At 54.9% G+C, this 57,671-nt stretch carries 45 protein-coding genes (2 of these 45 cut by a window edge); 30 read left to right on the plus strand and 15 right to left on the minus strand.

From position 1 onward, the window contains the following. Positions 1-1,650: the 5' portion of a sigma 54-interacting transcriptional regulator gene (locus ACIDEJ_RS00515; protein WP_411986135.1), read on the minus strand. It extends 447 nt beyond the left edge of the window; only the first 1,650 of its 2,097 coding nucleotides appear in the window; the start codon lies at positions 1,648-1,650; its stop codon lies beyond the left edge, outside the window. Between the two features lie 744 nt (positions 1,651-2,394). Here ACIDEJ_RS00515 and ACIDEJ_RS00520 point away from each other — a divergent pair. From ACIDEJ_RS00520 to ACIDEJ_RS00590, 15 genes are all read left to right on the plus strand, one after another. After that, positions 2,395-3,003: a 4Fe-4S dicluster domain-containing protein gene (locus tag ACIDEJ_RS00520; RefSeq protein ID WP_411986136.1), complete on the plus strand. Its 609-nt coding sequence runs from the start codon at positions 2,395-2,397 to the stop codon at positions 3,001-3,003. Then, entirely contained in the window at positions 3,000-5,027 is a 2,028-nt protein-coding gene (gene hyfB / locus ACIDEJ_RS00525; protein ID WP_411986137.1) for a hydrogenase 4 subunit B, read from the plus strand. The genes ACIDEJ_RS00520 and hyfB overlap by 4 nt, the downstream gene beginning before the upstream one ends. Before the next feature lie 10 nt (positions 5,028-5,037). After that, positions 5,038-5,988 carry a respiratory chain complex I subunit 1 family protein gene (locus ACIDEJ_RS00530; RefSeq protein WP_411986138.1) on the plus strand — a complete coding sequence of 317 codons (951 nt, stop codon included), beginning with the start codon at positions 5,038-5,040 and terminating at the stop codon, positions 5,986-5,988. 15 nt (positions 5,989-6,003) lie between these two features. After that, positions 6,004-7,443, plus strand: coding sequence for a hydrogenase 4 subunit D (locus ACIDEJ_RS00535; RefSeq protein WP_411986139.1), 1,440 nt, complete (start codon positions 6,004-6,006; stop codon positions 7,441-7,443). Between the two features lie 13 nt (positions 7,444-7,456). Continuing rightward, the gene (gene hyfE, locus ACIDEJ_RS00540; protein WP_411986140.1) at positions 7,457-8,107 is read left to right on the plus strand and encodes a hydrogenase 4 membrane subunit; all 651 of its coding nucleotides are present in this window, start codon (positions 7,457-7,459) and stop codon (positions 8,105-8,107) included. 5 nt (positions 8,108-8,112) lie between these two features. Next, on the plus strand, positions 8,113-9,723 hold the full coding sequence (locus ACIDEJ_RS00545) for a hydrogenase 4 subunit F (protein ID WP_411986141.1): 1,611 nt from the start codon (positions 8,113-8,115) through the stop codon (positions 9,721-9,723). A 43-nt stretch (positions 9,724-9,766) separates the two neighbouring features. Next, on the plus strand, positions 9,767-11,446 hold the full coding sequence (locus ACIDEJ_RS00550; protein ID WP_411986557.1) for a hydrogenase large subunit: 1,680 nt from the start codon (positions 9,767-9,769) through the stop codon (positions 11,444-11,446). Between the two features lie 18 nt (positions 11,447-11,464). After that, on the plus strand, positions 11,465-12,013 hold the full coding sequence (locus ACIDEJ_RS00555) for a formate hydrogenlyase complex iron-sulfur subunit (RefSeq protein WP_411986142.1): 549 nt from the start codon (positions 11,465-11,467) through the stop codon (positions 12,011-12,013). Beyond that, complete coding sequence (locus ACIDEJ_RS00560) at positions 12,010-12,783, plus strand: NADH-quinone oxidoreductase subunit B family protein (RefSeq protein ID WP_411986143.1); 774 nt, start codon at positions 12,010-12,012, stop codon at positions 12,781-12,783. The genes ACIDEJ_RS00555 and ACIDEJ_RS00560 overlap by 4 nt, the downstream gene beginning before the upstream one ends. Next, positions 12,780-13,184 (plus strand): formate hydrogenlyase maturation HycH family protein, encoded by a 405-nt coding sequence (locus ACIDEJ_RS00565; RefSeq protein WP_411986144.1) that lies wholly within the window; start codon positions 12,780-12,782, stop codon positions 13,182-13,184. The genes ACIDEJ_RS00560 and ACIDEJ_RS00565 overlap by 4 nt, the downstream gene beginning before the upstream one ends. Further along, a complete protein-coding gene (hycI, locus tag ACIDEJ_RS00570; protein WP_411986145.1) occupies positions 13,177-13,680 on the plus strand; it encodes a hydrogenase maturation peptidase HycI in 504 nt (167 codons plus the stop codon). Before ACIDEJ_RS00565 ends, hycI begins: the two co-directional genes overlap by 8 nt. Before the next feature lie 204 nt (positions 13,681-13,884). Continuing rightward, positions 13,885-14,430, plus strand: a complete 546-nt coding sequence (gene hydN, locus ACIDEJ_RS00575; protein WP_411986146.1) for an electron transport protein HydN — start codon at positions 13,885-13,887, stop codon at positions 14,428-14,430. Positions 14,431-14,449: 19 nt separating this feature from the next. Next, complete coding sequence (fdhF, locus tag ACIDEJ_RS00580; protein WP_411986147.1) at positions 14,450-16,627, plus strand: formate dehydrogenase subunit alpha; 2,178 nt, start codon at positions 14,450-14,452, stop codon at positions 16,625-16,627. Between the two features lie 229 nt (positions 16,628-16,856). Then, complete coding sequence (locus tag ACIDEJ_RS00585) at positions 16,857-17,510, plus strand: DsbA family protein (RefSeq protein ID WP_411986148.1); 654 nt, start codon at positions 16,857-16,859, stop codon at positions 17,508-17,510. Positions 17,511-18,053: 543 nt separating this feature from the next. After that, positions 18,054-20,240, plus strand: coding sequence for an OmcA/MtrC family decaheme c-type cytochrome (locus tag ACIDEJ_RS00590; RefSeq protein WP_411986149.1), 2,187 nt, complete (start codon positions 18,054-18,056; stop codon positions 20,238-20,240). Positions 20,241-20,571: 331 nt separating this feature from the next. Here the strand turns inward: ACIDEJ_RS00590 and ACIDEJ_RS00595 are convergent, their stop codons facing one another. Next, positions 20,572-21,486 carry a LysR family transcriptional regulator gene (locus tag ACIDEJ_RS00595; RefSeq protein WP_411986150.1) on the minus strand — a complete coding sequence of 305 codons (915 nt, stop codon included), beginning with the start codon at positions 21,484-21,486 and terminating at the stop codon, positions 20,572-20,574. A gap of 111 nt (positions 21,487-21,597) precedes the next feature. Here ACIDEJ_RS00595 and ACIDEJ_RS00600 point away from each other — a divergent pair, with 111 nt between their 5' ends. From ACIDEJ_RS00600 to fdhF (ACIDEJ_RS00610), 3 genes are all read left to right on the plus strand, one after another. Continuing rightward, the gene (locus ACIDEJ_RS00600; RefSeq protein WP_411986151.1) at positions 21,598-22,884 is read left to right on the plus strand and encodes an MFS transporter; all 1,287 of its coding nucleotides are present in this window, start codon (positions 21,598-21,600) and stop codon (positions 22,882-22,884) included. Between the two features lie 417 nt (positions 22,885-23,301). After that, entirely contained in the window at positions 23,302-23,664 is a 363-nt protein-coding gene (locus tag ACIDEJ_RS00605) for a hypothetical protein (RefSeq protein WP_411986152.1), read from the plus strand. Positions 23,665-23,687: 23 nt separating this feature from the next. Further along, positions 23,688-25,859 (plus strand): formate dehydrogenase subunit alpha, encoded by a 2,172-nt coding sequence (gene fdhF / locus ACIDEJ_RS00610; RefSeq protein WP_411986153.1) that lies wholly within the window; start codon positions 23,688-23,690, stop codon positions 25,857-25,859. A gap of 139 nt (positions 25,860-25,998) precedes the next feature. Here the strand turns inward: fdhF (ACIDEJ_RS00610) and ACIDEJ_RS00615 are convergent, their stop codons facing one another. The 4 genes from ACIDEJ_RS00615 to ACIDEJ_RS00630 form a co-directional block, all read right to left on the minus strand. Further along, the gene (locus ACIDEJ_RS00615; RefSeq protein ID WP_411986154.1) at positions 25,999-27,069 is read right to left on the minus strand and encodes a GGDEF domain-containing protein; all 1,071 of its coding nucleotides are present in this window, start codon (positions 27,067-27,069) and stop codon (positions 25,999-26,001) included. 322 nt (positions 27,070-27,391) lie between these two features. Further along, positions 27,392-28,783 (minus strand): efflux transporter outer membrane subunit, encoded by a 1,392-nt coding sequence (locus tag ACIDEJ_RS00620; protein WP_411986155.1) that lies wholly within the window; start codon positions 28,781-28,783, stop codon positions 27,392-27,394. A gap of 4 nt (positions 28,784-28,787) precedes the next feature. After that, a complete protein-coding gene (locus ACIDEJ_RS00625; protein WP_411986156.1) occupies positions 28,788-30,731 on the minus strand; it encodes a MacB family efflux pump subunit in 1,944 nt (647 codons plus the stop codon). A gap of 3 nt (positions 30,732-30,734) precedes the next feature. Next, a complete protein-coding gene (locus ACIDEJ_RS00630) occupies positions 30,735-31,955 on the minus strand; it encodes an efflux RND transporter periplasmic adaptor subunit (RefSeq protein WP_411986157.1) in 1,221 nt (406 codons plus the stop codon). A 293-nt stretch (positions 31,956-32,248) separates the two neighbouring features. Between ACIDEJ_RS00630 and ACIDEJ_RS00635 the strand changes: the two genes are divergently transcribed. From ACIDEJ_RS00635 to ACIDEJ_RS00685, 11 genes are all read left to right on the plus strand, one after another. Beyond that, positions 32,249-34,177: a methyl-accepting chemotaxis protein gene (locus tag ACIDEJ_RS00635; protein WP_411986158.1), complete on the plus strand. Its 1,929-nt coding sequence runs from the start codon at positions 32,249-32,251 to the stop codon at positions 34,175-34,177. A gap of 285 nt (positions 34,178-34,462) precedes the next feature. Continuing rightward, positions 34,463-36,955 (plus strand): PepSY domain-containing protein, encoded by a 2,493-nt coding sequence (locus ACIDEJ_RS00640; protein WP_411986159.1) that lies wholly within the window; start codon positions 34,463-34,465, stop codon positions 36,953-36,955. A 224-nt stretch (positions 36,956-37,179) separates the two neighbouring features. After that, on the plus strand, positions 37,180-38,433 hold the full coding sequence (glyA, locus tag ACIDEJ_RS00645) for a serine hydroxymethyltransferase (protein WP_411986160.1): 1,254 nt from the start codon (positions 37,180-37,182) through the stop codon (positions 38,431-38,433). A 105-nt stretch (positions 38,434-38,538) separates the two neighbouring features. Continuing rightward, positions 38,539-38,991, plus strand: a complete 453-nt coding sequence (gene nrdR, locus ACIDEJ_RS00650) for a transcriptional regulator NrdR (RefSeq protein ID WP_411986161.1) — start codon at positions 38,539-38,541, stop codon at positions 38,989-38,991. 1 nt (position 38,992) lies between these two features. Continuing rightward, on the plus strand, positions 38,993-40,117 hold the full coding sequence (ribD, locus tag ACIDEJ_RS00655; RefSeq protein ID WP_411986162.1) for a bifunctional diaminohydroxyphosphoribosylaminopyrimidine deaminase/5-amino-6-(5-phosphoribosylamino)uracil reductase RibD: 1,125 nt from the start codon (positions 38,993-38,995) through the stop codon (positions 40,115-40,117). A gap of 2 nt (positions 40,118-40,119) precedes the next feature. Beyond that, positions 40,120-40,776: a riboflavin synthase gene (locus ACIDEJ_RS00660; RefSeq protein WP_411986163.1), complete on the plus strand. Its 657-nt coding sequence runs from the start codon at positions 40,120-40,122 to the stop codon at positions 40,774-40,776. A gap of 135 nt (positions 40,777-40,911) precedes the next feature. Beyond that, positions 40,912-42,030, plus strand: a complete 1,119-nt coding sequence (gene ribBA / locus ACIDEJ_RS00665; RefSeq protein WP_411986164.1) for a bifunctional 3,4-dihydroxy-2-butanone-4-phosphate synthase/GTP cyclohydrolase II — start codon at positions 40,912-40,914, stop codon at positions 42,028-42,030. A gap of 105 nt (positions 42,031-42,135) precedes the next feature. After that, positions 42,136-42,612: a 6,7-dimethyl-8-ribityllumazine synthase gene (gene ribH, locus ACIDEJ_RS00670; protein ID WP_411986165.1), complete on the plus strand. Its 477-nt coding sequence runs from the start codon at positions 42,136-42,138 to the stop codon at positions 42,610-42,612. An 11-nt stretch (positions 42,613-42,623) separates the two neighbouring features. Further along, the gene (nusB, locus tag ACIDEJ_RS00675) at positions 42,624-43,031 is read left to right on the plus strand and encodes a transcription antitermination factor NusB (RefSeq protein ID WP_411986166.1); all 408 of its coding nucleotides are present in this window, start codon (positions 42,624-42,626) and stop codon (positions 43,029-43,031) included. Between the two features lie 79 nt (positions 43,032-43,110). After that, a complete protein-coding gene (thiL, locus tag ACIDEJ_RS00680; protein ID WP_411986167.1) occupies positions 43,111-44,070 on the plus strand; it encodes a thiamine-phosphate kinase in 960 nt (319 codons plus the stop codon). Beyond that, entirely contained in the window at positions 44,067-44,561 is a 495-nt protein-coding gene (locus tag ACIDEJ_RS00685) for a phosphatidylglycerophosphatase A family protein (RefSeq protein WP_411986168.1), read from the plus strand. Before thiL ends, ACIDEJ_RS00685 begins: the two co-directional genes overlap by 4 nt. 185 nt (positions 44,562-44,746) lie before the next feature. On the opposite strand, the gene ACIDEJ_RS00690 is transcribed toward ACIDEJ_RS00685, so the two are convergent. The 6 genes from ACIDEJ_RS00690 to nadK all read right to left on the minus strand — a co-directional run bounded on the left by ACIDEJ_RS00690 (position 44,747) and on the right by nadK (position 53,759). Then, the gene (locus tag ACIDEJ_RS00690) at positions 44,747-45,316 is read right to left on the minus strand and encodes a LutC/YkgG family protein (RefSeq protein ID WP_411986169.1); all 570 of its coding nucleotides are present in this window, start codon (positions 45,314-45,316) and stop codon (positions 44,747-44,749) included. Position 45,317: 1 nt separating this feature from the next. Beyond that, a complete protein-coding gene (locus ACIDEJ_RS00695; protein ID WP_411986170.1) occupies positions 45,318-46,697 on the minus strand; it encodes a lactate utilization protein B in 1,380 nt (459 codons plus the stop codon). A gap of 10 nt (positions 46,698-46,707) precedes the next feature. Continuing rightward, a complete protein-coding gene (locus ACIDEJ_RS00700; RefSeq protein ID WP_411986171.1) occupies positions 46,708-47,451 on the minus strand; it encodes a (Fe-S)-binding protein in 744 nt (247 codons plus the stop codon). 307 nt (positions 47,452-47,758) lie between these two features. Beyond that, positions 47,759-50,563: an FAD-binding and (Fe-S)-binding domain-containing protein gene (locus tag ACIDEJ_RS00705; RefSeq protein WP_411986172.1), complete on the minus strand. Its 2,805-nt coding sequence runs from the start codon at positions 50,561-50,563 to the stop codon at positions 47,759-47,761. An 83-nt stretch (positions 50,564-50,646) separates the two neighbouring features. Further along, a complete protein-coding gene (locus tag ACIDEJ_RS00710; RefSeq protein ID WP_411986173.1) occupies positions 50,647-52,287 on the minus strand; it encodes an L-lactate permease in 1,641 nt (546 codons plus the stop codon). Positions 52,288-52,877: 590 nt separating this feature from the next. After that, positions 52,878-53,759, minus strand: coding sequence for an NAD(+) kinase (gene nadK / locus ACIDEJ_RS00715; protein ID WP_411986174.1), 882 nt, complete (start codon positions 53,757-53,759; stop codon positions 52,878-52,880). Between the two features lie 101 nt (positions 53,760-53,860). On the opposite strand from nadK, the gene grpE reads away from it, so the two are divergent. Continuing rightward, positions 53,861-54,466, plus strand: coding sequence for a nucleotide exchange factor GrpE (gene grpE / locus ACIDEJ_RS00720; protein WP_411986175.1), 606 nt, complete (start codon positions 53,861-53,863; stop codon positions 54,464-54,466). Positions 54,467-54,635: 169 nt separating this feature from the next. Here the strand turns inward: grpE and ACIDEJ_RS00725 are convergent, their stop codons facing one another. The 3 genes from ACIDEJ_RS00725 to tsaA form a co-directional block, all read right to left on the minus strand. Beyond that, the gene (locus tag ACIDEJ_RS00725) at positions 54,636-56,348 is read right to left on the minus strand and encodes a proline--tRNA ligase (RefSeq protein WP_411986176.1); all 1,713 of its coding nucleotides are present in this window, start codon (positions 56,346-56,348) and stop codon (positions 54,636-54,638) included. Between the two features lie 88 nt (positions 56,349-56,436). Next, entirely contained in the window at positions 56,437-57,045 is a 609-nt protein-coding gene (locus ACIDEJ_RS00730) for an acyltransferase (RefSeq protein WP_411986558.1), read from the minus strand. 160 nt (positions 57,046-57,205) lie between these two features. Next, a protein-coding gene (gene tsaA, locus ACIDEJ_RS00735) for a tRNA (N6-threonylcarbamoyladenosine(37)-N6)-methyltransferase TrmO (protein WP_411986177.1) crosses the window boundary here: on the minus strand, positions 57,206-57,671 show its 3' portion. 260 nt of this gene lie beyond the right edge of the window; only the last 466 of its 726 coding nucleotides appear in the window; its start codon lies beyond the right edge, outside the window; the stop codon is at positions 57,206-57,208.

The raw sequence follows: 57,671 nt of genomic DNA on the forward strand, positions 1-57,671 counted from the left end.
CGGCAGGCGGATGGGGAACACATTGAGGCGATAGAACAGATCGGAACGAAACTCCTTGTCTGCCACCATCTGTTTCAAATCCCGGTTGGTTGCCGCAATCAGGCGCACATCCACATTGATTAAGCGGTTGCTGCCTACTCGCTCAAACTCCTGCTCCTGTAACACCCGCAGCAGTTTGGGTTGCAGCTCCAATGGCATGTCGCCCACTTCATCCAGAAACAGGGTGCTTTGGTGGGCCAGCTCAAAGCGTCCCATGCGCTCTTTACTGGCACCGGTAAACGCGCCTTTTTCATGGCCAAACAGGTCACTTTCCAGCAGGCCGGCAGGCATGGCGGCGCAGTTCATTTTGATCATGCGCTTGTTACTGCGGGGGCTAAGGCGGTGTAATGCCCTGGCAAATACCTCCTTGCCGGTGCCGGTGTCCCCCAGCAGCAATACGCTGCAATCGGTTGAGGCCACAAGTTCCACCTGCTTGAGTACATCGGTAATGGCCTTGCTGCGGCCGATGATGTCATCAAACTGCTGGTGGCTTAGGGTTTCCACCTGCTCGCTCAGGTAGTGGTTTTCCTCCACCAGATTGTCTTTCAGGCGGTTGATTTCCTGATAGGCCCTGGCATTGTCCACCGCAATGGCGGTGCGTTCGGCAATCTGTGCCAGCAGTTGCAGGCGGGAGCCCTTAAAGCAGGCGGCATCAGCCTGGGCCAACTTGAGCACTCCCAATACCTGCCCGGCAAACTTGATGGGAATAAGGCACAATTGATGGCTGGCAGCCGGCCAGTATTGGAACAATTGGGCTTCATGGCGGGCCAGAGGCTCGTCCTGAGTCAGCGCTTTATGCTGGATTTCGCCGGTTTGCAATACGGTTTGACAAATGCTGCGAGCGGCGCTGATGTGCTCCTGGGTTTCCTGAGGGATGCCAGGATGCACAAAAAAAGCGTTATAAAGAGTCAGTGAATGCGGGTCAGATTCCGGCAGGCACACGCTGATGGCATTAATGCCAAAGGCGCAATGGATTTCCCGGGCGATTTTATCCACCAGTGACTCCACGCTGCGCTCGGTAATCACCGCATTGGTTACATTCACCAGCACATGAAAATCATCCCGTTCTTCACATAATTGCCCTTGCTCAACATTCAGTGCCAGGCGGGCTTGCAGATGCTCCAGCGCCACCCCTACGGATTCGGCAATCAGTTCCAGATAGGCAATGTCGTCCTGACTGAAATGGCTTTGCTGGGGCTGGGTGATTTCCAGCAGTCCTATCATGCGTCGGTGGTTGAGAATGGGCAGGGCCAGATAGTCGCCAAAGGGATGGGGGCGCAGGCTGACGCTCAGTCGCGGATAGCGCTGGCGGTATTCCTCGCAGCCAAGGTGCAGCGGGGTTCTGGAGGCCTGCACCAAACGCAGCGGGCCATTTTGCAGCAGGGCCGCTTCGTGAAAACAGCCAATATTGCCTTGCTCTGTTGGCAGGTAAAGCTGTGGCCCGGACTGCGGGACATCTACCAGTACGGCGGCGTGATAGGGGAGCGCTGCATCAGCAAAATGCTGATTCAGGCTTTGCAGCATGGTTTCAATGCTGACCTGATCCAGCAGCTGATGGGTCAGCCTCAGGCAGCTTTTCTGTTCGCTAAGGTATTGAAATTGCTGTGCCATATTTCCACGTTCTGTTACGACCTAAAAGACTTCGGTGCCGGGACGCAGGTGATTGGACACTGCGTTTATCCGGGATACGGCGTATCCACGTCATCACTGGGATGGACGTTTTATTAGAACACATTCTTATATAATAAAGTGCAGTCGCCACGGGGCGATGGCAAGAAACTGATATATTTGCCAGACGTGTCACAATCTGTTTGCTTTTTATGAATTATGGCAAACAATCTGGGATCTCTTGCGCTTATTCCGGTCGTTATGGCCATTCCTTTCATATAATTTACCCATGTTGTCTTATTGATGCTGTTTTAACCAAAGGGCTTCTTGCGGGTACTTATCAGCATTTTGTGGTTGTTCCTCTTTGCGGTTGCATCTCCAGTTTTCAGTGCTCAGCGGCACGGGTGTCGAAAGCACACCACACTTCACGTAAAATCATCATTAAAACCAAGTAACCATTTGTAATAAAAGGAATTTTTAAAAATTTTCTGCGTTGGCGCAGAAAATGCTACTTGAGCATATAGGCCAGCGTTTGCAGTTGGTCATTTAACGGGAGCTTTGCCCCTTGGGATAACCGCCAATTAGCTTGAAAAGCGGCTCCCACAACGGCGCAACGCCCCATTCCGTGGAAAGTTATCCCGGTTTTTGAACCATGGTGACAGGTGTCGACAGATGTGTCAGTTACCAGCATGTCGTCAAAAGTGACGATATGAGGTCAAGGTGGGATGAAGTGCTTAGAGAGAGTATATGAACCGTTTTGTCATCGCCGATCCCCAATTGTGCATCGGTTGCAATACCTGCATGGCGGCGTGTTCAGAGGCGCACCGGCAACAGGGATTACAGGCAGAACCACGACTGGTGGTGATGCGCAGCGCTGAAGAGTCAGCGCCGCAGATGTGTCATCAGTGTGAAGACGCCCCCTGTGCCACAGTGTGTCCCGTCAACGCTATCCGCCGTGAGGATGAAGCCATCGTACTTAACGAAAGCCTGTGCATTGGCTGTAAGTTGTGTGCCATTGCCTGTCCATTCGGTGCCATAACCCTCAGCGGCTCCAAACCATTGGATATTCCGGTGGATGTCTGTACGTCGCTGGCTGCCCCGCCACCGCGCCCGCCAAGGGGCGTGAGTCCGTTACTGGATTGGCAGCCCGGGATCAGGGCGGTGGCGGTCAAGTGCGATTTATGCAGTTTTCGCCCGGAAGGCCCTGCCTGTATTGATACCTGTCCCACCGGCGCCATTGTCATGGTCAGTGATGATGCACTGGCGAAGGCAGCAGCGCGTAAACGTCAGTTAACCGCCATGCCCAAGGCCTGTAACTGGCAACTCCCGGCTGTCACTGAAGGGGAACATGAATGATGATGACACCATTTTGTTGGCTGGGGCTGTCGCTGGCGCTGTATATGGCCGGTGCCTTATGGTCGCTGCTGTTTTGCCGCAATGAAGCGCTGGCCATTCGAGGCAGCGGTTTGTGTTCTTTGGCAGGCGGCATCACCGGCATTCTGGCGGCGCTGCCCGTGCTGTTCGATGGGGGCGTGTTAACGGCGGATTATGCCGGGCCTTTTGCGGCGTTTGCCCATTTAACCTTGCGGCTGGATATGCTGGCGGCCTTTATGGTGCTGGTGATCTCCCTGTTGGTGGTGGTTACCTCGCTGTATTCATTTGCCTACCTGCAGGAGTACCGCAACAAGGGCGCCTGGGCCATGGGATTCTTCATGAATCTGTTTATCGCCTCCATGGTGGCGCTGGTGGCCGTGGACAACGCCTTTTACTTTATCGTGCTGTTTGAGGCGATGTCGCTGAGCTCGTATTTTTTGGTGATTGCCGAGCAAGACGATGAAGCCGTGGGCGCCGGGTTACTGTACTTCTTTATTGCCCATGCAGGTTCCGTGTTGATCATGCTGGGCTTTTTCCTGTTGTACCGTCATAGCGGCAGCCTGGATTTTGCCGCGTTTCGCGATGCCAACCTGCCTGTGGGCGAAGCCTCGGCGGTATTTTTGCTGGCCTTTTTCGGTTTTGGTGCCAAAGCCGGCATGTTGCCTCTGCATGGTTGGTTGCCAAGGGCGCATCCGGCCGCACCTTCCCATGCCTCGGCGCTGATGTCCGGTGTCATGGTGAAAATCGGTATTTTCGGCATCATCAAGGTGGGCATTGACCTGCTGGGCGCCACCGAAGTGTGGTGGGGCGTGGTGGTGCTGGCCTTTGGCGCCGTATCGTCGGTGCTGGGGGTGCTGTATGCACTGGCAGAGCACGATATCAAACGACTGCTGGCTTATCACACCGTGGAAAACATCGGCATCATCCTGATGGGGGTAGGCGCCGGAATGATTGGCATTGCCACCCAGCATCCGCTGCTGGCACTGCTGGGATTACTGGGCGGTTTGTACCATCTGATTAACCACGCGTTGTTTAAGGGACTGTTGTTCTTGGGGGCAGGGGCGGTCATCTATCGCACCCACACCAAGGATATGGAGCAGATGGGCGGCCTTGGCAAACTGATGCCCCATACGGCACTGGCGTTTCTTATCGGTTGTATGGCCATTTCCGCCTTGCCACCACTGAACGGTTTTGTCAGTGAGTGGTTTACCTATCAGTCGCTGTTCACCATGAGCCTTGAGGGCAGTACCGGGCTGAAGCTGGCAGGCCCTGTGGCCATTGTGATGCTGGCCATTACCGGGGCGTTGGCGGCCATGTGTTTTGTTAAGGTGTACGGCATCTGTTTTTGCGGCGCGCCGCGTAGCGAGCAAGTGGCCAATGCCCGGGAAGTGCCTTTTGCCATGACCAGTGCCATGTGGCTGCTGGCCATCCTTTGCGTGCTCCTGGGCGTGGGCGCCTCGGTGGTGGCACCGGTCATCACCAATATCGCCGCCCAGCTGAGCCAGACATCGGCACTGGCCGTGGCCCAGGGCGGCAGCGTGTTCCCTGGCGACATGACCACTACCAGCCTTAACCCGCCATTACTGTTCATCTTGCTGCTGGCATTGCCGCTGTTACCACTGCTGATTTACAGCATCAAGGGTGGCAGCGAGCGGCTTGGCTTTACCCGCCGGGGAACCCCTTGGGCCTGCGGATACGGTTATGAGGCGCCAATGGCCATGTCGGCTGGCAGTTTTGCCCAGCCGCTCAGGGTGCTGTTTGCGCCGCTGTATCGTTTGCGTAAAACCCTGGATCCGGCGCCGTTACTGCAGCGCTCTCTGGACGTTACCACCGATGCCGCCGCCCGCACCGAGCCGGTATGGGACGAAAAGGTGGTTATGCCCATTGTTGGCGGCGTGCAACGTCTTAGCCGGTTGGTGCAGTTGCTCCAGCACGGTGATTTTCGCGCTTACTGCCTGTATGTGGTGGCGGCACTGGTGGTGTTGCTGCTGGTCACCATGGTCTGAGGAGTAGAGGATGATGATGCAAAATTCCTTGATACTGGCGCTGATTGCAGGCTTGCTGCAAGCGCTGTTACTGATGGCCATATCGCCGCTGCTGTCAGGTTTGTCGCGGGTTATCCGTGCCAAGATGCACTCCCGTCAGGGCCCCGGGGTTCTGCAGGAGTATCGTGACATCATGAAACTGCTGACCCGCCAGGAAGTGGCGCCTGCCAACTGTGGCGCTGTGTTCCGGGTGATGCCGTTCGTGCTGCTTGGCACCATGTTACTGGTGGCCATGGCCTTGCCGCTGGTTACGCTGGCATCCCCGCTGGCGGCAGCCGGGGACGTGATTACCCTGCTGTACCTTTTCGCCATTTTCCGCTTTTTCTTTTCTCTGGCGGGGCTGGATTCCGGCAGCACCTTTGCCGGCATTGGCGCCAGCCGGGAGCTGACGCTGGGCATTCTGGTTGAACCCGTGCTGATGCTGGCACTGCTGGTGGTGGCGCTGATTGCCGGCTCCACCAATATCGGCAACATCAGTACCGTTTTGGCTGCCGGCCCCTGGACGGCGCCCACTGCCACGGCCATGGCACTGCTGGCCTGCGCTTTTGCGGTGTTCATTGAAATGGGCAAAATCCCCTTTGATGTGGCTGAAGCGGAGCAGGAACTGCAGGAAGGGCCGTTGTCGGAATATTCCGGTGCCGGGCTGGCGTTGGTGAAATGGGGCATCAGCCTGAAACAGGTGGTGGTGGCCGGATTGTTCCTTGCCATCTTCGTGCCTTTTGGCAAAGCCGATACCTTGAGCTTTGCCAGTGTATTGTTGGGCACCTTCGCCTTTGCCGTAAAGCTGGTGCTGGTGTTTGTGGTGGCTGCGGTGATTGAAAACACCTTGGCCCGTGGCCGTTTCTTGCTCACCGGGCGAGTGACCTGGATGGGCTTTGGCGTTGCGGCGCTGGCGTTCATGTTTTATCTCACCGGGCTATAAGGAGTCAGCATTCCTATGGAGAATATTGCGCTTGCGACCCTGCTGCTGCCATTTATTGGCGCACTGCTGATCGCGTTAATGCCACAGCGACATGCCAAAGGGCTGTGTACGCTGTTCGCGCTGCTGGCCACATTGGGTATGGCGGCACTGGCCGCAGCCTATCTGGACAGCGGTAAAACCGATGTAACCTATACCCTGTACAGCTATGGCGACACCCAGCTGTTTGGCTTTGTGATGGACCGGGTCAGCTTGCTGATAGGATTTGCCGTGGTTTCCCTCGGTTTCCTTATCAGTCTGTATTCCTGCGGTTATCTCACCCTGGGTAACCGGGAGCATCCCCATGAAGGCAGTAACCGCTATTATGCGTTGCTGCTGATTTTTATCGGCGCCATGGCGGGGCTGACACTGTCATCCACCATCCTTGGACAACTGCTGTTTTTTGAAATCACCGGGGGTTGCTCCTGGGGGCTGATTGGGTATTACCAGAGCCCCAAATCGTTACGTTCAGCCATGAAAGCCTTGCTGATCACCCATATCGCGTCTGTGGGGCTGTATCTGGCCGCTGCCTGGCTGTTTGCCAAAACCGGCACCTTTGAGCTGACGGCCATCGCCAGTTTGAGTGATGCAGACAAACTGGTGGTGTTTGGCGGCATCCTGTTTGCGGCTTGGGGCAAGTCAGCCCAGTTGCCGCTGCATATGTGGTTGCCGGACGCCATGGAGGCACCCACCCCGGTGAGTGCCTATCTCCATGCGGCTTCCATGGTGAAGGTGGGGGTGTACATTTTTGCCCGCGGCATCATGTCTGCCGATAGCGTACCTCATGAAATCGGGGCGATTGGCGCAGTAATGGCCACCATCACCATGGTGTACGGCTTTTTGATGTACCTGCCGCAAAAAGACATGAAACGGCTGCTGGCCTATTCCACCATTGCCCAGTTGTCTTACATCTTCCTGGCGCTGTCATTGTCGGTGTTCAATTCCAAAATGGCGTTTGACGCCGGTATCGCTTACATCTTCAACCATGCCTACGCCAAGAGTTTGTTCTTCCTGGTGGCCGGGGCGCTGAGTTATGCCTGCGGTACCCGCATGTTGCCAAGGTTGCAGGGGATTTTGCGCTGCATGCCGCTGCTGGGTATCGGGTTTTGCGTGGCGGCAATGGCCATTGCCGGGGTGCCGCCGTTTAACGGATTTTTCAGTAAGTTCCCATTGTTTGCCGCCGGTTTCTCGCTGAGCCATGAACACTGGTGGTTGCTGCCGTTACTGATTGTTGCCCTGATTGAATCGGTGGCCAGCTTTGCCTGGTTACTGTTGTGGTTTGGCCGCACCGTGCCTGGTGAACCTTCGGTTGAAGTCAGCGGTGCTTCTGAGGTGCCATGGTCGATGAAGATTGTGCTGCTGGTGTTGATTGTGATGTCGCTGCTGTCGAGTGTGATTGCGGCCAGCTGGCTGGCATAAGGGAGGAAATTGCATGTCTGGAACTTTGCTTGTCAATAATCTGGCCGGGTTGATGATTGTCACCTCCATGCTGGTGATTGCCGTTAAAAAACCGACGGTTTCCGCCGTTTTTTATGGGGTGCAGTCACTGGTGCTGGTGGGCATTTTCATCACGCTGGCCAATATGTTCGGCGCCCATGAGCTGTACTTGTGGTCCATCAGCGCCTTTGTTACCAAGGTGGTGCTGGTGCCGCTGATCATGTACCGCGCCTTTTGCAAGCTGGCAGATCCCAACGCCGATGGCGGGGTCGTGAGTACTGCAGTGCTGTTCATGCTGGCCGCCGCCATTGTGCTGGTGAGTTATTTTGCGGTGCAGCCGGTGCAACTGCCCATGCTGGGCGAGCTGAAACCCGTGCTGGCGGTGTCGCTGGGGCATTTCCTTATCGGGCTGATGTGCATTGTCACCCAACGCAATATCCTCAAGCAGGTGTTCGGGTATTGCCTGATGGAAAACGGCTCCCATCTAACGCTGGCGTTGCTGGCTCATGATGCCCCGGAACTGGTGGAAATCGGCATTGCCACGGATGCCATTTTTGCAGTGATCATCATGACCCTGATGGCACGGCGCATTTATCGCACCATGCATACGCTGGATGTACAAAAACTGATCTCATTGAAAGGGTGAATCACATGGCTACCTTGGAACTTTTTATCACCCTGCTGGCCATTCCGCTGCTGACGTCGCTATTGGCCTTTGCCTGCCGTCTGGCCGGGGGAAGTGTGCAGAAGCTGGTCACCGGGATACATGTTATCGGCAGTGGTTTGTTGCTGCTGGCGGCGTTGTTTGCCGTGTGGAGCGTGTATTGCGATGGAGAATTGCTGGCGGCTCATAACTGGCTGCATCTGGACAGCCTCAGTGCGCTGTTTTTGGCCATTCTCGGGGTTATCGGGTTTATCACCGGCATCTATTCCGTGGGTTACATGAACCACGAGGTGGGCGATGGTGAAATCAGCGTGGCGTCTTTATGCAGCTATTACGGATTTTTCCATCTGTTTTTGTTCACCATGCTGTTGGTGATCACCAGCAACAACCTGATTGTGATGTGGGCGGCCATTGAAGCCACCACCTTGAGCTCGGCGTTTCTGGTGGGGTTGTATGGCCAGCAGTCTTCGCTGGAAGCTGCCTGGAAATACATCATCATCTGTACCGTGGGCGTGGCGTTTGGCCTTTATGGCACCGTGCTGGTGTACTCCAATGCGGCCAACGTGATGGCGGACCCCGGCAATGCCATTTTCTGGACCGAGGTATTGCAGCACGCCGGCGAGCTGGATGGCACCCTGATGCACTTGGCCTTTATTTTCATCCTGATAGGCTTTGGCACCAAAACCGGGCTGTTTCCCATGCATGCCTGGTTGCCCGATGCCCACAGTGAGGCGCCAAGCCCCACCAGCGCCTTGTTGTCGGCGGTACTGCTTAACTGTGCCCTGCTGGTGATTGTGCGTTATTTCATTTTGATAAGCGCCGCCATTGGCAGCGAATTCCCCCAGCGTTTGTTGCTGGTGTTCGGCCTGTTATCGGTAGCGGTGGCCGCGTTCCTTATTCTGGTGCAACGGGACATGAAACGTCTGCTGGCCTATTCCAGCGTGGAAAACATGGGGCTGATTGCGGTGGCACTTGGCATTGGCGGCCCGCTTGGGGTATTGGCGGCCATGTTGCACACCCTTAACCACAGTCTGGCCAAAACCCTGCTGTTTTGTGGCTCAGGCAATGTACTGCTGAAATACGGCACCCGTGACATGACTGCCGTGAAAGGCCTGCTGAAAGTGGCGCCTTTATCCGGCGCCCTGCTGGCCGGTGGCGCGCTGGCGCTGGGCGGCATGCCGCCGTTCAACATATTCCTGAGTGAGTTCATGACCGTTACCGCCGGCATTGAAGGCGGCCATTTATGGCTGGTATTGTTGCTGTTGGCACTACTCACCGTGGTATTGGCCGGTTTGGTGCGCATGGTGGTGCTGTCGGTGCTGGGCAAACAGCCAGACAACGTGAGTAAAGGCGAGCTTGGCTGGCTGACCACCGCACCCTTGGTGGTGTTGCTGGCGCTGATGCTGCTGATGGGCACTCATATTCCCCAACCGGTCACCCAATTGCTGCAGCAGGCCAGTGCCATTGTGCTGCACGGCGATGCTGCCGCCACTGGGCAATTACAGGCCTTGTCGTTGCCCGGCAGCGCTGCCGAGCCCGCAGTGCAAGCCACCGCTTCCCAATTAACCGTTTTCCCGCAGGAGATGTCCCGTGACTAATCAAAATACTGTTGCCCATGCCGACCATAAAGCCGCCGGTTATCTGGCCCGGGTCTGTGCGCAGTTTCCCAGCGCCATCATGCAAGAGGAGCGGCAAACCCAGGATCAGGTCACCATTACGGTGAAAACCAATCTGCTGCCGGATGTGGTGGAGTTTCTCTATTATCAGCAGGGCGGCTGGCTCAGTGTGCTGTTTGGCAATGATGAGCGCACACTCAACGGCCACTATGCCGTGTATTACGTGTTGTCCATGGAAGCGGGCGAGAAATGCTGGATTGTGGTCAAGGCGCTGGTGGATGCCCAAAGCCTTGAGTATCCGGCGGTGACGCCAAAAGTCCCCGCAGCGGTGTGGGGCGAGCGTGAAGTGCGCGACATGTACGGCTTGGTGCCGGTTGGCCTGCCCGATGAGCGGCGCCTGGTGTTGCCCGATGACTGGCCGGACGAACTCTATCCACTGCGCAAGGACAGCATGGATTACCGCCAGCGCCCGGCGCCCACCACCGACCGGGAAACCTATCCGTTCATCAATGAACTGGGGGATGATAAAAACCGCATTCTGCCTATTGGCCCTTTGCATGTAACCTCCGACGAACCCGGTCATTTCCGCCTGTTTGTGGACGGTGAGCGCATTGTGGATGCGGATTACCGCCTGTTTTACGTACACCGCGGCATGGAAAAACTGGCCGAAACCCGCATGGGTTATAACGAAGTGACATTCCTGTCAGACCGGGTCTGCGGCATTTGCGGTTTTGCCCACAGCACGGCTTACACCACCTCGGTGGAAAACTCGCTGGGCATTCAGGTGCCGGCCAGGGCACAGATGATCCGTGCCATTTTGCTGGAAGTGGAGCGGCTGCACAGCCATCTTCTGAACCTGGGGCTGGCCTGCCATTTCACCGGCTTCGACTCCGGCTTCATGCAGTTTTTCCGGGTGCGGGAAGTGTCCATGAAAATGGCGGAAATTCTCACCGGTTCCCGGAAAACCTACGGCCTCAACCTGATTGGCGGGGTGCGCCGGGATCTGCTCAAAGACGACATGCTGGCCACCCGCAAGCTGGCGCAGGAGATGCGCCGGGAAGTGAATGACCTGGTGGATGTGCTGCTCAGCACCCCCAACATGGAGCAACGCACCGTGGGCGTGGGCATTCTTGACCCGCAGATAGCTCGGGATTTCAGTAACGTGGGCCCCATGGTGCGCGCCAGTGGCCATGCCCGCGATGCCAGGGCAGACCATCCGTTTGTGGGCTATGGCTTGTTGCCCATGGAAGTGCACAGTGAGCAGGGCTGCGATGTGTTGTCCCGGCTGAAAGTGCGGATTAACGAGGTGTACACCAGCCTCAACATGATTGATTTCGGGCTGGATAACCTGCCCGGCGGGGCACTGCAGGTGGACGGCTTTACCTATCAGCCCCACAAGTTTGCCCTGGGCTTTACTGAAGCCCCACGGGGTGATGACATCCACTGGAGCATGACCGGCGATAACCAGAAATTGTTCCGTTGGCGGTGCCGGGCGGCTACCTATGCCAACTGGACCACGCTGCGTTACATGTTGCGGGGCAATACCGTATCAGATGCGCCATTGATTATCGGCAGTCTTGACCCTTGCTATTCCTGTACTGACCGGGTCACGTTTGTGGATGTGAAAAAGCGCGCAAGCAAAACCGTCTCCTACAAAGAGGTGGAACGTTACGCCATTGAGCGTACCAATTCGCCGCTGAAGTAGTCTGCCAAGGAGTCAATGATGCTGAAATATCTGAAAAAAGCGCTTAAAACCGGTGTGGTGACCGGAAGCGATCCGCTGACACCGCCGGATGTGGACAAAAATTTCCGCGGCAAACCCGAGCATGACCCGTCCCAATGCATTGCCTGCTCGGCCTGCATGAATGCCTGTCCTGCCAACGCGCTGACCGTGAAGACCAATCTGGCCAGCGGCATGCAGGAGTGGTCACTGTTTCTTGGACGCTGCATTTTTTGTGGCCGTTGTGAAGAGGTGTGCCCCACCCACGCCATTGTGCTGACACCCGAGGTGCAAATGGCCGTGTGGTGTAAAGACGATTTGTACCAGAAAGCCGCTTTCCCGCTGGCCTGCTGCACTGAATGCAACAAGCCCTTTGCCGTGGAAAAAGAGCTGCAGTATGCCGAAGACCTGCTCATGGCCAGCGGCCAGTATCAGGACCGTGACGAGCTGCACCGGCAGCTGCACACCTGTCCCCAATGCAAGCGGCGGCACAACATTACCCAGTCACAGCGGATCAATCTTAGCCGCTTATTACGGGAGCCCACACTATGAGTTTGACGTTATCCGGCACTCGTGATGCCAATGGCATGCCCATTCCTCTGACCGTGGATGAAAGCATTGCCAAAATGAAGGCGTCGTTACTGAAAAATATCGGCCGCTCCGCCTATGTGTATCGGGTTGACTGTGGTGGTTGCAACGGCTGTGAAATCGAGATTTTTGCCAGCATTTCGCCATTGTTTGATGCCGAGCGTTTTGGCATCAAGGTGGTGCCATCCCCCCGCCATGCGGATATTCTGCTATATACTGGAGCTGTTACCCGCGCCATGCGCGTACCAGCATTACGGGCCTATGAGTCTGCGCCGGATCCCAAAATCGTGGTTTCCTACGGCGCGTGCGGCAATAGTGGTGGTATCTTCCACGATCTTTATTGCGTCTGGGGCGGCACGGATAAAATTGTGCCGGTGGATGTGTACATCCCCGGCTGTCCACCTACACCGGCGGCCACCCTGTACGGGTTCGCCATGGCACTGGGGTTGTTGGAGCAGAAAATTCACGCCCGTGAACCGTCGGTTATCGACACCCAGCCTGCCACTTTGCAACATCCGCAGGTGGCGCCGCAACTAAGGGTGGCCGTGGAGCGCAAAGCGCGTGAACTGGCAGGGTACCGCTATGGCAGGATAATTGCCGATCAGTATCTGCAACTGCTGGTCACTCCCACGGGGGATGCCGCAGTAGCCCAGTACCTGCAACAGCAGAACGATCCACGGCTGACGGAAATCATCGGGCAATTACAACAACTTACAGGAGCATTGCGGGCATGAGCGAAGTGGTGACCTTTTTCATCCTCAACCAGAAGTTTGTTGATGACAAAGATGCCAAACCTGAGTCGCAGCAACTGGTGTATTACGGCTTGGCCATTGGCCATCACCTGGGGGTGATTGACTGTTTTAAACCGGCATTAACCTGCCCGTTGGCCCGCTATCAGGCATGGCTGGCGGCCATTCCTCTGGACGCGGCCCGTCAGAAACTGGCAGGCATTCCCAAGTACGGGGAGATAGTCATCAACAGCAGTCATGTGGTGATGCTGGCCGAAGGGCTGGCCGCCATGGGCGATGATGTGGATGACGACATTCTGCAATGGCGCGATCAGCTGATGGACATGCTGGCGATGATCCAGAATGAACCTGCCATTCACCTGATTGTCAGGAGGCTGCATGAGTAACATCCGCAAGGACGGCAACAGTACGGCCAAAGTGTTGTTGTGTGTAGGCAACAGCATGATGGGGGATGATGGCGCCGGGCCGCTATTGGCCCAGCAACTGGCCGACAGGCCAGTATACGGTTGGAAGGTGATGGATGGCGGCAGTGCCCCGGAAACCGAAACCGTGCGCATTCGTGAGTTGTCGCCGCATTTGCTGGTGGTGGTGGATGCCACCGAAATGGGGCTCTCTCCGGGAGAGATCCGGCAAGTGGATCCGGACACCATTGGTGAAATGATGCTGATGAGCACCCATAGCATGCCGCTCAATTTCCTGATTGATGACTTGCGCGATGCGGTGGATGAGGTGGTGATGATAGGCATTCAGCCTGACATCGTGGGATTTTGCTATCCCATGTCACCCAGCGTGAGCAAAGCCGTCTCCACGTTATATCACCATATTGCCGAAGGCAGCTGGCGGGACATTCCGCCGCTGACCGTTGACAACCCGTATGAGTAACGGCATCGACAGTTTTGTCGAAATGGTGTCACATGGGTGTCATCAAGGATGAATAAACAACAAATATTTAATTACTTGATTGTTTTTAAAGTAAAAAAATAATTGGCCTGAATTATGTATTGTTATTGATTGTGTATGAGAGCCATTTGTATAGGTGCTTTGTCATAGCAGGCAGTACATGCCTGTGGAAAACCGGAGAGCATTATGAATCGTTTTATTCTCGCTGATGCCAGCAAGTGCATTGGCTGCCGCACCTGTGAGGTAGCCTGCGCCGTTGCCCATCGCCCTGAGGGGGATGTGACTGGCGTCAACGCCGTAAACTTCAGTCCCCGCATCCACGTTATAAAAGGGGGAGACATCAGCACCGCGACCGCCTGTCGCCAGTGCGAAGACGCTCCCTGTGCTAACGTTTGTCCCAATAACGCTATTCGCCGTGAACATGGCTTCGTACACGTTATGCAGGACCTTTGCATCGGTTGTAAAACCTGTGTGGTTGCCTGTCCTTACGGTGCCATGGAAGTGGTTACCCATCCGGTGGTGCGCAATACCGGCGCTGCTGTCAATGTCCTGGTGGAAAAAGCCCAGGCCAATAAATGCGACCTGTGTTACACCCGTCCCCAGGGGCCGGCCTGTATCGAGGTTTGTCCGACCAACGCACTCAGATGTATTGACCGCAATGAACTTGAGGCCATGAGTGCAGAAAAACGCCGCCGCGCCGCACTGGATGCCGGGGCACAACTCTACTCTTAAGCAGGTAAAGGTAGACATTATGGAAAAAGCAACCGTTGTATGCCCGTATTGCGGAGCGGGCTGCAAGATGAATCTGGTGGTGGATAATGGCAAGATTATCCGCGCTGAAGCCGCAAACGGTTACACCAACCAGGGAGAGCTGTGCCTCAAAGGCTATTACGGCTGGGACTTCCTGAACGACACCAAACTGCTGACCCCACGCCTGCGCGAGCCGATGATCCGCCGCAGCAAGGGCGCTCCTTTTGAAACCGTCTCCTGGGATGAAGCCATTGCGTATGTGGCCAAACGGTTTTCCGAGATAAAAGAGCAGTATGGTCCCCGTGCCATCATGACCACAGGTTCTTCCCGTGGTACCGGCAACGAGACCAACTATGTCATGCAAAAATTTGCTCGCGCAGTGATCGGCACCAATAACGTCGATTGTTGCGCTCGAGTCTGACACGGCCCATCCGTCGCAGGTCTGCGCGCTACCTTGGGCAACGGCGCTATGAGCGTCTCGTTGGACGATATTGAAAATTCAAAATGCTTGTTTGTGTTTGGCTATAACGGGGCGGATTCCCATCCGATTGTGGCCCGGCGGATTGTCAGTGCCCACCAGAAGGGCGCCAAAATCGTGGTGTGCGATCCCCGCAAGATTGAAACGGCCCGCATTGCCGACCAATACCTGCAGCTGCATAACGGCAGCAATATGGCATTGATCAATGCATTCATTTATACCCTGATTGAAGAAGACTTGTACGACAAGGCCTTTGTTGCCAAATACACCGAGGGCTTTGACGGGCTTTGGGACGTGGTGAAAGACTACGCGCCAGAAGCGGTACAGGAGATCACCGGCGTACCCGCATCACAAATTCGCCAAGCCATGCGGATTTATGCAGCGGCGGAATCTGCCGTCATCATGTGGGGCATGGGCGTGACCCAATACGGCCAAGGCACCGAAACCGTGAAAAGCCTGGCAACCCTGGCCCTGCTTACCGGTAACCTGGGCAAACCAGGGGCTGGCGTGGCACCGGTGCGGGGTCAGAACAACGTACAGGGCGCCTGCGACATGGGCGCATTGCCAGACTTGTTCCCCGGCTACCAGCAGGTGACCGATGCCGCCGTACGGGAAAAATTTGCCAAGGCCTGGGGCGTGTCACCACAGAGCATGGACCCTGATACCGGCGTGCGCTTGTCACTGGTGCCACATCTGGCACTCGAGGGCAAAATCAAGGCCTATTACATCATGGGCGAAGACCCGATACAGACTGAAGCCGATACTGGCTCTGTAAGCAAAGGGTTGGCAGCACTGGATTTTCTGGTGGTTCAGGACATCTTCATGACCAAAACCGCCGAAATGGCCGATGTGATCCTGCCATCGACTTCATGGGGTGAGCACAGCGGCGTGTATACCTGTTGCGATCGGGGTTTCCAGCGCTTTAACAAGGCGGTGGAACCCAAATACAACGTAAAACGTGACTGGGAAATCATCTCGCTGATTGCCACTGAGATGGGTTACCCCATGCACTATGACAATGATCAGCAGATTTGGGATGAACTGCGGGAGTTGTGCCCCATGTACTACGGGGTCACTTACGAGAAAATGGGCGAATTGGGGCACATTCAGTGGCCTTGCCCGACGCTGGATCATCCCGGCACGCCGATTTTGTATACGGATTTGACCTTCACTGCGGCGCCTTCCGGCAAAGGGCAGTTGCTGACCCATCCGTGGCGCAAACCGGCCGAGCTGACCACCACGGATTATCCGCTGGTGTTGAGTACGGTACGTGAAGTGGGCCATTACTCCTGCCGCTCCATGACAGGTAACTGCGCTGCACTCAAAGCGCTGGCCGATGAACCGGGATTCGTGCAAATCCATCCGGAAAACGCACGAAAACTGGGGATTGAGGATCAGGCACTGGTCTGGGTGGAATCCCGTCGTGGCAAGGTGATAACCCGGGCCAATTACAATGAGCGCATCAACCGTGGTGCGGTGTACATGACCTACCAGTGGTGGGTGGGCGCCTGTAATGAGCTGACCCAGGAACATATGGATCCGGTCACCAATACCCCAGAGGTGAAATACTGTGCGGTCACCTTGAGTCCCATTGAGGATCAGGCTTGGGCAGAAAGCCATGCGGCGCAGATTTATCAAGCGTTGAAGGCACGTTTGCGTAGCGCCGTGGAAGATGCAAAACCTGCGGCCAAGGTGTTGTAACCTTTGCGGTTTGCATTAACACGTTAATGCTCACACTTAACGTTTTCAGGGACAGTTTACTGTCCCTTTTTTTATGGGGATTTTCCGTGATGGCCGCCAGGCAAAGTGCGGATAACAATGGCACAGGTTTGTTAACGTTTATTCATGTGGCCAGGGGGCAATCTCACTGGTATTGGCAACCATCTTTAGGCACTATTAAAGCCGGATGTTTTTCAGGGAATTACGGGTGATGAAAAATCGTATATTGTGGTGGGGCCGTGCCTTGATGGCATGTGTCCTGATGAGCGGCATGGCGCATGCCGACAGTTTTCAGTTTAAGGAAGGGCAGGATTTCCTGACCATTTCCAGTCCCATTAACGTGGCTGGCATCAGTTCACCCTACATTGTGGAATATTTATGGTTGGGGTGTTCCCATTGTCAGGCGTTAAATCCGCTGCTGGCCAAATATGAAAAGGCCACGCCGGATGTGACCATTGTACGCCGTCCGGCCATTGGACGTGATCGCTGGGTATTTGATGCCCATGTATTTTATGCATTGCAGGCCAGTGGCCATGCGGAGCTTATCTATCCCTTGATGGCGTTTTACCATGACTTTGCGGCAAGTGAACGGCGCTTACCGGACCGGGCCGATTTGAAAACCTTCCTGCGCCAGCATCAGCTTGATGCGCAAACGTTTTATCGGGATATGGACAGTGAGGCGACGTTGGAAAAACTGTCGTTGGCTTATCAGGATCAAAACAGTCTGGCGATTAAAGGGGTTCCGGCTTTTTTGGTGGCGGGTAAATATATGGTAAATCTTGGGGCGGTTTCCCATGCCAAAGATCCCAATGCCTATTTCACCGCGTTGTTGAATTACCTTTTGGATAAAGCCTCAAAGAAATAAATTCATTTAATCAGAAAGATAAATAAAAATCATAAAGGGGTTGTCATGGACAGCCCCATTTTTATATCACGAGGATGGTTTTGTTTGGAATTATTTTAAGTTTAATATATTAGTGATAAGTATTTTACTGTTTATTAATGTTGGAACGCTAACGGGTTTTGTTTTGTTATTGCTTTGTTTTTAAAGATATTTATTGTTGTTTTTGTATGTGATTCAAATAGTGTTCATTTGCGGATTTTAATTGCGTAAAACAACAGAATTAAAATTGAATATTTTAGTTACTGTAACTTGCTTTGTAACCTCACAATTAATCACCCCTAGTTTAAACCTGTGCCTGTAACTGCGTTAGTATCTTTTTGATGGGACTGTATTTATAAAGGGTGATCTCCATATTCCAATCAATATGCATCTTCTATAAAAAAGAATATGTCGGGATCAAATGTTATCTGTAAAAACAACAGGTTAATATTTGATACTGATATGTGCCGTTTCTTTCAAAGCAGTCCTGAATGTGTGTGGTAAATACATTAAACAAGGGATGAAGTGATGAAAAATCATAACAAGTCATTACTAACACTCTTCCTGTTAGGCCTGTTCGGGCTTTCTGCCTGTTCATTTGATGGCAGTGATGGGAAAGACGGCGTTGATGGCGCACCAGGTACTCCGGGGCAGGATGGCCAGGATGGACAAAACGGGCAGGATGCCGGAAGCTCTGTTTCCACGATTTTCAAGGCGGGCGATGTCAGCTTTGAGATTGTGCCCGCTGACAACACGCTGGCCGGTAACAATACCTTTGCATTGAAATTCTCAGCAACGGCCAAAAATCAGGCCGGTGAAGCAAAACCCTTAACCGGGCTTGATATGGTGGCCGTTTATTCGGTGACCGCCATGACCAACACCAGCAGTGATGGCCCAACCCAATTTTGGGTGAATAACGGTGTGGCTACCGGCAATGGCTCATCGGTGTATTGTACACTGGATGGTACTTACTCTTCCCGTGGCACCACGGGTGATGCCTGTACGCTGGTAGAGGATCCGGCCAATCCAGGCACTTATACCGGCACCTGGGAGCATGACGGCACTGCGCCCATCATGAATCCTGATGACGATTTGAATGCTCCCCATCGGATATTCTTGCGCGCTTATAACCTGACTGACGATGAAGGCGCGGCCATTGCGGACAAAGTGTTGTCGGCGCCGGTGGATTACATTCCTGCCACTGGCGAGCTGGTAGACAGCACTGGCAAAGACACGGTGGCAGATGCCGCGTGCATGCAGTGCCACGGGCAAAGCGGCGAGACAGGCAATATTGCCAATATCAGCGCTCACCACAATTATCAGAGCGTGAAAAACTGTATTGCCTGCCATAACCCGGCAACGCAGCCATCGGCAGAAGAAGCCGCTGAGGGCTGGGTATTTGACTTGCCGGCGATGATCCACCGCATTCATGGCGGGGAGCATCTGGCTGAGTTAGCCCAATATGGCTTCAAGCAAACCGCAGAGTGGGGCGAGATCAAATATCCGGCGCCCATTTATGAATGTACCGTGTGTCATAGCACCGATGAAGGCAAAATGAGCTGGAACCAGATGCCCACTCGTGCAGCTTGTGCCGGTTGTCACTCCAATATTGATTTTGCCAGTGGTAGCGGCCACTCGGATTTCAATCTGGCCCAGGCGGACGATTCCCAGTGTGCAGCTTGTCATGGCAGTGGTTCATTAGCGCCAATGCAAGCCCATAAAGTGGGTAAACAGGCAGAATATGCCAACTTGCTGACAGTTGCTTATACCGCGGCCACCGTTGCCGACTCTGCTACCACTCCTGGGATGAAAACCATCACGGTGACAGCAGACGTGACCTTTAACGGTGCGCCTCTGGCTGCTGCCAGCGATTTGGATGGCCTGAAACAGGTAAGAACGCTGATGGGGAATATCGACAGCAACGGTGAAGTGCATCGCTGGGCTTCCCGGCCGAATTTGAACACCGGTTCGGTGACCGCGCCAGGGATGCTGACCCTGACACTGGATGTGGACCCGGCCGTTGCCGTGGGTACGCTTTATGTGGGCGGCGATGTCAAATACTGTGTCAGCGAAGGCAAGGCCGTTGCCTGTGATGTGGATGGGGTGGATTACGCCTTTGCTGCAGATGACACCATCGGGGGCAATGTGGCTACCGCATTCTTCAGTCTCGATGGCAGTGATGTGGTGCCTTCGCGGTATGTGGACCCGGCGCGGATTACCGTGACAGAAGCCAAATGTAACGCTTGTCACTCTGACATGAATTACGTCAAGCGTGGTCACCACGGCGTGCATAATTTCGACCAGTGTATGGACTGCCACAACAATAATTATCCGGGCGCCCATAATGGCTTTGATAACAAGGATCTGGCCACCTCCGTGCATTACTACCACAGCAACGATGTGGTGCCGTATCCCGCACCTTCCACGGATTGTACCGTGTGCCACAAGGATGGCGCGGCGCTGTTTGCCGCCGATGGCGGGCTGACCTCCGGGCGGCGAGCCATTGAAGTGAGCAACGGTTATATCACGCCGGTGGCGGAAACCTGCCATGCCTGCCATATCTCTGATGCGGCAATGGCGCACTTTAAGTCCAACGGCGCTTATGTGGTGGGTGATGAAGCCTCTACCGGTAATCTGCCAGTTGAATCCTGTGCTACCTGCCATGCCGAAGGCAAATCCTTTGGTATCGACAAATTCCACAAGATGCAATAACGGATCCGCCAGGGACTATTGCTGAACCGGGCTCCTGCGGGGGCCCGTCAGCGTGCAGTGACTGTCCCCGTACGACGTGACTTCAAGGTGTTTATTGTGCATAACAGCGTCCCCTGTTCATACGATAAAACACCGGTGAGTTACCCGTGCATGATGCTGTATCTATGCCTCGGACTCTGAAATCACGCCACTGCGGTTGGCCGTTGCTATCAATAGTCCTTGGCTCCTCTTAAGGAAGCCGCAATCTGCGGTTTCCATGATAATAACCCTCGCAGATACTTGGCGGGGGTTATGTTTTTCATGCCGTGCAACAGGCTGCTGCTTTTGATGTTTACGCCCCGTTCAAGGCGGCCATGGCCTGCTTTTGTTGCCTGACGATTGCCGCAAAATTCTGGGCGGCCTGAGTGGCATGGCGACTGGGATAGGCAACGGCCAGCTCTACCTTTGAGCGGGTATCGCTAATGGTGCGAAAGGCCACCCCCTTCACACTGAGCTGACGCATGGACTCCGGCACCAAAGACACCCCAAGCTCGGCAGACACCATGGACAAGATGGAGGCAATTTGCGGGGCGGCCTGCCCCTCCACCGGTTCAAATCCCGCCTTGTGGCAGACGGCCACCACCGCATCATGCAGGCTCACCGCCAGTGTTCTGGGGGTCATGATAAAGGGTTCCTGTTGCAGGGCATGCATGCTGAGCTCGGTTGTTTCCCGCGCCAGCGGGTGGGCCGATGGCAGTGCAATCACCAGTTGCTCGGTAAGAAAATGCTCAATGGTCAAGGCCACCGGATCCGGGTCTGACGGCCGCAGGATGGCGGCATCCAGCCGGTCATGGAGGATGCTGTCGGCCAGCGCCAGCGAGTTGGCTTCTTCAATGGTCAGGGACACTTGCGGATAACGGCGGCGAAATTGCCGGATCACTGCCGGAATGGCCGGGTGCAATGCTGCGGTGCCGGTGACTCCCAGCCGCAGTTTCCCGGTTTCGCCCCTGGCCGCTTTTTGCGCCGCTTCTTTTGCCTGCAGAATTTGCTGGGGGAGGGGGGTCACTTCATTGAGAAATGCTTGCCCTGCGTCGGTGAGCTCGGCGCCATGGGGGGTGCGGTAAAACAGCGGCGTGCCGATTTCCTCTTCCAGTGCCCTGATTTGCTGGCTCAGGGGCGGCTGGGCAATGTTCAGTTTTGCCGCGGCCCGGGTAAAGTTTTGCTCGGTGGCCACCGCCAGAAAATAGCGGATGTGACGTAATTCCATAGCTATATTTAAAACATATCAACATGCAATTTATTATATATTAGAACTATTAAATGGGGGTGCATAAAATAGCGTTACTTTATTTTTCACGCTGAAATGATCCGTTACACCATGAACAGTTGTCCCCCCGATGAAGCGCCGTCGCAGATGTCCAACAGCAGTGCCGAGCCCGTTGCCGCTGATGATGCCTCCCCATATATCCGTAAAGGCTCCAAGGCCTATACCCGCGCTGGCATTGCCTTGTTTTTGGCCGGTTTTGCCAGTTTCTCCCTGATCTATTGCGTGCAGCCGCTATTGCCGGATTTTGCCCGCAGTTTCGGGGTGAGTCCCAGCCAGAGCTCGCTGGCGCTATCAGTCACCACCGGCTTTCTTGCCGTAGCGATTGTGTTGGCAGGCGCCTTTTCCCAGGCCCTCGGGCGCAAGGGCTTGATGTTTTGCTCCATGGCATTGGCTGCCATCTTAAACTGTGTGGTGGCGCTGTTGCCGGAGTGGCACGGGGTATTGCTGGCTCGGGCCCTGGAAGGCCTGGTCTTGGGCGGCGTGCCGGCAGTGGCCATGGCCTGGCTGGCAGAAGAGATTGCCCCTGAGGATTTGGGTAAAGCCATGGGGTTATATGTGGGGGGGATTGCATTCGGTGCCATGATGGGACGGGTCAGCATGGGGCTGCTTACGGAAATCGCTTCCTGGCGGCTGGCCATGGGGGTGCTGGGCGGTTTGTGCGTGCTGGCGGCCATCGGTTTTTGGCTGTTGTTGCCGCCATCAAGGCATTTTGTCAGAAAGCCGGGGCTGAATCTGGCATTTCATCTGCAGTCGTGGAAGCGGCACCTGCAAAACCGGAAGCTGATAAAGCTCTACGTCATCGGCTTCATGTTGATCAGCATTTTTGTCACGCTGTTCAACTACACCACCTTTCGGCTGACCGAAGCGCCTTACGGGTTTAACCAGACGCAGGTGAGCTTCATCTTTCTGGCTTTTGCCTTTGGCATCGTGTCATCGTCCATGGCCGGCAGCCTGGCAGACCGCTATGGCCGAACCACCTTGCTGATTGCCGCGTTTGCGCTGATGCTTGCCGGCGCATTGCTGACACTGCTGGCCCCCATTGCGGGGATTATCTGCGGTGTGGCGTTAGTGACCACTGGCTTTTTTGTGGGGCATTCGGTGGCTAGCAGCGCGGTTGGTGCCGCGGCAAAAGGGGCCAAAGGCCATGCGTCGTCCCTGTACCTGCTGTTTTACTATATGGGGTCGAGCATTTCAGGCTCGGTTGGCGGCTGGTTTTGGCAGCACGGTGGCTGGCCGTCAGTGGTGCTGTTTACCGGCAGTTTTGCCATTGCCGGCTTGCTGCTGTTGTATGCCGGGTTATGGCGTGAAAAACACGCCGTTCAGCGCCAGTGCCTGTAACGGATGTTCGGGATTGAACGTTAGATGACAATCCGTCGCGGGCTGTCATTTGGCGGCATCTCCCCGGGCGACACCGTCGACAGATTTGTCGAAATGACGTGACGAAATGCAATCTTTCTGACTGATGAAACTATCCTGCCAAATGTAACATCCTGTATTAAATCACGAAAAATTATTGGCGTGATTTATGTATGACATCCATTTGATGTACCCGTTGTCGGGCAACGTTTGTTGCCCGATGCTTGTATGCCATTGGAGAATGCCATGCGTTGCCCTGCCTTTGCCGATGTTCGCCCTGATAACGGTGCTCATGCCAATGATGAGTGCCGTCGGTGGACGTGCCCTTTGGGCGTGGCAATCTTAGCCGGGAATAACGATTGTTGCTTGAGGGCACATATCCGCCCCGTATTGCATCCCATGGCCCATATTGTCACCGGGAAAGCCCGACGCCTGGCTGCTGATGGTCAAAGGCGTTGGCGCTTTTCCTGCAATGTCTCCCTGAATAATGCCATCGGCCGGCAGCAATGCAGCAGCCGGCAAATGATGGATGTGGTGACCTACCCGGTAGTGCGCAACACAGGCGCAACCGTCAATGTCCTGAGGGATTTAGCCCAGGCAAACACATGCGACCTTTGCTACGACCGCCCAGAAGGCCCGGCTTGTATCGAGGTTTGTCCGACCGAGGCACTCGGCGCGGAAGAATATGATGATTCGACCATGCCGGGTGCAGCTGAACCGCCCCACAGGCGAGCTTATAACGCTTTGTGGCAGAATGTTTAGCGCTTCTAAAGGTAGATGAAAAAATGGAAAAAATTACAACCGTTTGTCCGTATTGTGGTGCGGGTTGCAAGATGAAACTGGTGGTGGACAACGGCCGTATTTTGCGGGCCGAAGCTGCCGACGGCGTGACCAACCAGCGTGAATTATGCCTCAAGGGTTATTTCGGCTGGGATTTTCTGAATGATACCAAACTGCTGACGCCTCGCCTGCGCGAGCCGATGATCCGTCGTCAAAAAGGCGCACCGCTGGAAACGGTTTCCTGGGATGAAGCCATCGCTTATGTGGCCAAACGCCTTGGCGAAATCAAGGAACAACACGGCCCCCGCGCCATCATGACCACAGGTTCTTCCCGGGGAACGGGTAATGAAACCAACTATGTGATGCAAAAATTTGCCCGGGCAGTGCTGGGCACCAACAACGTGGACTGTTGCGCCAGGGTATGTCACGGGCCATCGGTGGCCGGGCTGCGGGAAACCGTGGGCAATGGTGCGATGAGCGTTTCCATTGAAGACCTGGAAAAAGCCAAGTGCCTGCTGATTTTTGGTTATAACAGTGCGGATTCCCATCCAATTGTGGCCCGGCGGATAGTCAAGGCCAGGCAAAATGGCGCCAAAATCATTGTGTGCGACCCCCGAAAAATTGAAGCGGCCCGCATAGCCGATCAACATCTGCAGCTGCATAACGGCAGTAACGTTGCCATGGTGAACGCATTCATTTACACCTTGCTGGATGAGGGGCTCTACAACAAAGACTATGTGGCGAAATATACCGAAGGTTTCGACAGCCTTTGGGACGTGGTGAAAGATTACGCCCCGGAAAAAGTGGCGGACATTACCGGTGTCAGTGCCCAGGCGGTGCGTCAGGCCATGCGCACTTATGCCGCATCGCCGTCATCCATTATCTGTTGGGGCATGGGGGTTACCCAGTTTGGCCAAGGCACTGAAACCGTGAAAAGCCTGTCTACCCTGGCGCTGTTAACCGGCCAGTTGGGACGGGAAGGCGCCGGTCTTGCACCGGTTCGCGGACAAAATAACGTGCAGGGCGGGTGTGACATGGGGGTGTTGCCGGATTTGTTCCCCGGCTACCAGAAGGTCACCGAACCGGCCGTCCGGGAAAAGTTTGCCGCCGCCTGGGGTATAGATCCCCAGCAGATGGATGCCAATGTGGGTGTCAGAATCACCCAGGTGCCGCATCTGGCACTGGAAGGCAAAATCAAGGCGTACTACATCATGGGGGAAGACCCCCTGCAGACAGAAGCGGATTTGGGGCTGGTACGCCAAGGCATTGAAGCCCTGGACTTGCTGGTGGTGCAAGATATCTTCATGACCAAAACCGCCGAAGTGGCCGATGTGATCCTGCCGGCCACCTCCTGGGGAGAGCATGGCGGGGTGTTCACCTGTGCTGACCGCGGTTTCCAGCGTTTTGAAAAAGCCATTGAGCCTCAGTACAACGTGAAGCGTGACTGGGAAATCATCTCGCTGATTGCCTCCAAAATGGGTTATCCCATGCATTATCAAAGCAACCAGCAGATTTGGGATGAACTGCGCGAGCTGTGCCCGCTGTTTTACGGCGTTACCTACGACAAAATGGGAGAATTGGGCCATGTGCAGTGGCCTTGCCCAACCATGGAGCATGAGGGCACACCGCTGCTCTATACCGACAACACCTTTGCCACTCCCAGTGGCAAAGGGCAGCTGTTTGCCACCCACTGGCGCCAACCGGCAGAGCTGACGGATACGGAATATCCGCTGGTACTGTGCACCGTGCGTGAAGTGGGACACTATTCCTGCCGCTCCATGACAGGCAACTGCGCCGCCTTGCAAACCCTGGCGGATGAGCCGGGGTTAGTGGGCATTCACCCCGAGGATGCCAAGCTGCTGGGCATTGCCGACAAACAATTGGTGTGGGTGGCATCCCGGCGCGGCAAAGTGATCAGCCGTGCGGATGTGAGTGAACGCATCAACCAGGGTACGGTGTACATGACCTACCAATGGTGGATAGGTGCCTGTAACGAGCTGACACAGGATAACCTTGACCCCACATCGCAAACGCCGGAAACCAAATACTGTGCGGTGCAACTGAGTGCCATTGACGATCAATTCTGGGCCGAGCAACATGCAGCGCAGGCCTACAACGAGATGAAAGCCCGGTTACGCCGTGCCGTGGAAGATGCCCCGGCCGCCACCGTGGCATAGGTGCTGAAATTCCCTTCCATTCCCAAAGAACCGTGACGGGTTCTTTGGGCTTTTTTATTGGGATTACGGCGTTGGGCAAACCGCTCAGTTACGCTTGATGAAAGACTCACGCTCCGCTTTTGCCGTGAGGTTGCCTGACTCAGGCGCTGGTGGCATGAACCGGGGATAACGCGGTGGCGACAATTTGGTTGCGGCCATTGCGTTTGGCCTCGTATAGCCGCAAATCCGCCTGGCGGTACAAGGCATCAAAACTTTTGCCATCCAGCGGCCACTGGGCCAGCCCCATGCTCACGGTAATATGCAAAGACTGCTCCCTGAATACCGGGGCTTGTTCCTGGATGTCTTGCCGTAGCCGCTCGGCCTGCGCCATGGCTTGCGTTTTTGGCGTGTGGGGCAAGAGGATGCAAAACTCTTCTCCGCCCACCCGGAAAATCCGGTCGTCATGACGGGTGTGATAAGTCATGCGTTGTCCAAGGCGGCGCAGGAGCATATCTCCCGCTTCATGGCCATGTTCATCATTCACCCGCTTGAAGTGATCAATATCCAGCAGCAGCAAGGTAAAGGATGCCTGGTCGTTTTGATGCTTTGTGACCATCTGGTTGAAAATGCGCTCCAGATGCAACCGGTTGTGAAGCCCCGTTAGCGGATCGCGGGCAGCCATTTCTCGTAACTGGCGCACCATTTGGCTGCGTTTTCGCTCATAAATATGGCTGCTGCCCCATAAAAACAGATAGCTCAGCGTGGCATTGGTCAGCAGGGAGATATCCAGTTCGCCATTGTGGGTCGGGTGGGCCAACACCGTGAAAAGCACCCCCAGCACCCCGAAAATGAAGGTGAAAATGCCGCCAAGGCGCAGCCCCAGTAACAGCATGTTGGTGGGGGGCATCATCAGCAGCCAGTAAAAACCATCCGTATGCAACTCTTTGCTGTGGATGCCGAAAAGGATCACGCTGCCGATGATGAGGATCATCCCTGATGTCCAGCGGGACAGATGGCGGGTATGGGGCAGGCGCAACAAAAAGATGAGGGCGCATAAAGCGATGCCAACTTCCAGTACGGCCAGTGTCAGCGGTTCGTGGCGCAGGTTGAGCAATGCCAGCAGCAGCGACAATACAATCGCCACACGCAATAAAATACGTAACAGCATTCGGCGATAGGCAAATTCATCTTCCCACATCTCGGGAGAAGCCATACATGATTGCAACAACATCTGGTTTCCTGTCATGCTGATACGAGCCTGAATCCCCTCTACTGAGACTCATTCCTTAGCGGTCAAATATCATACCACTTTTTACACGCAATATCCGTGAATTAGCCACATGTGGCCTCGGGGGTATTGTTGCCGGGGCGTATTTTATCCAATTGGTGGGATAAAACCGGTTACGGTTAACGCTTCTCAGAAAAGGTGTTTACCACGGGAGCCCGCTGGCTGGCGTTTATGTTAAACCAGCAGACTGAGCACAAGATTAAACTTGGGTGATAAGCGTGCAGCCCTGCCATTGCATGCCGGAGTGGCAGGGCTGGGCCAGGGGTTATTCCGCTGGCAGCATTGGCGCTATTTCACTGCCCCCTAACGCCAGATACAAGGTGGCTTGGGTTGTCAGTTGCTGATAGCGGTTTTGCAATAACGATGCCTGGGCACTGCGGCGGTTTTGTTGGGCGTCAAGCCAGTCCTGAATGGCAATGGCGCCGTGACGATACTGACTTTCATAGATTTTTTCTGCCGCGCTTGCCGCATCATATTGCAATTGCAGTTGCTCCGCCTGATAGGCGTATTGCTGTGTGGCGGTTAACGCGTTATTTACGTCTTCAAACGCCTGATACAGGGTTTTGCGGTAATTAATCACCGCTGTTTGGTAATCAATATCCGCCATCCGGTTATTCAACTGGCGTTGCTGCCACTGTAAAAACGGCAGGGTAATGCCTGCGCCCAAGGTGCCAACCGGGTTGCGCAGCAATGCGGTCAATTCATCGGATGCATCCCCCACGGAGCCTGTGAGGGTCAGCGCCGGGAAATAACTGGCATAGGTGGCATCTTTGCTGGCAAGGGCGGATTTCAGGGCATATAACGCTGCTTTCACATCCGGGCGGCGCTGCAGCAAACTGGCGGGCAATCCGGCGGCGATGGCGGGCATTTGGCCTTGGGGCAGGGCATCAGGCTGCAACATGGATGGCTGTGGCTGGTTGAGCAGGGTGCCTAGGGCATTGCAGGCCTGGGTTAACTGCTGGCGAAATTCGCTGTGGCTGGCTTGCTGGCTTGCAAGGTTGCGTTGGGCCTCCAGCACATTCAGTTTGGATACGGCACCCGCGGCATACTGGCGCTGCATCAGTTGCAGGGTGCTTTGGGCGTAATCGATGCTTTGCTGGCTCAGTGCCAGTTGTTGTGTCAGATAGCCTATTTGCCAGTATAAAGTGGCACCGGTGGCCGCCAAGCTCTGAGCGGTGCTCTCCCTGTCTTGTGCGCTGGCCATGGCTTGCCAGCGGGCGGCATTTTCACTGGCGGCAAGCTTGCCCCATAAATCCGCTTCGTAGCTGACCGAAACACTGGCCTGATAACTCTTACTGCTACTGCCCCCATCCAGCGGTTTGCTCCTGCTGGCACTGGCATTGGCACTCAGCTCTGGCCAGCGTTCACTGCGGCTAAGGCCTGCTTGCAGCCGGGCTTTTTGCAAGGTGAGGGTGGCCAGCGCCAGATCGCTGTTATTTTGCAAAACCGTCTCAATCAAGCGGTCAAGTTTGCTGTCATGAAACTGTTGCCACCAAGGGGTTTGGCTCACCGGCAGGAGGTTGCCGCCTGCTTGCCAGTGGTCAGGCACGGTCACCTGCGGTGCTTGGAATTCACTGGGGCTTAACAGGCTGCAGCCGCTGATGAACATGACACTGCCGGCGATAACGGCACAACAGACAAGGTGTTTAGACAACATCGGATTACTCCCTGGCCAAGGCGTCAACCGGATCCAGCTTGGCGGCATTGCGTGCCGGTAAAAATCCGAACAGGACGCCAATCAGTGTTGAGCAGGCAAAGGCTGCCACAATGGAACTGGTTGAATAGATCATGGTGAAATTACTGCTGGTCGAGGCAAATATCGCGCCTATCAGGAAAGACAAGGCTATCCCCAGTATGCCGCCACACAGGCAGACCAGCACCGCTTCGATAAGAAACTGCCGCAGGATGTCGCCCTGACGGGCCCCCACCGCCATGCGCACCCCAATTTCCCGGGTGCGCTCGGTGACCGATACCAGCATGATGTTCATCACGCCGATGCCGCCCACCACCAGTGATATCACGGCAATGGCTGATATCAGCAACGTCATGGTGGCGGTGGTCTTTTCGATGCTTTGCCGAATGGTATCCGTATTGATGGTGAAAAAGTCCTGGGTGCCGTGACGCATTTTCAATAGGGCAATGATCCCTTGCTCTGCCGCATTGCTGGGGGCTGACTGGTTGATGCGCACCGTAATGCCGTTAAGGTAATGCTGCCCCACCATGCGCCCGCCCACGGTGGTGTAAGGCACCCAGATGGTCAAGGCGTCGTTGTTGCCAAAGGCGCTGTCTTTTTTCTCGGTGACACCGATGATGCGCACCGGCAGACTGCCCAGAAAAATCACCTGGCCTATGCTGTCATGACCGGGGAACAGGGCTTTTTCCGTGTTGTAATCGATGACGGCTTCCTGTGCCAGCGTGGTGACGCTGGTGTCATCAAAAAACTGGCCGCCGGATAATTCATATCCCCGTACCCGAAAATATTCCGGCCCCACGCCGGACACTGAGGCCGACACGGCCTGGTTGTCATAACGGATGGTGGCACTGGTGCTGATGCTGGGAGTGACACTGTCTACATACGGCAGGGTTTTCAGCGCGTCGGCATCGTTGGCGGTCAGGGTGCGGATACGGCCGGAGCGCCGGTCGCCAAAGCCGCTTCCCGGGCGGATGTCAATGGTGTTGGTGCCCATGGTGCTGATGTTTTGCAAAATGGCCTGCCTGGAGCCTTCTCCCAGCGCCACCACCGATACCACGGAAGCAATGCCAATAATGATCCCCAGCATGGTGAGAAAAGTGCGCAAACGGTGAGACGACATGGCCAGCAACGCCATTTTCAGCGCTTCAAGATAACGCTCCATGGCGCCAAACCAGCGGCGTTTGGTGGGCGAGCGGGGTTTGGCTGCAGGTGTCGGTGGCCGCGGCGATTTGCGATTGTCGGCAAAAATCACCCCGTCTTTGATTTCAATGATGCGGTCGGCATACTGCGCCACCTGCATGTCATGGGTCACGATGATGATGGTGTGGCCATCCTGATGCAGCTCTTGCAGCAGGGTCATCATCTCCTCACCGCTGTGGCTGTCCAGGGCGCCGGTGGGTTCATCTGCCAGGATCACGTCTCCGCCATTCATCAGCGCCCGGGCCACACTGACCCGTTGCTGTTGCCCACCGCTGAGTTGGCTGGGCTTGTGCCTTAAACGCGCGGCAAGGCCCAGCCGGGTCAGCAACTGCTCGGCGCGGGCCTGGCGCTGTTGGCGCTCCTTGGCGGCATACACGGCAGGCACTTCCACATTGCCAACGGCGGTTAAATCCCCTAACAGGTGATAGCGCTGGAAAATGAACCCGAAATGTTCCCGGCGCAACAGGGCCAGTTCATCGGCCTCCATGGCGGAGGTGTCCTGGCCATTGATCAGGTAGCGGCCGGCGGTGGGTTTATCCAGACAGCCGAGAATGTTCATCAGTGTGGATTTGCCGGAGCCGGATGCTCCCACAATGGCCACCATCTCGCCACGCTCAATGGACAGGTTGACATTGTTGAGTACGGTCAGTTGCTGCTCTCCGGCAGGAAAACTGCGACAGACGCCCAACAACTCAAGTAATGGTTTGCTCATGGTTTAAAATCTCATGGGGCCGCGGCGCATTGGACTGTTGGTGTTGGATGAAGGCATGCCGATAATCACCTCATCCCCCTCATTGAGGCCATCGGTTATCTGGGCGTTAATTTTATTGTTGATGCCCACCTGTACATCACGGTATTGCACCTGGCCGTTTACCAGCAGCGGCACCTGATAGCGTGCCTTTGCCTTACCTGCACTGTTGGGCTTCGCCCCCGTTGCCTTGCCAAGTGGTTTGCGTTGCAGCACTTGTGCCGGCACCAGCAACGCGTTTTCTGCCTGGTTTAACACAATGGAGACCTGGGCGGTCATGCCGATGCGCAAGATGCCATCGGGGTTTTTTACGTCAAACAGGCCGTTGAAATAGATGGCATCGGCATCGCTGGCAGTCATGTCCTTGTCGTTGCCATCCATGGAAGTGGGCCCAGGCTCAATGGCCCGCAACGTGGCGCGGTACTTGTGATCGGGTTTACCCAAAATGGTGAAATACACCGCTTGCCCCGGCATGACATTGACCACATCGGCTTCTGAAATTTGCGCCTTGATGGTCATGGTGTCCAGCTGGGCGATTTCCACAATGGTGGGGGTGGTTTGATTGGCGTTCACCGTTTGCCCCACCTCAACGGCGGTATACACCACGGTGCCGTCCATGGGGGCGGTGATGGTGGTATACCCCAGGTTGACCTTGGCGCTGTCGACTTGGATTTCGGTTTGCTGCCTTTGTGCCTGCAACTGTTTGAGCTCCGCTTGGTAAACCGTCAGCGTGGCTTCGGCCGCTTCATATTCTGCCCGGGAGCTGGCATTGTCGGCCAGCAGGGCTTTTTGGCGGTCATACTCCAGCTGCGCCTGGCGGATTTGCGCCTGTTTGGCGGCATACTGGGCATTGATGCTGTTGAGGGATGCCTGTGCCTCTTTGAGGTTGTTCTGTTGGCTCAAACTGTCAATCTGGGCAATGAGCTGGCCCTGTTTTATCTGTTGCCCCAGGGTGACCGGCAGGGTTTGGATCTGGCCGGACACCTGCGCGCCCACACTCACCAGTTTGTAGGCCTGTAGCATGCCATTGGCCAGTACCGTGTGTTCAATATGGCCCCGTTGTACCGGCTCGGTAACATAGGTCGGCGCCGGGGTTGGTCGCAGCGTAAAGAACATGGCCATTGCCGCGGCCGCCAGTAGCAGCACAATGAGCAGAAGCCATAACTTGCGTTTGGAAGACTTTTTCATGGGGAAAACATTATCCTGCAGATGGCCGGGCGGTGAGCACTCGGCAATGGGTCATGGGATTAGTATATGGATATGGGATGAAGAACAAATGGGAAAAGTGTAAGGATTCTGTAAAGTTACACAAAGCAGTGTAGGAAAACCGCACAAACTGTTACCAGGTGATTGTTTGTCCGCTGCGGACGGTTTTGCAACGCCGGGTTGTCATCTGGCTGTCATTAAACTGTCTTAAAATCGGCCCCTGTCCAGGTAGGCGATTTCTGGCCTGTATTACCGTTCCGGGAGAGCTGCTGTTTATGGCAAGGTTGTGGTCATTTTTGTCAAATCCCCTGCATCTGTTGCTTGGGCGTTTTAAATTGTCCCTGACGCAAAAAGTGATGTTGGGGTTGCTGTTGCTGGTGTTGTGTTTGCTGGTGGGCAGCCTGGCCAACATGCTGGCCGCTGATCAGGTGCGGCGTCAGGTCACCGACATGACCGATAAAACCACCCCCTTGGTGCTTAAGGCCAATGCGCTGGCGCAGGTATTGTTGAATGCCGATCGCCAGTTAAAAACGGTTCCCGGCCTTAAAGACCCACACCAAACCATTACCACCGTGAATAATTTCGGCGAGTTGCAGCAAACATTTGCCGAGGCGCTGTCACAGTTGCAACAGCTTGCTGCCGATAATGAAGAGTTGCTGTCCCTCATCTCGCCGCTGGAAACCCTCGATGAAGACTATTTTGCCCAGGGTAAAGCGCTGGGCCAGCAGCATCTGGCCCAATTGCAGGCGCAGGAGCAGCTCAATGATGTGCGCCATCAGTGGCGTGACGCGGCTGTCAGCGCTGCCGCCCAAGGGGTAGACATTGCCCAATTGCAAAGCGCCATGTTGCAGTTGCTGGAAGCCCGTGATGATTTTGACCTTTCCCGGGTAACGGACGTTGTCACCCAGGCCAAACAAGCGGTTGCGGATAACCCGGATGCCGCAGCCATCAGTGATTTGTTAAGCCGGATGTTGCAAATCCAGCAGGCATGCATTGCGGCTGCCACGGAAATGTCCACGCTGACGGATTTAACCGGCGGCAGTATTGATTATGCCACAGCGGTTTTGGGCACGGTGGATCAGGTGGCCCACGACCGGGTGGGCCAAGGTGCCGCCAAAGTGCAGCAATCCCTGGATGTGGGTTTCTGGCTGTCGCTGGGGGTGTTGGGGGTGTCGTTACTGTTGGCACTGCTGGTGGCGGTGAACATTTACCGCTCCATTAAGCGCCCGTTATCCGAGCTGCTGGCGGTGCAACGCGCCGCTGTGGAAGGGGACATTACCCATAATGTGGCTTACCAGAGCCATAACGAATTCGGCTTGTTGGCAGACAGTACCAATCAGCTGTTGGCGCATATCCGTCAGTTGCTGACCCAACTGGATGACGGCGCCGGACAATTAACCCAGGTGGCCAGGGAAAACCGCCATCAGGCAGACAACGCCCATGCCTCATTGGATCGGCAGCGACAGCAAACCTTGCAGGTAACGGCGGCCATGGCACAAATGGGCAGCGCCGTGCAGGAGGTGGCACAATCCGCCGCCGCCTCACTGGACAGTGTGTTAACCATGGAAAAAGCGGTGAACGTAGGGCGTGATCAAGTGCGAGACACCATCGCCGGCAGCCACAAGCTGGCTGAGCAGTTACAGCAGGCCGCAACATCGTTGCAGACTGTTGACGGCTCCTCCCAGCAGATAGGCGGCGTGCTGGATGTGATTCGCGGCGTGGCTGACCAAACCAACTTACTGGCACTTAATGCGGCCATTGAAGCCGCCCGGGCAGGAGAGCACGGTCGCGGCTTTGCGGTGGTGGCCAGTGAGGTACGCACGTTGGCACAGCAAACCGCAGAATCCGCCAACACCATTAAAAGCATTATCGAGCAGTTACAAGTGGGTGCCCAAAGCACGGTGGCATTAATGCAGCAGTGCCAGCAACAGATGGAAACCGGCTTGCAGCAAAGCGCCCAAGCGGATGCCAGCATGGAGGATATCCGGCAACTGATTGTCACCGTGAGTCATAACAGCGAACAGATTGCCAGTGCCGCGGTAGAGCAGCAAAGCACCACGGAGCACATCTCGGAAAACCTGCAACAGATTGCCGCCATTACCGAAGAAAACTATCAGGGGATCAGCGGTTTTGTCAGCGCCAGCCAGCATCTTGAGCAGCTGGTGCATGCCCAGGATGCACTGGTGCAGCAGTTCCGTCACTAAGCTTTTTCCCCATCGGGTAGCCGTAGCCCCTTATTCCAGGGGCTTGATTCTATGTGTTTAATTTCCTGCGCTTAATGTTATGTGCTTGAGCTTTGTCGGCGGTGGCAGCTTGATGGCCCCGAGCCGGCAGCTTGGCAGTATCCCCACTTTTGTCTAGCCCTTCTTTTTTTGTTGTTTTTCCTCTCTGAAAACGGACCTTGTAATATCCGTCATCGGGGGTTGTCAGCCGGGTATTTATCAGTATGATACACACTAATGAAAATCATTATCATACTCATATAGATTATGTCTGGACATTTACGGCAGCGGATAAGTTTTCGTCTTCATCAGTGGCTGGGGCTTTGCAGTGCGATAGTGTTGTTAATCGTGGGGGCGAGTGGTGCCCTGCTGGCGCTGGAAAAGGACATTGTTGCGCTTTGGCCCACACCCGAGGTTGCCGTAAGTGGGCCATTGCTGCCCATGCCGGAACTGAATCACAAACTGGCCATGCCCGGCAAAGCCTTGCAGCGTATCTATTTGGAGCCTGAGCTTAATCAACCTGGCCGGGCGTTGTATCAGGACCGGCAAACCAAACAGCGGCAATGGCAGCTGTTTAATCCCTACACGGGGGAATTATTGGGGCCGCGGCCTGGTATCAGCGAATTTTTCGCCGATGTGATGGCATTGCACCGCTGGCTGCTGTTGCCCAATTCGGTGGGAAGTGTCATTACCGGCAGCGCTACAATCATGGCGTTTTTTTTGCTGATAACCGGTCTTTTGCGGCGGGCGCCAGACAAACTTGCCAGCATCAAGGACTGGTTATGGTGGAAGCGCGGCAGCCGGGGGCGGTTGGCATTGTGGCAGTTTCATGCCGTGCTGGGCACCTGGTTGTTCATCCCGATTGCCATCATGGTGCTTACCGGCCCCTGGTATGCCTTTAACTGGTATCGTGACGGCCTCAAGCAGTTGCTGGCTTCCCCCCAAGCGGCACTGGTAACGCCAAAACAGGCACCGGTTGCTGATGATGAGGCCCTTTGGCGTAATTTTCTGGCGGTGAAAGCGGACGGGCGCTATGCCCGCTGGTTTTTGCCAAGGGGAGAGAACGGCGTGGTGCGGGTTAGTTATCTAGCGCCGGATGCGCCCCATTCCCATGCGTTCTCCACCCTGACATTCGATGCAGCCGGTAACCTGTTGCAGCAGCGGCGCTACCATGAGCTGCAGGGGGGCGATTACCTGCTGGCCAACATGTATGCGTTGCATACGGGCAGTTATTTCGGCGCAGGCGGCCGGTGGCTGTGGGCGTTATCAGGGCTGGCGTTTGCATCCTTTGCCGTTACCGGCTTATGGCTGTTTTTCAGTCGCCGTGCCAGGCCTCGGGAGCAGGCATCAGGCAATGCTGATACCCTGATTGCCTATGCCAGCCAAAGCGGTACGGCCGCCGCCCACGGGCAGCAGTTGCAGCAATGGTTGCAATCCTGCGGTACCCAGGCCCATTTGCGGGCTATGACCCAAATACAACCGGAGGATTTTGCCGCTTACCGACAGGTACTGTTATTGGCGGCCACCTATGGCGAAGGGGATGCGCCGGATTCGGCGCTGGCATTTCAGCAGCGGCTGGCCACTGCGGCGGTGTCATACCATCAAGTCAATGTGGCAGTGCTGGCATTTGGCGACCGGCAATATCAGCAGTTTTGCGCGTTTGGTCATTGGCTGGCTCAGCGGTTTACGCAGCTGGGTGCGACTACCTTGTTGCCCCTGCAGGAGGTGGACCGGGGGGCAGAGCATACGTTGTCGCAGTGGCAGCAGTCACTGGCCAGAAAATTAATGCCGCAGCATGTGGCGCCAACGGTGCCTGCCACGTCAGCTTGGCAGCAAGCCACCTTGTTGCAACGCACTAGCCTCAATCCGGGCAGCGGACGGGAAATCCATCATCTGCTGCTGGATGTGAGTGGCGCCTGGCAGCCGGGGGATATCCTTGAAGTGTTGCCTTGCTGGGATGAGTGGCAAAGCCGGCAATATCTACAGGCATTAGGGCTCGATGGCGACGCCATGGTATGCATCCATGAAGGTGAAATGCCGTTATGGCAGGCGCAGGCCCATTATCTTGAAACCGCCCCGATGCATCGCGAAGAGGGCGTTGCCAACGGGGTGTCAGCCCAGCAATATGCGGATATGGCCCGGCCGTTGGCGCCACGCAGTTACTCCATTGCCAGTATGGCATCCCCTTTGGCGCTGATGGTGCGGCAGGTGATAAAAGCCGATGGCAACAGTGGCCGCGCATCAACCTTGTTGGCAACCGCGAAAGCGGGAAGCCACTGGCAAGTGCGAATAAAACCCCATGAGGATTTTCATCTGCCTGCCACTGACGTGCCGCTGATTTTGCTGGCCACAGGTACCGGCCTTGCGCCTTTTTTGGGCTTTTTACAGCAAAGGGCGCAGCAGCAGGCCAGGCAACCCCTATGGTTGTTGTTTGGTGAGCGCCATGCCGAGCAGGACAATTACTATGGTCGGGAATTGCAGCGCTTTGTGGATGACGGCATCATCACTCATCTTGATTTTGCCTGGTCGCGGGAGGCATCAGGGCCGCAGGCGCCGCAGCATGGCCCGTATGTTCAGGACTATTTGGTTGCCGGGCAGGCGCGGCTGCAGGAGTTTCTCCGTCGCGGCGCCCATATCTATGTGTGTGGCGCCATTAACGGTGTGGGGGCCGGGGTTACACAAACCCTGACCCGGCTGCTGGGCAAGGCGCAACTGCAGGCGTTACAGCAGCAGGGGCGTTACCATCGGGATCTTTATTGATGGCCGCGGTATTTGCGCCCCGGGCTTTTCTGGCCCAGCTATTGCTGCTAGGGTATAGCCAACTGTTGTCTGGCAGGTAAAAACCAGCATTTGCTGTTCGCAAAGTGAAACACAGTCATCATGCAATAGAGAGATTTTCATCACTCTATACGCTGGGATTGTGATGCCGAGCAGCGTAGAATACGCGCAACCCTACCGATAAGACTGTCCAGCTGGAGTAACCAATGCTGAAGAAGAATATGAACATCGCCGACTATGATGCGGAGCTGTTTCAGGCGATTGAAGAGGAAAACCGTCGCCAGGAAGAACACATTGAGCTGATCGCTTCCGAAAACTACACCAGCCCCCGGGTCATGCAGGCACAGGGCTCCCAGCTCACCAACAAATATGCCGAAGGTTATCCTGGCAAACGCTATTACGGTGGCTGCGAGTACGTGGACGTAGTGGAAAACCTGGCCATTGACCGTGCCAAGCAGCTGTTTGGTGCCACTTATGCCAATGTTCAGCCCCATTCAGGCTCTCAGGCCAACTACGCGGTTTACATGGCATTGCTCAAACCCGGCGATACCGTACTGGGGATGAACCTGGCCCACGGCGGCCACCTGACCCACGGCTCACCGGTCAACTTCTCCGGTAAATTGTTCAACATCATCCCCTACGGTGTGGATGATCACGGCAAGATTGATTACGTCGAGCTGGAAACCCTGGCCCTGACCCATAAACCGAAAATGATCATCGGTGGTTTCTCGGCTTACTCCGGCATTGTGGACTGGGCCAAATTGCGTGAAATCGCCGACAAGGTCGGTGCATTCCTGTTCGTGGACATGGCCCACGTGGCCGGTCTGGTTGCTGCCGGTGTGTACCCAAGCCCCATTCCTCATGCCCATGTGGTGACCACCACTACCCACAAAACCCTGGCGGGCCCTCGCGGCGGCTTGATTTTGTCGGCAGCGGATGACGAAGACCTGTACAAAAAGCTCAACTCCGCCGTGTTCCCTGGTAGCCAGGGCGGCCCGTTGATGCACGTGATTGCCGGTAAGGCCGTCGCCTTCAAAGAAGCGCTGGAACCTGAATTCACCGCTTATCAGCAGCAGGTTGTCACCAACGCCAAAGCGATGGTGTCCGTGTTCCTGGAACGGGGTTACAAGATTGTGTCCGGCGGTACCGATAACCACCTGATGCTGGTGGATCTCATCGGCCGCGAGCTGACCGGTAAAGAAGCCGACGCCGCCCTTGGCCGCGCCAATATCACCGTGAACAAAAACTCCGTACCTAACGACCCCCGTTCACCGTTTGTGACCTCTGGCATTCGTATCGGTACTCCGGCCATCACCCGTCGCGGTTTTAAAGAAGCCGAAGCCAAACAGCTGACCGGCTGGATTTGCGATGTGCTGGATAACGCCAATGATGATGGGGTGATTAACGCAGTAAAAGCCAAAGTGCTGGAACTGTGCGCTCGCTTCCCTGTTTACGGTTAACCTTTTCCGGTAGATCGATTAAACTGGCATGGCCGCTGCATTCAGCGGCCATTTTTGTTTCTGTTCCCCAATGGAACGGTGCCGTTAACTTGCGCAGGAGGCATGATGCATTGTCCGTTTTGCAGTGCGACCGATACCAAAGTGATTGACTCCCGGCTGGTGGCTGATGGTCATCAGGTGCGCCGTCGGCGCGAATGTACCCTGTGCCATGAACGTTTCACCACCTTTGAAAGTGCCGAGCTGGTAATGCCGCGGGTGATCAAGCGGGATGGCTCCCGTCAGCCGTTTGATGAAGACAAACTGCGTGGCGGCATGTTGCGGGCCGCGGAAAAACGCCCGGTATCCATTGATAAAATCGAAGAAGCAATCAACAAAATCAAGTCAGCGCTGCGGGCAACCGGCGAGCGGGAAGTCACCTCCGAGATGATTGGCAACCTGATGATGGACCAACTCATCGAGCTGGATAAAGTGGCCTATATCCGTTTTGCTTCCGTGTACCGTGCGTTTGAAGATGTCTCTGAGTTTGGCGAAGCCATCGCTAATTTGCAGAAGAAATAATATGTGGTCAACCACCGATATCGCCATGATGAGCCGGGCCGTTATGCTGGCGCGTCGCGGCCGCTACACCACCCGTCCCAACCCCAATGTGGGCTGCGTCATTGTTGACAACCAAGGCACCATTGTCGGCGAAGGCTGGCATCAGCGCGCCGGCGGCCCCCATGCCGAAGTGCACGCCTGGCGCATGGCCGGCGATAAAGCCCGTGGCGCCACCGCTTATGTCACGCTGGAGCCCTGCAGCCATTATGGCCGTACGCCACCGTGCGCCGCCGGTTTGATTGAAAAGGGGCTGCGACGGGTCGTGATTGCCATGACCGATCCCAACCCCCAGGTGGCTGGCCGTGGCATTGCCATGTTGCAGGCTGCCGGCATTGAGGTGAGCTGCGGATTGCTGGCGGCCGAGGCCCGGCAACTGAATCCCGGATTTTTGTCCCGCATGGAGCGCCAGCGGCCTTATGTCACGGTAAAACTGGCAGCCAGCCTTGACGGCAAGACCGCCCTAGCCAATGGCGAATCCAAATGGATTACCGGCGCCGCCGCCCGGCGTGATGTGCAGCGGCTGCGGGCATTGAGCTGCGCGGTGATCACCGGTATTGATACCGTGTTGGCGGATGACCCGTCCATGAATGTGCGTTATTCGGAGCTGGGCTATTTGCAGCAGCAACTGAGCGAAGAGGCGTTGATTCAGCCGATGCGGGTAGTGCTGGACAGCCGTTGCCGCCTGCCGCTGACCGCCAGGTTGTTACAGCTGCCGGGGCCGGTGTTGCTGGTCAGTTGCCAGCCATACAGCGCGGCATTCATGCAGGGATTGCCTGCACAGGTGACGTGTGTGCAGTTGCCCGGCGCCGATGGCCGGGTGGACCTGGCCGCCTTGCTGCAACATCTGGGGCAGCAGTGCAATAACGTGCTGGTGGAAGCCGGCGCCACCTTGTGCGGCGCATTTGTGGGTAGCATGCTGGCGGATGAACTCGTTTTATACCAAGCGCCAAAAATTCTAGGGGCCAGCGGCCGCAATCTGCTGCAGTTGCCGTTATATGAGCAGTTGTCGCAAATTCCGTCTTTGCAATTACTGGAACAACGAAAAGTCGGTGCCGATAATCGCCTGACGTTGAAAATAGGGGATTAATCATGTTTACCGGGATCATTGAAGCCGTGGGGCATTTGCGCCGTATTGAACGCCGGGGCGATGATATTCGCCTCACCGTGGACAGCGGCAAGCTGCGCCTTGATGATGTCCAATTGGGCGACAGTATTGCCACCAACGGCGTGTGCCTGACCGTTGTGGAGCGTTTAAGCGATGGTTATGTGGCGGATATCTCCGCTGAAACCGTATCGCTGACCGGCTTTGACCGTTATCAAGTGGGGCAGGCGGTGAATCTGGAAAAGGCGGTAACGCCTTCCACCCGGTTGGGAGGGCACATGGTGAGCGGCCATGTGGACGGACAGGCCAAGGTGCTGGAAGTCAGCGCCCGGGGCCAAGCTACCGAATACTGGCTGGAAGCCCCCCAGTCATTGGCCCGTTACATTGCCCACAAGGGCTCCATTGCCATCGACGGCGTAAGCCTTACGGTAAACCAGGTGGAGGGGGCACGTTTTCGGTTAACCATCGTGCCGCATACCTCCAGTGAAACCACCCTGCCGTTGCTGAAAGCAGGCGACTGGGTGAATCTGGAAGTGGATCAGATAGCCCGTTACCTGGAACGGCTGATGCAACAGGACGCCGTTGACAAACCGTCAGCCGGCGTGTCTTTTGAGCAACTGGCCCGGGCCGGTTTTATCCGCTGACAGCACGTATTTTTCCGCTCAGGTACTGAAGCCTGAGCGATAACAGGTTAAAATTCATCACACTTAATCGCTGCGTGGGTGTTTGCTGTTCAGGCAACAACGCGCAGAGCTGAATGTTGTACATGGGGTCGTATCATGGCGTTACATAGTATTGAAGAGATCGTTGAAGATTTCCGTCAGGGCAAAATGGTCATCCTGATGGATGATGAAGACCGGGAAAACGAAGGTGACATTATTATCGCCGCCGAAAAAATCACGCCGGAAGCGATTAACTTTATGGCGCGTTATGGCCGTGGCCTTATCTGTCTGACCTTGACCAAAGCCCGTTGCCAGCAGTTGCAGTTGCCACTGATGGTGCGGGATAACAGCGCGCCGTTTTCCACCAATTTCACCGTATCCATTGAAGCGGCAGAAGGGGTGACTACCGGCATCAGTGCCCATGACCGGGCGGTAACGGTACAAAAAGCCGTGGCCAAACATGCCACCCCTTCCGATGTGGTGCAGCCCGGACACATTTTCCCGCTGATGGCGCAAGATGGTGGCGTGCTGGTGCGTGCCGGCCATACAGAAGCCGGTTGCGATCTGGCCCGTCTGGCAGGGCTGGAGCCCGCCGCGGTGATCGTGGAAGTGCTCAATGAAGACGGCACCATGGCACGGCGTCCGCAACTGGAAGCCTTTGCCCAGGCTCACGGCATCAAGGTGGGCACCATTGCCGATTTGATTGAATACCGCAACAACACCGAAACCACGGTGATCCTCGAAGGCAAATGCAAACTGCCCACCCGTTTTGGCGAGTTTGAACTGCACGCATTTCGTGACACCATTGATAACCAGCTGCACTATGCCATGGTGCGCGGTGACATCCAGGACAACCTGCTGGTGCGGGTGCATTTGCAAAACACTTTCCATGATCTGCTGTACTCAGAGCGGGATGAAGCCCGTAGCTGGCCGCTGGATAAAGCCATGGAAGTGATTGGCCGAGAAGGCGGCGTGGTGCTGTTGCTGGGCAATCAGGAACCCATGGGTGACATCATTGCCAAGGTAAAAGCCTTTGAAGCCGAAGACAAGGGCGAGCAACTGCCACAACCGAGACTACAAAAAACCTCCCAGCGCGTGGGCGTGGGCTCTCAAATCCTGGCCTCTCTGGGCGTAAAACGCATGCGCTTGCTCAGCTCCCCGAAACGCTACCATTCACTGGGCGGATTCGGCTTGCAGGTGAGTGAATATATCGCGGATGACAGCGAGCAGAATTAAGGCACATTTTGTTAAATCCCGGCGGCATCCGCCGGGATTGCATGCTATCATAGCGCCAATTTTTGCCCTTCATCGGGTGCTCTTTAGTTTAACTTAGGTAACAACATGAACGTGGTTCAAGGTAATATCGAAGCAAAAAATGCCAAAGTGGCGATAGTGGTGTCCCGCTTTAACAGTTTTATTGTGGACCGTCTGCTGGAAGGCGCACTGGATACACTCAAGCGCTTTGGCCAGGTGAGTGAAGACAACATCACCGTGATACGGGTGCCAGGTGCCTATGAGTTGCCGTTAACCGCTCGCCGTGTTGCTGCCTCCGGCAAGTTTGACGGCATTATTGCCCTTGGTGCCGTGATCCGTGGCGGTACGCCCCATTTTGATTTTGTTGCCGGCGAGTGTAACAAAGGGCTGGCGCACGTGGCGCTGGAATTTGATATCCCGGTATCGTTTGGCGTATTGACCACCGATACCATCGAGCAGGCCATCGACCGTGCCGGTGTGAAAGTGGGTAACAAAGGCGGCGAAGCAGCGCTGAGTCTGCTGGAAATGGTTAACGTGCTGCAACAGCTTGAACAACATCTGTAACGGGAAACATCATGAAACCTTCTGAGCGCCGCAAAGCCCGCCGTTTAGCGGTACAGGCCATGTACTCATGGCAGTTGAGCGGGAACAACATTGCTGAAGTTGAACATGAGTTTCTGACTGAGCAGAATCTGGATGGTGTGGATGTGCCTTATTTTCGGGAGCTGTTTTTAGGCAGCGCCGGCAAACAGGCCGAACTGGACCAACTCGTTGCCCCTTATCTGGAGCAGCGGCCACTGGATGAAGTGGATCCCATCGAAAAGGCCATCCTGCGCCTGGCAACCTTCGAGCTGACTTACCGTAAGGACACCCCGTTCAAAGTGGTGATAAACGAGGCCATTGAACTGGCCAAAACCTTTGGTGCAGAAGACAGCCACAAGTTTGTTAACGGCATTCTGGACAAGCTGGTTAACCGTAAATAACTGCGCAACATGCTAAACGGTATCTTCGGATACCGTTTTTTCATTGGCGGACGAGAGGCCCGGAGCGGCCAGAGTAACCATGAAAGAATTCCAACTCATTGAACATTACTTTACCGGCCAAAGCCAGCATCGCAAGGACGTGAAACTGGGCATTGGCGATGATTGCGCGCTGGTAAAGCCTGCTGAGAACAAAGTGCTGGCCATCTCCACCGATACCTTGGTGGAAAATGTCCATTTTTTGCCGGAGATGCCGCCCCAGATCCTGGGCTATAAAGCCCTGGCGGTTAATTTGTCCGATTTGGCCGCCATGGGCGCAGAGCCCGCGTGGATGACCCTGGCACTGACCATGCCAACGGCAGATGAGCAATGGCTGCAGGGATTTGCCACCGGTTTGTTTGAGGCGGCGGATTACTACATGATCTCCCTGGTGGGCGGCGACACCACCCGTGGCCCCAAATCCATCACCATTACCGTGCATGGGCAAGTGACCGAAGGCAAAGCGCTGACCCGCAGCGGTGCCAAACCCGGCGACTGGATTTATGTCACCGGCACTTTGGGTGACTCGGCGCTGGGCCTGGACATTTTGCAGGGTATTCGTGATGTTCGCAGCGAGCATCACGATTTTCTGGTCAATCGCCACTATCATCCCACCCCCAGAGTGCTTGCCGGACAGGCGCTGCGTGGGCTGGCTTCCAGTGCCATCGATTTGTCAGACGGTTTGCTGTCTGATATTCAGCATATCCTCAAGGCCTCAACCGTAGGCGCGGTGATTGATGTGGAAAAATTACCGTTGTCACAGGCCATGAGCGACAGCGTAACGCTGGAAACCGCCTTAAATTACGCCCTGCGTGGCGGCGAGGATTACGAGCTGCTGTTCACGGTACCGGAAGCGCAGCGGGGCGCACTGGATACCGCCTTGAGCCATGCCGGGGTGCGTTTTACGCAGATAGGCCAGATCCAGGCACAGAACAAATGCAAATTTCAGTACCATGGTGAGACCTTTGTGCCAGAGCACAGTGGATTTGAGCATTTCAAATGAGTTTTTTTTCTAAAGATGAAACCCTGAGCCGCCTGAGCTTGGGCAACCCGATACATTTTTTGGCTTTGGGCTTTGGCAGTGGCCTGGCCGCCGTGGCGCCGGGGACTTTCGGTACGCTGGCCGCCATTCCGTTATATTTGCTGCTGGCGCTGTTGCCATTGCCTGCATATGGCGTGGTGACGCTACTGGTGTGCCTTGCCGGGATTTTTATCTGCGACAGAACCTGCCGGGACTTGGGCGTACACGACCACAAAGCGATTGTGTGGGACGAAGTGGCCGGCTACCTGCTGACCATGCTGGCAGCGCCCAGCGGCTGGTATTGGCCCATTGTGGGCTTTGTGCTGTTTCGATTCTTTGACATCATCAAACCCTGGCCCATTCGTTGGGTGGATGCCAATGTGCAAGGCGGTTTCGGCGTGATGGCTGATGACATCATGGCGGGCATCGCCTCTTGTGCTTGCTTGCAGTTATTGGCGCTGGCTTTACTCTGATCATCGGCAAGCGCCACTTTGCCGCGTAGCCCCTAGCGCAGCTATCGGCATTGGTGTGCCTTCCGTATTGGCGCACAACCTTTCCCTTTCCATCTGCGTAATGATGACAAAAAAACGGCCCTGATGCGGGCCGTTTTGACTGTGTTCCCTATCATTGTTGACTAGGGCATTACGCTGCTGTTGAATCAGATGAGATATACATTCAAGGTGCAGGCACCGTGGGCACCAATGACCAGTGCCTGTTCAATATCCGCAGTTTTTGACGGCCCGGCAATGAAAACCCCAAATCCCGTGTCATCCAGACTGATTTTTGACAATGCCTGGTGCATGTTGGCCACCAGATCGTCGGCCTTGATCACCAGCATCAGGTTTTCACAGATGAACGGGGCAATACGTACACCTGCCAAGGCTTCTGTCACCCAGATGGCACCGTTTTCCGCCACGCCCAATTCGCCGGGCAGTACGGCATAGTTGATGTCTTTCAGGGCGTGAGGGTCGCTGGGCACTTCCCGGTTGCCCTTGATGGCATCAATCCGGGAGATCACCTGCTTGCCTTCGGCAACCAGACTGTCCACCTGGGTTTGCAGGGCGGCCAGCGCATTATCCTTAATAAACGTACCGCCACAGGCATTAAGGCCGGCCTCATACTGACCAATCAAATCATCCAGCCGCGGTGCAATATTGATGTTGGGCATGGGATGTTCTGGCAAGGCAACGGATTTTAGTGCTGCCAACATTTCGGCTTTACTGGACATGTTATTTGCTCCTGTTTTTCTTATACCATGCCTCGAAACTGGAGGCGGGTGCTTTTGGCAGTTCGCGGTATTTACCCCAGGCGCCGGCAAACGGCTTAAGCAGGGTGCCCGGCAGATAACGCAGGCTGAAGCGGGCCACGCTCATGGTGCAATTAAGCATGCCCGGGCTGGACATCATTTTGCCCACCATTGGCATGTAGCTGCCTTTGCCGTAAGGGAGCTGTCCGGCTTCCGCTTTCAGGCGGCGCTGATAGGCGATAATGTTATGCAGCGGCACTTTGGTCGGGCACACGTAAGTGCAGGAGCCACACAGGGTGCATGCCCACGGGATGGTATTGGTGTCGTCCTCTTTGGAACCCACGGCAATGCCGATGGGGCCGGGAATGAAGTAGTTATAGCTGTAACCGCCACTGCGGCGATAAACCGGGCAGGTGTTCATGCAGCCGCCGCAGCGGATACATTTAAGGCCTTCAGCCAACAGTTTGTCTTGCAGCATCTCACTGCGGCCGTTGTCCACAATGATGACATGCATTTCACCACCGGGTTTTGGACCATGGTAAAAGCTGCTGTAAGTGGTGATTAACTGGCCAATGGCGTTGCGGGCCAGGGTGCGCAGCAACACTGCGGCAGCGTCCTTGTTGGGGATAAGCTTATCAATCCCCATGGAGTGCAAGGTCAGTTTTGGCAGGTTACAGCCCATGTCGGCGTTGCCTTCATTGGTGCACACCACAATGGCACCCTCTTCGGCAATGGCCATGTTCACGCCGGTCATGGCCGCATCGGCACCCAAAAACTTCTCTCTCAGGTGAGAGCGGGCGGCGCGGGTCAGGTAAGTGGGGTCGCTGGCACCTTTGTCGGTACCGATTTTTTCATGGAACAGCTCGCCCACTTCCTCTTTTTTCAGATGGATGGCAGGCACCACGATATGTGATGGTGGCTGCTTGTTGAGCTGGATAATGCGTTCCCCCAGGTCGGTATCGACCACTTCAATGCCTTTGCTCTCAAGATAGGGGTTGAGGTGGCACTCCTCGGTAAGCATTGACTTGGATTTTACCAGCTTTTTGACCTGATGCTGGCTGAGGATTTCATGAACGATGCGGTTATGCTCCTGGCCGTCTTTGGCCCAGTGCACAACAATGCCGTTCTTTTGACAGTTGGCCTCAAACAGTTCCAGGTAATGGGGCAAATGGGTCAGGGTGTGCAGCTTGATTTCGGAACCCAGGGTTCTTAACTCTTCCCATTCAGGTACTGCCGCAGCGGCTTTGTCGCGTTTTTGGCGTAGCAGCCACAGGGCTTTTGAATGCCAGTCAACCCGGGATTCGTTCTGGCAGAATATATCGGCCTTATCGGCGTGGCCGGCGTTGGTTTGTGCTTGTGACATCAGATGGCTCCTATATGGCAGCGTTAAGGATCTGCGCCAGGTGGCGAACTTCAATCGGCATGTTGTCGCGGCGGATCAAGCCATCGAGGTGCATCAGGCAGGAGGGGTCGAATCCCACAATGTATTCGGCACCGGTTCTCAGGTGCGCTCTGGCCTTATCGTTGCCCATTTTGGCTGAAACCGCGCCTTCATCCATGGCAAAGGTACCGCCAAAACCGCAGCACTCGTCACGGGGTTCCGGATAGAGGATCTCCACGCCGGGCACTTTTTCCAGTAATGCGGCCATCTTGTTGAAGCCGGGCTTCATGGATTCGCTGGGTTTGGCCAGCTCCAGCATCCGCAGACCGTGGCAAGATAACTGCAGGCTGACTTTATGGGGAAACGCATGGGGGAAGCTGTCCACAGGGGCCACGTCGTGCAAAAACTCGGTCAGCTCGTAAAGTTTGTCAATGACGGCTTTGGCTTCGTCACTGTCATCATACTCATGGAAGTTTTCCTTGGCGGCCACCAGGCAGGAGGCAGCCGGGCAGACAATGGCATCACACTCCACGCCCTTGAAGGCGTTCAGCAGTTTGAGTACGGTTTTTCGGGCTTCATCAAAGCAGCCGGAGTTGGTCATGGGCTGACCGCAGCAGGTTTGTCCTTCTGGCAGGATGACATCGTGTCCCAGTTTTTCCAGCAGCTCCATGGTGGCAATGGCAACCTGGGGTTGCAGCTGGTTAACCAGGCAAGGGATAAATAAAGCTATCTTCATGGCGTTTCCTTAGTGCTTTTAGCGACATTGCTCACATCCTGGCCTTTGGCAGTGTGGTTCACTACTTCAGCTTATGTTGATTATCGGCCGGATGTGCTAGCGAATATATACCTTCAATCCGCTTGGCAGTAGTGGCTATTTAGTAAATGAATCGCCTAATTTTCTCAAAAATGATAAAAACTAACCTATTGATTAGTATAATTTATTTTTGATTTTTCTTGTATTTTTCCCACGAAAATTTATTACATAACAAAAATGAAAAAGGGGGAGTTATCAACTCCCCCTTGTAGTGCGGATAGATGCAGGCTTAGCGGCTACACTCTTCCAGCAGGTAAGCCAGGTGGCGGTAAGAAACGCCACTGTGATGGCTCAGACCCACTTCACACATGCGGTTAGCGTAGTAGCCTTCACTGATTTCAGCCGGTAACAGTTTTTTGATGTTACGCAGGGCTGACGCGTTGATTTCAGGTTTGTACAACCCTTTCTCACCGGCATAACCACAGCAATCCACGCCTGCTGGCCGTACAATGTTGCTGGCACAAGCGGCAGTGATGGCTTCCATTTGCGGTTCAACGTGCATCTTGCGGGCAGAACAACCCAGATGCAGTGCCACATTCGGTTTCTTGGTCAGCTTGAGTTTTGGCATGACGTCATCGTGCAGGAACTCTACCAAGTCCAGGATTTTGAAATCCGGGTTGCCGGTCAGGGTACGGTAAGTACAAGACAGGGCATCAATCACAATCGGCAGCTTGCCGTTGTCAGAGATTTTGCGCAGCACTTCAATCAGCTCATCGCGTTTGCCGTCAGCATTCTTGAAGTCGCCCTTGGATTCCCACATCTGGCCACAGCACAGGCTGCGGGTTTTGGGTGGGGTGATGACGTTGTAACCAGCACGTTCCAGCAGTGTCACAACCACGTCTGGCAGTGTGCGGTCGTCCGGATCCATAGGAGTCGGGCCAAAGGTACGTCCACCACAGGCGGCGAAGTAAACCACGGTGGGTTTGCCAGGCTGCGGAGTGGATGGTTGTGGCAGGGTGCCGCCTTTGGGGAAATCCGGATTCCAGTAAGGCACTTCAGCGGAAATGGCTCGGCCCGCTTTCATCATGCCGCCGGTAATGGCATTGCCGGTGACTTTGTTGATGATGTTAAGGATGTTGAAGCCGCTGCTCAGGGCGGTGTTTACCGCACCCCAGTGCTTGGCCTGGAAGTCCAGCACTTTCTGCTGGGTGGTGGTGATGTAAGGGGTACGCAGTTTACGCACCAGCTGACCCATGCTGTTATCCACCGGACAGGCGATGGTACACAGCTGACAGGCCGCACAGGTATCAACCACATCGTACTTGGCCGCGGCCCGCATTTTCTCTGCAGCTTCTTTATCGCCAGTTTCTTCCAGACGGGCGATTTCACGCAGGGTGGCAATACGCTGACGGGGTGTCAGGTTCAAGGCTGAGGTCGGACAGGTTTTCTCACAGAAACCACATTCGATACAACGGTCAACAAAATCATCTACCACAGGGCATGGCTTGATGTTTTTCACGTGTACTTTTTTGTCATCGTTCAGGATGACGCCAGGGTTCAACAGTCCCATCGGGTCGAAGATCTGCTTGATGTTTTTCATCAGCGTATAGGCTTCGTGACCCCATTCCAGTTCTACGAACGGTGCTACCGCACGGCCGGTACCATGTTCAGCTTTCATGGAACCATCGAAGGTATTGATCACCATGTCGGCCACGCCTTCCATGAAGTCGTGGAAACGGGTGATGTCTTCGGCAGAATGGAATTTTGGCGTAATGATGAAGTGGAAGTTACCTGCCAGCGCGTGGCCGTAAATCACCCCTTCAGGATAACCGAATTTGTGGAACAGCGCGGTCAAATCGTGAGCGCAGCTGGCCAGGTGTTCCACTTCAACGGCGATATCCTCGATGATGACCGAAGTGCCTTTGGGGCGGGCACCACCGATGATGGGGAACAGACCGGAACGCATTGCCCAGTATTTGCTGTATACGGCAGGATCGGAACTGAAGGTGATAGGCCGTTCAGTTTCAATGTGCGCCAGTTTCTGGATAACGTCCTGGGTGTATTTTTCCAGGGTTTCCTTGTCATTGGCTCGGGATTCAATCAGCAGGATGGCAGCGCCTTCTGGCAGTGCAGACAGCCAGTCTGGCATGCCGGGTTTGCCGGTAACCGCTTTGATGGATGCCCAGTCCAACAGTTCACCAGCAGCCACGCTTTCGCCCTGAATTGGCGGAATGGCGCGGGCGGCATCTTCCATGTTGAAAAATACAGCCAGGGCTGATGCCTTGAACTTGGCTTCATCTACGGTGTGGTAGGTCACTTCATCCACAAAGGCCAGTGTCCCTTCCGCACCTACCAGAATATGGTTGATGATGTCGAAAGGATCTTCAAAATCCACCAGTGAGTTCAGGCTGTAACCGGTGGTGTTCTTGATGGCATATTTCTTACGAATGCGCGCTGCCAGCGGTTCATTGTTGCGAACCATCTCACCCAGGTTTCTCAGTGATTCCAGCAGCTCGGGATGGGACTTGCGAAATGCCGCCTTGGAAGCTTCAGAACCGGTATCCAGTTCAGTACCGTCTGCCAGTACTAGCTTCACGGAGGCGATGGTCTGGTAACTGTTTTGTGCAGTACCACAACACATCCCTGAGGCGTTGTTGGACATGATACCGCCCACCATGGCTGAAGCCAGGGTTGCAGGGTCAGGACCAATTTTCTTGTTCAACGGTTTCAACGCCGCGTTGGCGTCAGAACCAATAACGGCAGCCCCCAGTGTTACCTTGTTGGCATCGGGACTGATTTCAAGTACGCGGAAACCGTCAAAACCCAGCATTAACAGGATGCCTTCGCCGATCGCCTGACCGGAAAGACTGGTACCCGCAGCGCGGAATGTTACCGGTGCTTTGTGCTCGCGGGCAACCGCCAGCGTTTTCTTAACATCATCGAGTGTTTCAGCGTGAACAACGACTTCTGGCACGATACGAAAATAGCTGGCATCAGTGGACCAGGCAAAACGTCGAACTGGGTCATTACTGACCGCATTTTCTCCCAGCAATTGGCGCAGGCTTTCAGTTACAGCTTGATAATTAATTGACATAAGACATCTCTTTTGTACATTAACCCACATGAGTTGGCAGGAGCTACATAGGCTCCTGCTTCCGGTCTATTATCTTGTTGCGTTTAGTAACCGCCCCATACAAAGGCGATTGTGCCAGCCAGCAGGGCATAACCCAGCGCAACCGGCATGGTTTTACGAATAATTTCTGATTCACGGCCAGCCATACCAACCACTGTCGCCGCTGCAACCACGTTCATTACGCACATCATGTTACCAGCGTTTGCGCCCATTCCCTGCAATGCAAGGAACAGAGTGTGATTGCCCTGGATATTTTCCGCCACACTGTATTGTAGGCCAGAGAACATCATGTTGGAGAAGGTGGCGCTACCAGACAGGAAGGCACCGAAAATCCCCACGATAGGCGCCATGAACTCCCATACTGACCCCAGGGTTGAGCCCAGCAGGTTAGCCAGTGCCACAGGCATGGAAGACAAACCGGCTTCGTTGGTGCCCGAGTTCAGGAAGATTTTCACCATGGGTACGGAAGCCCCCAGGGAAATGATGGTCGGGATCATGGACTTACAGGATACGGTGACAGAATTTTTGATGGCTTCTGAATTCATGCGGAACAGGAAGAAACCCAGAATACACACGGCAATGAAGAACGCGCCGGGTGCGTACAGCGTGGCAAAACCGGCTTTCAGGCTGGTGCCCATGATGCCGGTAATGCTGATGTTAAAGCTCACCAACCAGGCTTTCAGCGGCGCAACAACGCGGGACAGTACCAGCAATGCCGCCATAATCAGGTAAGGTGTCCAGGCAGCAAACTGGCTGAAGCGCACTTCAGTCCCCAGCTTCACGCCACCTTCGTCGTTTTCAGCAAAATCGTGCCATGGGGTTTTTGGCAGTAACCAACCTTTGCGGGCCACGGGAATGACCAGCGCCATACCGATTAACGCACCGATAACTGACGGGAACTCAGGGCCGGCAAAGAAGTTAATCAACCAGGCAGGAATGGTGAATGCCAGACCGGCAAAGAGGGCGAATTTCCAGATGGCCAGACCTTCGGTGAAAGACTTTTTACGACCGAAAAAGCCAGTCAGAATGGCAACCATGACCAACGGAATGAATGAACCCACAAACAGGTCAATGGTGATCATGTGGTTTGCAATGAACTGGGCGTAATCACTGAAGTGGCCGCCATGTTCGGCAATCTGACTGGCCGCCATGCTGCTACCGCCTTCAATCAGCCCCTGTTCCATACCAAACAGCACGGGTAGGCCAATGGCCCCGAAAGATACGGATACGGAGTCAGCAATCAAGGCTACCACTGCAGCGGCAATGGGCGGAATGCCCAGCAACACCAACAGGGGGGCACCGATGGCTGCGGGAGTACCGAAACCTGCAGAACCTTCAATGAATGAACCGAATAACCAACAGATGATGATTACCTGTACCCGCGCATCGGCGCTGATATTGGTAAACCCTGAACGGATGGTATCCATTGCTCCTGAATATTTCAGCGTATTTAACAGGAACACCGCACCGAAGATGATGGTCAGCGGCGTAATAGCGGCCAACAGGCCTTCTACGACTGACGCTGCCAGCAGATGGGTATCCATCTGCCAGATGAACGCCGCTGCCACGCCCGTCAATACCATGGAGATGGGCATTGCTTTGGACGCTGGCATACGTAACAGCACCAGAAACAGCATTACGCTGATCACTGGACTCAGACTAGCGAGGAGTTGCAGAAAGGTCATGTTTGCCTCTTATTTTCATGTTGCTTGTAATTGTCGTTATGTTGGTCTGGATGTTCCCCAAAAAACGAACTCCAGCCAGTTTTGTTATTTATGGATAATCTTTGTCAATTTTTGCAGAGTCAATATGATCTGGATCATCTTGAACAGCCTGCTGAAGACCATTTTGTGTCTATGGGAGCTTACGCAGGAAAGCAATTGTATTATTTGTGACATATATCACAAGTGATTTGAGGCGGTAATTCTGCACAAGCATAATTTTTTAATAGTTTATGCTGTTTATTTATATATAGCCATTTTATCGACTTTATTTAAGCGATTTCTGAAAGATACTGATCTGATTTTTTCACAGATGATCAAAAGTTAAAAATTAATTAGCCATCACTAATATGATCAATATCACATTAGTGATGGCTTAACGTGAACAAAACAGCATCAAAAATTAAAAATATTTTAAAAACAATGGATTAAAATGCGATTTTGGGGTTGTGTAATAAACAAACAAAATGGTGATAAATGCTACAGCTACCCATTTATGAAATAAAACACCAAAAATGTTTGTCTTTTGTCAGAGGAAAGAAGGGGGTTCGGCCTTAAAATAATTTACTGCCCCAGCCGAGTTTGTGCCGCAAAACATGAAAATAGTTATAACCTTTGGGGTGGATCAGCTTTAACTGTTCATGGATATTGCGCCGAATGATGATTTCATCTCCCGGTAAAACCGCCAGGGTGACATGGCCATCACAGCCCACTTCCAGGGTTTCGCCGTTATCCGGGGAAACCACCAGTTTAATCGTGCTGGAAGCGTCAACCACAATCGGCCGGCAAGACAGTGTATGGGGGAACATGGGTACCAAGATAAGTGCCTGAAGATTTGGGGTTAAAATGGCCCCACCGGCGGATAACGCATAGGCGGTGGAGCCGGTGGGGGTGGAAACTATCATGCCGTCAGCGCGTTGGCTGTACATGAACTGCTCGTCAATATAGACCTCATATTCAATCATGTGCGCGATTTTTCCCGGGTGCAGCACAGCTTCGTTCACCGCGGTGTTCGACGCTTTTAACTCGCCATGGCGGTGCACTTCCGCCTCTAGCAAAAAACGGTGTTCCGTTTCGTATTCACCCTTTAACACCTTTGACAATGATTCTTCAAAGGCATCCGGCGGCAGATCGGTCAAAAAGCCCAAATGCCCCCGGTTAACGCCGATAACGCCGATATCATATTTTGACAAGACCCGGGCTGCCCCCAGCATGTTGCCGTCGCCACCCACCACAATGGCCAAATCACAGCGCTCACCGATTTCCAGCAGATCAACCGCTTCCACGTTGCGGCCCAATTCACCGGCTACCCGCTCTTCCACCAAAACCTCATGATGACGGGCCTGTAACCAGTGCAGCAAGCGTTTCAACGTTTGAATGGTGCCCTGGTGATGAGGTTTGCCGATAAGGCCAATGGTGTGAAATTCCGAGTGCATACTTTTTGAAAGCCCAGGGTTGAAACGCTGAAATTGATCCCCATAATATGCTCAGAGTATGCAGAAACAAAGCATTTAAAGCATTTTTAGCCGGAGTGAAAATGAGTAAAGAGTCACATAAAGCAGAGCAGGTGCATGAAGCAGCTGAGCAGGCTAACACCGCAGATACCACCACTGAAAGCAGTGTGATGGATGAACTTACCCAGGCCAATTTCCGCATTGAAGAGCTGGAGCAGGCGTTGTCCGAGGCTCAGGCCAAAGTACAGGAACAACAGGATTCCGTGGTGCGTGCCGCCGCAGAAGTGGAAAACATGCGTCGCCGTGCGGCCTTGGATGTGGAAAAAGCCCATAAATTTGCTCTGGAAAAGTTCGTTAACGAATTACTGCCGGTGATTGATAACATGGAGCGGGCTTTGGTGGGGGCTGACAAGGCCGATGAGTCTACCAAGGCGATGTTTGAAGGGGTGGAATTGACCCTGAAGTCCTTGTTGTCTGCCGTTGCCAAGTTCGGGGTGCAACCGGTCGAGCCTTTGGGTGAGGCTTTCAATCCAGACAAGCACCAGGCCATTGGCATGCAGCCAAGTGCTGAATACCCTGCCAACAGCGTGATGTTGGTGATGCAAAAGGGCTACACCCTCAATGAACGTTTGTTGCGCCCGGCCATGGTGATGGTCTCCAAGGGCGAGGGTGTGGATGCCAAGGCCTGATAAAGCCTCGGTGCAGCACGTGCCACCGTGCATTTAATGCCCCGGTATCTCAAGCAAAGCCAATAAAAAACGCAGCATCTGCTGCGTTTTTTATTGGGCGTGAGCCCGCAATGTAGCACTCCTGTAACTGCCGATGTTTAGCAGGCAGTTACAGGCACAAACAGCCAATCTAGCAGGTTGCCTTTTTAATGAAGTCGACAATCTCCGCCATGGGGATTTCTTGCTTTTCACCGGTGCGGCGGTTTTTGTACTCAAACACACCCGCATCAATGTTGCGATCGCCAATCACGATGGTGTGAGGGATCCCAACCAGTTCCATATCGGCAAACATCACCCCTGGGCGCTCTTTGCGATCGTCAAACAGCACGTCAATGCCCGCAGCGTTCAGATCGCGATAAAGCTGTTCGGCGATATCGGTTACCCGGTGGGATTTGTGCATGTTCATGGGCAAAATGCCGACCTTGAACGGTGCGATGGCATCTGGCCAGATAATGCCGCGATCATCATGGTTTTGCTCAATGGCAGCGGCCACAATACGGCTGACACCCACACCATAACAGCCCATCAGCATGATTTGGGCTTTGCCGTTTTCATCCAGCACGGTGGCATTCATGGCTTCTGAGTAACGGGTACCCAGCTGGAAGATGTGACCCACTTCGATACCCCGGGCAAAGGCGTAGGTGCCTTTGCCATCCGGTGTGGCTTCGCCTTCCACCACGTTGCGGATGTCAAATGCCTGCGGCAGTGCCACATCCCGTTCCCAGTTGATGTTGAAGTAGTGCTTGCCATCAAGGTTGGCACCGGCTGCAAAGTCGCTCATTACGGCTACTGCATGGTCAATGTACAGCGGCATGTCCAGCCCTACCGGGCCCAGTGAACCGGGGCCCGCACCGATGGCTGCCCGAATTTCAGCTTCAGTGGCAAATTCCAGTGGCGCCAGCACCCCTGGCAATTTGCTGGCTTTGACTTCGTTCAGTTCATGATCGCCTCGCACCATCACGGCCACCAGCGGTGTTTCTTCGCTGTCACCGCGTACAATCAGTGTCTTGGCGGTTTTCTCGATGGCAATGGCAAACTGGCTGACCAGCTCCTCAATGGTTTTGGCATTGGGGGTGTCCACTTGCGCAAGTTCTGCGGTAGCGGCAGCGCGGGTGGCTGTTGGCAGCGGTGATTCTGCTTTCTCGATATTGGCGGCATAATCACTGCCGGTGGAGTAGGCAATCAGGTCTTCGCCACTTTGGGCCAATACATGGAACTCATGGGACATGCTGCCGCCAATGGAGCCGGTATCGGCCAGCACTGGCCGGAATTCCAACCCCATGCGCGACATGATGTTGCAGTAGGCGGTGTACATGGCGTGATAGGTATCATCCATGGTTTGCTGATCCAGATGGAAAGAGTAAGCGTCTTTCATCAGGAATTCCCGGGCGCGCATCACGCCAAAACGCGGGCGCACTTCATCACGGAATTTGGTCTGGATTTGGAACAGCGTCAGCGGCAGCTGTTTGTAGGAGCTGATCTCTTTACGGATAAGATCCGTAATCACTTCTTCATGGGTGGGGCCCAAAACAAAGTCGCGGTTATTGCGGTCCACAAAACGCAGCAGTTCCGGGCCGAATTTATCCCAGCGGCCACTTTCCACCCATAAATCCCCAGGCTGAACCATGGGCATCAAGATTTCCACGGCACCGGCTTTTTCCATCTCTTCACGGACGATGGCTTCCACTTTGCGCAAGACGCGCAAGCCGGAAGGCAACCAGCTGTACAGACCGGAAGCATTGCGGCGGATCATCCCGGCGCGCAGCATGAGTTGATGACTAACGACTTCTGCGTTGGCAGGAGTTTCCTTTTGCGTTGATAACAGGTATTGGCTGATTCGCATTTACCCAAGATCCCAATGAAATGAAATGGCCGTCATTTTATCATCTGCTTTGATGATGTCACGCTGCGGCGGGGGTGAAAGCGTAATTTTATGTTGAGGGCGTGCGGGGAAAATGCTGTTCACTGCCGCTGACCGGTTTGTGGCGCCGATCGCCGATAATCCGGGCCGGATTACCTGCCACAATGGCCCACGGCGGTACATCTTTGGTCACGACGGCGCCCATGCCGATGACAGCTCCATCGCCAATTGTCACGCCATCCACAATCCCCGCCTGGGCGCCAATCCACACATCCTTGCCAATCACCACGCCACGGGAGCGGCTACTTTGGCGGTAGATGGGCATGTCCGGTGCCATGCCATGATTGAAGGCATAAATGGTGACGTTATTGGCAATGCGGGTTTGATTACCAATGATGATGCCCTTGCTGCCGCCATCCAGCGAACAACTGTGGTTGATGCTCACTTCATCGCCCAGCGTAATGGGGCCATGGAGAAAACAGTTGGCGGCAATCATGCATTGCCGGCCGATGGTGATGGGGCGGCCCGGCTCGGCAAACAGGGCCGCTTGTGGCGCAATGAAGCAGTTGTCGCCAAGGGTGACGGTTTCCATGGCGGTGAGTTGCTGCTGGATTTTTTGTTGCCAGGGCGCGGCCCACGTTAAGTGTTTGGGTTTGAGGCGATACCACAGCCAAGGCATCCACGACAGGCGTTTTTTGTGTTGCTGGCGTAATGCTTCGGCGCGCTCGGTTGCCTGGGTGTCAGCGCCGGGTGTCCGTGGTTCATCGCCAGTAGCCGCGGATGCCCGGGATGATGGGCTGGGGTTGTCGGGCAGCTTAGTCTTGCGGGGCATTGGCGGATTATTCCCGGCGTTGGCTGGGGGCTGGTGCCAAGTCGACAACTTCGATACCTGCCGGCGTGGCATACCAGAAGATGTCCAAATCATACAAGGCCACTTGGTAGCGTTTGGGATCTTCCTTGGCTTTTTTATACGCCGGGCGGGGGTCTTGCGCCAGTACGGCCACAATCAGTTGTTGCAGTCCCGGGTATTGGGGACCAAGGCGCATGATGTGGGCCATTGCCTTGTCACTGAAGTGCACATCAACCTGTACCGGGGCGTCTTGGGCCATACCGCCACAGGCATGGGGGATGGCATCAGAAAACGGAATGTAGGGCTTTATGTCGATAATCGGCGTGCCATCCAGCAAATCCATTCCCGAAATTTCCAGCGTCACTTTGCCTTTGTGCTGGTGGATATGGTGCAGTTTCACCACTGATTGCCCAATGCCATTGGGGCGAAAGGTGGAACGGGTGGCAAACACCCCG

Origin of the sequence: Shewanella mytili (genome assembly GCF_046765975.1) — a bacterium.
In the GTDB taxonomy this organism is placed as follows: domain Bacteria; phylum Pseudomonadota; class Gammaproteobacteria; order Enterobacterales; family Shewanellaceae; genus Shewanella; species Shewanella mytili.

Coding starts and splice junctions, on each gene's coding strand:
- hyfE (WP_411986140.1), top strand. CDS start 7,457: ATGTCTGGAACTTTGCTTGTCAATAATCTGGCCGGGTTGATGATTGTC.
- fdhF (WP_411986153.1), top strand. CDS start 23,688: ATGGAAAAAATTACAACCGTTTGTCCGTATTGTGGTGCGGGTTGCAAG.
- ribBA (WP_411986164.1), top strand. CDS start 40,912: ATGGCGTTACATAGTATTGAAGAGATCGTTGAAGATTTCCGTCAGGGC.
- ACIDEJ_RS00520 (WP_411986136.1), top strand. CDS start 2,395: ATGAACCGTTTTGTCATCGCCGATCCCCAATTGTGCATCGGTTGCAAT.
- ACIDEJ_RS00640 (WP_411986159.1), top strand. CDS start 34,463: ATGTCTGGACATTTACGGCAGCGGATAAGTTTTCGTCTTCATCAGTGG.
- hyfB (WP_411986137.1), top strand. CDS start 3,000: ATGATGATGACACCATTTTGTTGGCTGGGGCTGTCGCTGGCGCTGTAT.
- ACIDEJ_RS00685 (WP_411986168.1), top strand. CDS start 44,067: ATGAGTTTTTTTTCTAAAGATGAAACCCTGAGCCGCCTGAGCTTGGGC.
- ACIDEJ_RS00555 (WP_411986142.1), top strand. CDS start 11,465: ATGCTGAAATATCTGAAAAAAGCGCTTAAAACCGGTGTGGTGACCGGA.
- ACIDEJ_RS00695 (WP_411986170.1), bottom strand. CDS start 46,697: ATGTCACAAGCACAAACCAACGCCGGCCACGCCGATAAGGCCGATATA.
- hydN (WP_411986146.1), top strand. CDS start 13,885: ATGAATCGTTTTATTCTCGCTGATGCCAGCAAGTGCATTGGCTGCCGC.
- ACIDEJ_RS00615 (WP_411986154.1), bottom strand. CDS start 27,069: ATGTTGTTGCAATCATGTATGGCTTCTCCCGAGATGTGGGAAGATGAA.
- ACIDEJ_RS00620 (WP_411986155.1), bottom strand. CDS start 28,783: ATGTTGTCTAAACACCTTGTCTGTTGTGCCGTTATCGCCGGCAGTGTC.
- ACIDEJ_RS00700 (WP_411986171.1), bottom strand. CDS start 47,451: ATGAAGATAGCTTTATTTATCCCTTGCCTGGTTAACCAGCTGCAACCC.
- grpE (WP_411986175.1), top strand. CDS start 53,861: ATGAGTAAAGAGTCACATAAAGCAGAGCAGGTGCATGAAGCAGCTGAG.
- ACIDEJ_RS00545 (WP_411986141.1), top strand. CDS start 8,113: ATGGCTACCTTGGAACTTTTTATCACCCTGCTGGCCATTCCGCTGCTG.
- ACIDEJ_RS00595 (WP_411986150.1), bottom strand. CDS start 21,486: ATGGAATTACGTCACATCCGCTATTTTCTGGCGGTGGCCACCGAGCAA.
- nusB (WP_411986166.1), top strand. CDS start 42,624: ATGAAACCTTCTGAGCGCCGCAAAGCCCGCCGTTTAGCGGTACAGGCC.
- ACIDEJ_RS00710 (WP_411986173.1), bottom strand. CDS start 52,287: ATGACCTTTCTGCAACTCCTCGCTAGTCTGAGTCCAGTGATCAGCGTA.
- ACIDEJ_RS00690 (WP_411986169.1), bottom strand. CDS start 45,316: ATGTCCAGTAAAGCCGAAATGTTGGCAGCACTAAAATCCGTTGCCTTG.
- ACIDEJ_RS00660 (WP_411986163.1), top strand. CDS start 40,120: ATGTTTACCGGGATCATTGAAGCCGTGGGGCATTTGCGCCGTATTGAA.
- ACIDEJ_RS00605 (WP_411986152.1), top strand. CDS start 23,302: ATGGCCCATATTGTCACCGGGAAAGCCCGACGCCTGGCTGCTGATGGT.
- ACIDEJ_RS00565 (WP_411986144.1), top strand. CDS start 12,780: ATGAGCGAAGTGGTGACCTTTTTCATCCTCAACCAGAAGTTTGTTGAT.
- hycI (WP_411986145.1), top strand. CDS start 13,177: ATGAGTAACATCCGCAAGGACGGCAACAGTACGGCCAAAGTGTTGTTG.
- thiL (WP_411986167.1), top strand. CDS start 43,111: ATGAAAGAATTCCAACTCATTGAACATTACTTTACCGGCCAAAGCCAG.
- ACIDEJ_RS00635 (WP_411986158.1), top strand. CDS start 32,249: ATGGCAAGGTTGTGGTCATTTTTGTCAAATCCCCTGCATCTGTTGCTT.
- ACIDEJ_RS00705 (WP_411986172.1), bottom strand. CDS start 50,563: ATGTCAATTAATTATCAAGCTGTAACTGAAAGCCTGCGCCAATTGCTG.
- ACIDEJ_RS00535 (WP_411986139.1), top strand. CDS start 6,004: ATGGAGAATATTGCGCTTGCGACCCTGCTGCTGCCATTTATTGGCGCA.
- ACIDEJ_RS00560 (WP_411986143.1), top strand. CDS start 12,010: ATGAGTTTGACGTTATCCGGCACTCGTGATGCCAATGGCATGCCCATT.
- ACIDEJ_RS00600 (WP_411986151.1), top strand. CDS start 21,598: ATGAACAGTTGTCCCCCCGATGAAGCGCCGTCGCAGATGTCCAACAGC.
- ACIDEJ_RS00630 (WP_411986157.1), bottom strand. CDS start 31,955: ATGAAAAAGTCTTCCAAACGCAAGTTATGGCTTCTGCTCATTGTGCTG.
- ACIDEJ_RS00725 (WP_411986176.1), bottom strand. CDS start 56,348: ATGCGAATCAGCCAATACCTGTTATCAACGCAAAAGGAAACTCCTGCC.
- glyA (WP_411986160.1), top strand. CDS start 37,180: ATGCTGAAGAAGAATATGAACATCGCCGACTATGATGCGGAGCTGTTT.
- ACIDEJ_RS00625 (WP_411986156.1), bottom strand. CDS start 30,731: ATGAGCAAACCATTACTTGAGTTGTTGGGCGTCTGTCGCAGTTTTCCT.
- ribH (WP_411986165.1), top strand. CDS start 42,136: ATGAACGTGGTTCAAGGTAATATCGAAGCAAAAAATGCCAAAGTGGCG.
- ACIDEJ_RS00530 (WP_411986138.1), top strand. CDS start 5,038: ATGATGATGCAAAATTCCTTGATACTGGCGCTGATTGCAGGCTTGCTG.
- nrdR (WP_411986161.1), top strand. CDS start 38,539: ATGCATTGTCCGTTTTGCAGTGCGACCGATACCAAAGTGATTGACTCC.
- ACIDEJ_RS00730 (WP_411986558.1), bottom strand. CDS start 57,045: ATGCCTTGGCTGTGGTATCGCCTCAAACCCAAACACTTAACGTGGGCC.
- nadK (WP_411986174.1), bottom strand. CDS start 53,759: ATGCACTCGGAATTTCACACCATTGGCCTTATCGGCAAACCTCATCAC.
- ACIDEJ_RS00585 (WP_411986148.1), top strand. CDS start 16,857: ATGAAAAATCGTATATTGTGGTGGGGCCGTGCCTTGATGGCATGTGTC.
- ribD (WP_411986162.1), top strand. CDS start 38,993: ATGTGGTCAACCACCGATATCGCCATGATGAGCCGGGCCGTTATGCTG.